This window comes from Streptomyces sp. 4N509B, from assembly GCF_052245655.1.
In the GTDB taxonomy this organism is placed as follows: Bacteria; Actinomycetota; Actinomycetes; order Streptomycetales; family Streptomycetaceae; genus Streptomyces.
The window spans coordinates 1-54,854 of the sequence record NZ_JBQQBZ010000036.1; the positions used below are offsets into that span (position 1 = coordinate 1).

Annotated in this window: 55 protein-coding genes and 1 tRNA gene; 18 read left to right on the forward strand and 38 right to left on the reverse strand. The window is 73.3% G+C overall.

The features are described 5' to 3' along the window. Positions 1-26: 26 nt before the first annotated feature. From ACTWP5_RS25900 to ACTWP5_RS25925, 6 genes are all read right to left on the reverse strand, one after another. Positions 27-989, reverse strand: a complete 963-nt coding sequence (locus ACTWP5_RS25900) for an MBL fold metallo-hydrolase (RefSeq protein ID WP_443223535.1) — start codon at positions 987-989, stop codon at positions 27-29. Next, entirely contained in the window at positions 986-1,966 is a 981-nt protein-coding gene (locus ACTWP5_RS25905; protein WP_443223536.1) for an aromatase/cyclase, read from the reverse strand. The genes ACTWP5_RS25900 and ACTWP5_RS25905 overlap by 4 nt, the downstream gene beginning before the upstream one ends. Positions 1,967-2,007: 41 nt before the next feature. Next, positions 2,008-2,811: an SDR family NAD(P)-dependent oxidoreductase gene (locus tag ACTWP5_RS25910; RefSeq protein WP_443223537.1), complete on the reverse strand. Its 804-nt coding sequence runs from the start codon at positions 2,809-2,811 to the stop codon at positions 2,008-2,010. Between the two features lie 63 nt (positions 2,812-2,874). Then, on the reverse strand, positions 2,875-3,132 hold the full coding sequence (locus ACTWP5_RS25915) for an acyl carrier protein (RefSeq protein WP_443223538.1): 258 nt from the start codon (positions 3,130-3,132) through the stop codon (positions 2,875-2,877). Positions 3,133-3,196: 64 nt separating this feature from the next. Next, entirely contained in the window at positions 3,197-4,729 is a 1,533-nt protein-coding gene (locus ACTWP5_RS25920; protein WP_443223539.1) for a ketosynthase chain-length factor, read from the reverse strand. Further along, a complete protein-coding gene (locus ACTWP5_RS25925) occupies positions 4,726-5,991 on the reverse strand; it encodes a beta-ketoacyl-[acyl-carrier-protein] synthase family protein (protein WP_443223540.1) in 1,266 nt (421 codons plus the stop codon). Before ACTWP5_RS25925 ends, ACTWP5_RS25920 begins: the two co-directional genes overlap by 4 nt. A 617-nt stretch (positions 5,992-6,608) precedes the next feature. On the opposite strand from ACTWP5_RS25925, the gene ACTWP5_RS25930 reads away from it, so the two are divergent. Then, positions 6,609-7,694: an acyltransferase domain-containing protein gene (locus ACTWP5_RS25930; protein WP_443223541.1), complete on the forward strand. Its 1,086-nt coding sequence runs from the start codon at positions 6,609-6,611 to the stop codon at positions 7,692-7,694. A gap of 144 nt (positions 7,695-7,838) precedes the next feature. Here the strand turns inward: ACTWP5_RS25930 and ACTWP5_RS25935 are convergent, their stop codons facing one another. Beyond that, the gene (locus tag ACTWP5_RS25935) at positions 7,839-8,093 is read right to left on the reverse strand and encodes an acyl carrier protein (RefSeq protein ID WP_443223542.1); all 255 of its coding nucleotides are present in this window, start codon (positions 8,091-8,093) and stop codon (positions 7,839-7,841) included. Between the two features lie 107 nt (positions 8,094-8,200). Between ACTWP5_RS25935 and ACTWP5_RS25940 the strand changes: the two genes are divergently transcribed. Then, a complete protein-coding gene (locus ACTWP5_RS25940; RefSeq protein ID WP_443223543.1) occupies positions 8,201-8,650 on the forward strand; it encodes a nuclear transport factor 2 family protein in 450 nt (149 codons plus the stop codon). Positions 8,651-8,820: 170 nt separating this feature from the next. Here the strand turns inward: ACTWP5_RS25940 and ACTWP5_RS25945 are convergent, their stop codons facing one another. From ACTWP5_RS25945 to ACTWP5_RS25955, 3 genes are all read right to left on the reverse strand, one after another. Further along, a complete protein-coding gene (locus tag ACTWP5_RS25945; protein ID WP_443223544.1) occupies positions 8,821-9,258 on the reverse strand; it encodes a MarR family winged helix-turn-helix transcriptional regulator in 438 nt (145 codons plus the stop codon). A gap of 223 nt (positions 9,259-9,481) precedes the next feature. Then, positions 9,482-9,997 (reverse strand): hemerythrin domain-containing protein, encoded by a 516-nt coding sequence (locus ACTWP5_RS25950; RefSeq protein ID WP_443223545.1) that lies wholly within the window; start codon positions 9,995-9,997, stop codon positions 9,482-9,484. A gap of 191 nt (positions 9,998-10,188) precedes the next feature. After that, positions 10,189-10,617, reverse strand: a complete 429-nt coding sequence (locus ACTWP5_RS25955) for an OsmC family protein (RefSeq protein WP_443223546.1) — start codon at positions 10,615-10,617, stop codon at positions 10,189-10,191. Between the two features lie 71 nt (positions 10,618-10,688). Here ACTWP5_RS25955 and ACTWP5_RS25960 point away from each other — a divergent pair, with 71 nt between their 5' ends. Next, the gene (locus ACTWP5_RS25960) at positions 10,689-11,735 is read left to right on the forward strand and encodes a phosphotransferase family protein (protein WP_443223547.1); all 1,047 of its coding nucleotides are present in this window, start codon (positions 10,689-10,691) and stop codon (positions 11,733-11,735) included. A gap of 77 nt (positions 11,736-11,812) precedes the next feature. On the opposite strand, the gene ACTWP5_RS25965 is transcribed toward ACTWP5_RS25960, so the two are convergent. From ACTWP5_RS25965 to ACTWP5_RS25975, 3 genes are all read right to left on the reverse strand, one after another. After that, positions 11,813-11,901, reverse strand: a tRNA-Leu gene (locus ACTWP5_RS25965). Positions 11,902-11,939: 38 nt separating this feature from the next. Next, positions 11,940-12,941 carry an HNH endonuclease signature motif containing protein gene (locus ACTWP5_RS25970; protein WP_443223548.1) on the reverse strand — a complete coding sequence of 334 codons (1,002 nt, stop codon included), beginning with the start codon at positions 12,939-12,941 and terminating at the stop codon, positions 11,940-11,942. Positions 12,942-13,055: 114 nt separating this feature from the next. Continuing rightward, positions 13,056-14,426 carry a DUF445 domain-containing protein gene (locus tag ACTWP5_RS25975; protein ID WP_443223549.1) on the reverse strand — a complete coding sequence of 457 codons (1,371 nt, stop codon included), beginning with the start codon at positions 14,424-14,426 and terminating at the stop codon, positions 13,056-13,058. Between the two features lie 385 nt (positions 14,427-14,811). Between ACTWP5_RS25975 and ACTWP5_RS25980 the strand changes: the two genes are divergently transcribed. Then, a complete protein-coding gene (locus ACTWP5_RS25980) occupies positions 14,812-17,283 on the forward strand; it encodes a transglycosylase domain-containing protein (protein WP_443223550.1) in 2,472 nt (823 codons plus the stop codon). 34 nt (positions 17,284-17,317) lie between these two features. Here ACTWP5_RS25980 and ACTWP5_RS25985 read toward each other — a convergent pair whose 3' ends face one another. Both ACTWP5_RS25985 and ACTWP5_RS25990 read right to left on the reverse strand, forming a co-directional pair. Continuing rightward, positions 17,318-17,620, reverse strand: coding sequence for a GroES family chaperonin (locus ACTWP5_RS25985; protein WP_443223603.1), 303 nt, complete (start codon positions 17,618-17,620; stop codon positions 17,318-17,320). Positions 17,621-17,789: 169 nt separating this feature from the next. Next, positions 17,790-18,125 carry a DUF3618 domain-containing protein gene (locus tag ACTWP5_RS25990; RefSeq protein ID WP_443223551.1) on the reverse strand — a complete coding sequence of 112 codons (336 nt, stop codon included), beginning with the start codon at positions 18,123-18,125 and terminating at the stop codon, positions 17,790-17,792. A 198-nt stretch (positions 18,126-18,323) separates the two neighbouring features. On the opposite strand from ACTWP5_RS25990, the gene bcp reads away from it, so the two are divergent. The 5 genes from bcp to ACTWP5_RS26015 all read left to right on the forward strand — a co-directional run bounded on the left by bcp (position 18,324) and on the right by ACTWP5_RS26015 (position 21,605). Beyond that, complete coding sequence (gene bcp, locus ACTWP5_RS25995; RefSeq protein WP_443223552.1) at positions 18,324-18,794, forward strand: thioredoxin-dependent thiol peroxidase; 471 nt, start codon at positions 18,324-18,326, stop codon at positions 18,792-18,794. A gap of 29 nt (positions 18,795-18,823) precedes the next feature. Beyond that, positions 18,824-19,603 (forward strand): HAD-IIA family hydrolase, encoded by a 780-nt coding sequence (locus tag ACTWP5_RS26000; protein ID WP_443223553.1) that lies wholly within the window; start codon positions 18,824-18,826, stop codon positions 19,601-19,603. 146 nt (positions 19,604-19,749) lie between these two features. After that, positions 19,750-20,496 (forward strand): hypothetical protein, encoded by a 747-nt coding sequence (locus tag ACTWP5_RS26005; protein WP_443223554.1) that lies wholly within the window; start codon positions 19,750-19,752, stop codon positions 20,494-20,496. Positions 20,497-20,512: 16 nt separating this feature from the next. After that, the gene (locus tag ACTWP5_RS26010) at positions 20,513-21,193 is read left to right on the forward strand and encodes a class F sortase (RefSeq protein ID WP_443223555.1); all 681 of its coding nucleotides are present in this window, start codon (positions 20,513-20,515) and stop codon (positions 21,191-21,193) included. Positions 21,194-21,218: 25 nt separating this feature from the next. Beyond that, the gene (locus ACTWP5_RS26015; protein ID WP_443223556.1) at positions 21,219-21,605 is read left to right on the forward strand and encodes a VOC family protein; all 387 of its coding nucleotides are present in this window, start codon (positions 21,219-21,221) and stop codon (positions 21,603-21,605) included. Between the two features lie 35 nt (positions 21,606-21,640). On the opposite strand, the gene ACTWP5_RS26020 is transcribed toward ACTWP5_RS26015, so the two are convergent. Further along, positions 21,641-22,987 carry a tetratricopeptide repeat protein gene (locus ACTWP5_RS26020; RefSeq protein WP_443223557.1) on the reverse strand — a complete coding sequence of 449 codons (1,347 nt, stop codon included), beginning with the start codon at positions 22,985-22,987 and terminating at the stop codon, positions 21,641-21,643. A 363-nt stretch (positions 22,988-23,350) separates the two neighbouring features. On the opposite strand from ACTWP5_RS26020, the gene ACTWP5_RS26025 reads away from it, so the two are divergent. Next, positions 23,351-23,752 (forward strand): DUF7848 domain-containing protein, encoded by a 402-nt coding sequence (locus tag ACTWP5_RS26025; protein WP_443223558.1) that lies wholly within the window; start codon positions 23,351-23,353, stop codon positions 23,750-23,752. A gap of 42 nt (positions 23,753-23,794) precedes the next feature. Further along, positions 23,795-24,013: a hypothetical protein gene (locus ACTWP5_RS26030; RefSeq protein ID WP_443223559.1), complete on the forward strand. Its 219-nt coding sequence runs from the start codon at positions 23,795-23,797 to the stop codon at positions 24,011-24,013. Positions 24,014-24,046: 33 nt separating this feature from the next. On the opposite strand, the gene ACTWP5_RS26035 is transcribed toward ACTWP5_RS26030, so the two are convergent. The 5 genes from ACTWP5_RS26035 to ACTWP5_RS26055 form a co-directional block, all read right to left on the reverse strand. Then, positions 24,047-27,082 (reverse strand): NACHT domain-containing protein, encoded by a 3,036-nt coding sequence (locus ACTWP5_RS26035; RefSeq protein ID WP_443223560.1) that lies wholly within the window; start codon positions 27,080-27,082, stop codon positions 24,047-24,049. A gap of 14 nt (positions 27,083-27,096) precedes the next feature. Then, entirely contained in the window at positions 27,097-27,453 is a 357-nt protein-coding gene (locus ACTWP5_RS26040) for a hypothetical protein (RefSeq protein WP_443223561.1), read from the reverse strand. Between the two features lie 57 nt (positions 27,454-27,510). Continuing rightward, positions 27,511-28,725 carry a Cmx/CmrA family chloramphenicol efflux MFS transporter gene (locus tag ACTWP5_RS26045; protein ID WP_443223562.1) on the reverse strand — a complete coding sequence of 405 codons (1,215 nt, stop codon included), beginning with the start codon at positions 28,723-28,725 and terminating at the stop codon, positions 27,511-27,513. Between the two features lie 283 nt (positions 28,726-29,008). Then, positions 29,009-31,252, reverse strand: a complete 2,244-nt coding sequence (gene fxsT / locus ACTWP5_RS26050; protein WP_443223563.1) for an FxSxx-COOH system tetratricopeptide repeat protein — start codon at positions 31,250-31,252, stop codon at positions 29,009-29,011. Positions 31,253-31,404: 152 nt separating this feature from the next. After that, positions 31,405-31,866, reverse strand: a complete 462-nt coding sequence (locus tag ACTWP5_RS26055) for a hypothetical protein (protein WP_443223564.1) — start codon at positions 31,864-31,866, stop codon at positions 31,405-31,407. Between the two features lie 182 nt (positions 31,867-32,048). Between ACTWP5_RS26055 and ACTWP5_RS26060 the strand changes: the two genes are divergently transcribed. Genes ACTWP5_RS26060 through ACTWP5_RS26075 form a run of 4 tightly spaced genes read left to right on the forward strand, consistent with a single transcriptional unit; the run spans position 32,049 to position 35,933 of the window. After that, positions 32,049-32,609: a TetR/AcrR family transcriptional regulator gene (locus ACTWP5_RS26060; RefSeq protein WP_443223565.1), complete on the forward strand. Its 561-nt coding sequence runs from the start codon at positions 32,049-32,051 to the stop codon at positions 32,607-32,609. A 43-nt stretch (positions 32,610-32,652) separates the two neighbouring features. Beyond that, positions 32,653-32,787, forward strand: coding sequence for a hypothetical protein (locus ACTWP5_RS26065; RefSeq protein ID WP_443223566.1), 135 nt, complete (start codon positions 32,653-32,655; stop codon positions 32,785-32,787). A 20-nt stretch (positions 32,788-32,807) separates the two neighbouring features. Continuing rightward, complete coding sequence (locus tag ACTWP5_RS26070; protein WP_443223567.1) at positions 32,808-34,763, forward strand: alpha/beta fold hydrolase; 1,956 nt, start codon at positions 32,808-32,810, stop codon at positions 34,761-34,763. 27 nt (positions 34,764-34,790) lie between these two features. After that, the gene (locus tag ACTWP5_RS26075; RefSeq protein WP_443223568.1) at positions 34,791-35,933 is read left to right on the forward strand and encodes a GDSL-type esterase/lipase family protein; all 1,143 of its coding nucleotides are present in this window, start codon (positions 34,791-34,793) and stop codon (positions 35,931-35,933) included. 76 nt (positions 35,934-36,009) lie between these two features. Here the strand turns inward: ACTWP5_RS26075 and rdgB are convergent, their stop codons facing one another. Next, positions 36,010-36,624: an RdgB/HAM1 family non-canonical purine NTP pyrophosphatase gene (rdgB, locus tag ACTWP5_RS26080; protein ID WP_443223569.1), complete on the reverse strand. Its 615-nt coding sequence runs from the start codon at positions 36,622-36,624 to the stop codon at positions 36,010-36,012. Positions 36,625-36,941: 317 nt separating this feature from the next. On the opposite strand from rdgB, the gene ACTWP5_RS26085 reads away from it, so the two are divergent. After that, positions 36,942-37,928 carry a phage baseplate protein gene (locus ACTWP5_RS26085; protein ID WP_443223570.1) on the forward strand — a complete coding sequence of 329 codons (987 nt, stop codon included), beginning with the start codon at positions 36,942-36,944 and terminating at the stop codon, positions 37,926-37,928. Between the two features lie 19 nt (positions 37,929-37,947). Here ACTWP5_RS26085 and ACTWP5_RS26090 read toward each other — a convergent pair whose 3' ends face one another. The 14 genes from ACTWP5_RS26090 to clpS form a co-directional block, all read right to left on the reverse strand. Further along, positions 37,948-38,802 (reverse strand): carbohydrate ABC transporter permease, encoded by an 855-nt coding sequence (locus ACTWP5_RS26090; protein ID WP_443223571.1) that lies wholly within the window; start codon positions 38,800-38,802, stop codon positions 37,948-37,950. Continuing rightward, a complete protein-coding gene (locus ACTWP5_RS26095) occupies positions 38,799-39,749 on the reverse strand; it encodes a carbohydrate ABC transporter permease (RefSeq protein WP_443223572.1) in 951 nt (316 codons plus the stop codon). Before ACTWP5_RS26095 ends, ACTWP5_RS26090 begins: the two co-directional genes overlap by 4 nt. Then, positions 39,746-41,143 (reverse strand): ABC transporter substrate-binding protein, encoded by a 1,398-nt coding sequence (locus ACTWP5_RS26100; RefSeq protein ID WP_443223573.1) that lies wholly within the window; start codon positions 41,141-41,143, stop codon positions 39,746-39,748. Before ACTWP5_RS26100 ends, ACTWP5_RS26095 begins: the two co-directional genes overlap by 4 nt. 209 nt (positions 41,144-41,352) lie before the next feature. Next, positions 41,353-41,775, reverse strand: coding sequence for a hypothetical protein (locus ACTWP5_RS26105; protein WP_443223574.1), 423 nt, complete (start codon positions 41,773-41,775; stop codon positions 41,353-41,355). After that, a complete protein-coding gene (rph, locus tag ACTWP5_RS26110) occupies positions 41,772-42,494 on the reverse strand; it encodes a ribonuclease PH (RefSeq protein ID WP_443223575.1) in 723 nt (240 codons plus the stop codon). The genes ACTWP5_RS26105 and rph overlap by 4 nt, the downstream gene beginning before the upstream one ends. A gap of 60 nt (positions 42,495-42,554) precedes the next feature. After that, the gene (locus ACTWP5_RS26115; RefSeq protein WP_443223576.1) at positions 42,555-43,310 is read right to left on the reverse strand and encodes an MBL fold metallo-hydrolase; all 756 of its coding nucleotides are present in this window, start codon (positions 43,308-43,310) and stop codon (positions 42,555-42,557) included. 150 nt (positions 43,311-43,460) lie between these two features. Continuing rightward, positions 43,461-44,657: a rod shape-determining protein RodA gene (gene rodA / locus ACTWP5_RS26120; protein ID WP_443223604.1), complete on the reverse strand. Its 1,197-nt coding sequence runs from the start codon at positions 44,655-44,657 to the stop codon at positions 43,461-43,463. Between the two features lie 77 nt (positions 44,658-44,734). After that, positions 44,735-45,685: a PLP-dependent cysteine synthase family protein gene (locus ACTWP5_RS26125; protein ID WP_443223577.1), complete on the reverse strand. Its 951-nt coding sequence runs from the start codon at positions 45,683-45,685 to the stop codon at positions 44,735-44,737. Next, positions 45,685-45,963, reverse strand: coding sequence for a MoaD/ThiS family protein (locus ACTWP5_RS26130; protein WP_443223578.1), 279 nt, complete (start codon positions 45,961-45,963; stop codon positions 45,685-45,687). Before ACTWP5_RS26130 ends, ACTWP5_RS26125 begins: the two co-directional genes overlap by 1 nt. 82 nt (positions 45,964-46,045) lie before the next feature. Continuing rightward, positions 46,046-46,156, reverse strand: a complete 111-nt coding sequence (locus tag ACTWP5_RS26135) for a putative leader peptide (RefSeq protein WP_443223579.1) — start codon at positions 46,154-46,156, stop codon at positions 46,046-46,048. A gap of 44 nt (positions 46,157-46,200) precedes the next feature. After that, complete coding sequence (locus ACTWP5_RS26140; protein ID WP_443223580.1) at positions 46,201-46,665, reverse strand: Mov34/MPN/PAD-1 family protein; 465 nt, start codon at positions 46,663-46,665, stop codon at positions 46,201-46,203. Positions 46,666-46,746: 81 nt separating this feature from the next. Then, positions 46,747-48,381: an alanine/glycine:cation symporter family protein gene (locus tag ACTWP5_RS26145; protein ID WP_443223581.1), complete on the reverse strand. Its 1,635-nt coding sequence runs from the start codon at positions 48,379-48,381 to the stop codon at positions 46,747-46,749. A gap of 118 nt (positions 48,382-48,499) precedes the next feature. Continuing rightward, entirely contained in the window at positions 48,500-49,096 is a 597-nt protein-coding gene (locus ACTWP5_RS26150; protein ID WP_443223582.1) for a DUF2017 domain-containing protein, read from the reverse strand. Beyond that, on the reverse strand, positions 49,096-49,407 hold the full coding sequence (clpS, locus tag ACTWP5_RS26155; RefSeq protein WP_443223583.1) for an ATP-dependent Clp protease adapter ClpS: 312 nt from the start codon (positions 49,405-49,407) through the stop codon (positions 49,096-49,098). Before clpS ends, ACTWP5_RS26150 begins: the two co-directional genes overlap by 1 nt. Before the next feature lie 86 nt (positions 49,408-49,493). On the opposite strand from clpS, the gene ACTWP5_RS26160 reads away from it, so the two are divergent. After that, positions 49,494-50,822, forward strand: coding sequence for a nicotinate phosphoribosyltransferase (locus ACTWP5_RS26160; protein ID WP_443223584.1), 1,329 nt, complete (start codon positions 49,494-49,496; stop codon positions 50,820-50,822). 273 nt (positions 50,823-51,095) lie between these two features. Further along, positions 51,096-51,686 (forward strand): nicotinamidase, encoded by a 591-nt coding sequence (locus tag ACTWP5_RS26165; RefSeq protein ID WP_443223585.1) that lies wholly within the window; start codon positions 51,096-51,098, stop codon positions 51,684-51,686. Between the two features lie 58 nt (positions 51,687-51,744). Here ACTWP5_RS26165 and ACTWP5_RS26170 read toward each other — a convergent pair whose 3' ends face one another. Then, positions 51,745-52,062 carry a hypothetical protein gene (locus ACTWP5_RS26170; protein WP_443223586.1) on the reverse strand — a complete coding sequence of 106 codons (318 nt, stop codon included), beginning with the start codon at positions 52,060-52,062 and terminating at the stop codon, positions 51,745-51,747. 153 nt (positions 52,063-52,215) lie between these two features. Continuing rightward, a complete protein-coding gene (locus ACTWP5_RS26175; RefSeq protein ID WP_443223605.1) occupies positions 52,216-54,396 on the reverse strand; it encodes an immune inhibitor A domain-containing protein in 2,181 nt (726 codons plus the stop codon). Positions 54,397-54,854 lie beyond the last annotated feature (458 nt).

A 54,854-nucleotide genomic window follows, 5' to 3' on the forward strand; every position in this document is an offset into this window, starting at 1 on the left:
CGACGAGCGTGGTGCGTGGTGCGTGGTCAGGCGTGGCTCGTGGGAAGCCGGCCCCCGTTGTACTCCACCAGCTCGGTGAAGATCGCGAGCACGTCCAGGGCCTGCCCCCGCGGCTCACCCCGCAGCTCGGCGTAGGCCCGGTGCAGGTTCGCCACCAGCCGCTCCGGGTCACGCCAGTGCCCGTACGGCCCGGGTCCCAGCTCGCGGGCGAGCTGGAGCGGGGCGAGCCCCGCGGCCAGGCCGTCGCGCGCGCTGTCGGCAAGCCACCGGAAGTACGCCTCGGTCTCATCCAGCACGCTCGGTCCGCTCACCGGTCCGTGGCCGCCGACGACGACCCGCGGGTCCAGCTCCCGCATCCGCGCGATCGCCTCCAGCGAGCCGGCGACGGAGCCCATCAGCACGAACGGGGTGCACCCCGGCAGCAGCACGTCGCCGGCGAACAGCACCCGCTCCTCCGGCAGCCACACCAGGGTGTCGTTGGTGGTGTGCGCGGGGCCCGGGTGGATCAGCTCGATCCGCCGCTCGCCCTGGTGGAGGGTCAGGCCCTCGCCCGCCCGCCCGGTGCCGTAGGTGAGGTTCGGCAGCACCAGCTCGATCTCGCCCCACGCCACGCCCGGCCACAGCTGGGTGAGGCCGAGGCCCGCCTGCGCCATCTCCACGCGGGTCCGCTCGTGGGCCACGATCACCGTGCCGGGGCCGGCCAGGGTCGCGTTGCCGAAGGTGTGGTCGCCGTGGAAGTGGGTGTTGACGATGACCGAGGGGTCGCCGGCCGCGCCGTCGCCGGCCAGGCCCGCGAGGGCCGCGCGCAGGGCGCGGGCGCGGGCCTCGGTGGCGACCGTGTCCACCAGCACGGGGGCCTGGGCTCGGGCGGGGTCCAGCAGGATGCCGGCGTTGTTCACGCACCAGCCGCCTTCGGGCTGCACGTAGGCGTGGACGCCGTCGGCGACCTCCTCCAGCTTCGCCTCCGGTCCGGGGGCCGGCCCCGTCACGCGCCGGCCTCGGTGTGGGCGCGGGCGGCCTCCAGGGTGCGGCGGCTGTTGCCGCCGAGGGCGGCCCTGATCGCGTTCTTCGCGGCGGTCATGCTGGTGCCCTCGCCGAAGACCTCCGTCATCGCGGCCGGGTCGATCGCCACGCTGTGGCGGGCCGTGACGAGGGTGCCGTCGGTCATGCCGGTCAGGGCCCAGTCGCCCGAGTGGGCCAGCAGCCCGCGCGGCGGCGTGGTCTGCTTGTAGACGATGCGCTCGTCCGCGAAGCACAGGCGCACCGACTGGGTGGTGTGGAGGGTGCCGTCGGCGGCGGCGGTGTCCATGTCCATGGTCTGCACCTCGGCGCCGCCGGTGCCGGCGTCGGCGGGCGAGGTCTCCAGGTCCAGACGGGCGACGTGCGGCAGCCGCTCGGGCCACAGGTCGGCGCGGTAGAGGAAGTCGTAGACCTCCGCCGGCGGCGCCGCGATCAGCACCCGGTCGCTGAAGGAGAACATCAGCTCGTCGACGCCCTGGGGGCGCTCGGCCCAGGTGCGGATCGCCTTGATCTCGGCCGTGCTGTTGGCGTGCAGCGCCTCCGCGATCCGGTCGGAGACGTCCGGGGAGTCGCCGACGGTCGCCCAGCTGTGGTTCAGCAGCAGGTGGGCGGGGCCGCCGTAGGGCGTGTTCTCGAACTGCCAGAAGCCGCTCATCTCCGCCACCGGCGGGGCGGGCGTCTCCTGCCGGAACTCGATGCGCAGCCGCTCGGCGTCGATCTCGCGGCGCGAGACCCAGCTGCGGACCTCGTGGCCGGCGACCGCCCACAGGCGGATGCGCTGACTGTCGGCGGTGCGCTCCAGCTCCTGGGACCAGATGCACGGCGAGAACAGCAGCGGCCAGCGGCGCACGTCCTCGACGAGGGCGTACGCCCGCTCGGCCGGCGCGGCCAGCTCGGTGGTGTGCTCGGCCGAACGGGTGGGGCTCTGGGTGGTCGTGGTGTCCACGGGTCGGCTCTCCTTCTACGGGCGCGGCGTGGTGGGGGGGCTCAGTAGTTGCCCAGGCCGCCGCAGACGTTGATCGCCTGGGCGGTGACCGGCGCGGCGGCGTCCGACACCAGGTACGCCACCATGGCGGCGACCTCGTCGGGATCGGTGTAGCGGCCGAGGGGGATCTTGGCGTTGAACCGCTCCAGGACGTCCTCCTCGCTGATGTCCCACAGGCGGGCGTAGCCCTGGCGGACGCCGGCCGCCATCGGCGTCTCGACGTAGCCGGGGCAGACCGCGTTGACCGTGATGCCGGTCTTGGCCAGCTCCAGGCCGAGGGACTTGGTGAAGCCGACGACGCCGTGCTTGGAGGCGGTGTACGGGGCGCCCAGGACGACGCCCTGCTTGCCGCCCGTGGAGGCGATGTTGATGATCCGGCCCCGGGAGCGTTCCCGCATGCCGCCGGTGGTCAGCGCGTGCTTGGTGACGAGGAAGACGCTGGTGAGGTTCGTGGCGATCACGTCGTGCCACAGCTCGTCCGCGATGTCGGCGGTGATGCCGCCGCCGCTGCGGCCGGCGTTGTTCACCAGCACCTCGACCGAGCCGAAGCGGTCGACGGCGGCGCTCATCATGCCCCGCACGCTGTCGGGGTCGGTGACGTCGCAGGCGGTGCCGTCGGCCGTGTGCCCGGCCTCGGTGAGCTCCTTGACCGTCTCGGCGACGGCCGCCTCGTCCCTCGCGCACAGGAACACGGGGTAGCCGAGGCCGGCCAGCGACTCGGCGACCGACCGGCCGATACCGCGGGTGGCTCCGGTGATGACGGCGGCGCCGCGCGCCGTGCCCTGACTCGTGGCCTCGTCTGCCATGTGTCCTCTCCCTAGCTCGGCTCTACTCGCTCTTGGTGTGCGTGGGGTCGGCCGCGCGTCGTGTCAGGCGGCGCGGGCGGTGGCGGTGTTGACCAGGTCGAGGAACTCGCGCGGAGTCCCGATCTCGCCGACCTCGTCGTCGGTGAGGGTCACGCCGTAGCGCTGCTGCATCAGGGCGGCCGTCTCCAGCAGGGCGAGCGAGTCGTAGCCGAGGTCGGCGAAGGGGGTGTCGATCGCCTCGGTGCGCAGCGGCACCTCCTCGTCGGAGCCGGCGCACTCGGTCAGGGCCTGGGCGAGGTCGTCGAGCGTGATGGGGGCCATGGCGGCGGAACTCCTCCGGGTCGGGGTGGTAGCGGTTGGTCGCGCTGGGTCGCGCTTCACGGGGTCACGGGGTGGTGTCGGTGCTGTCCGTGCTGGGAGCGGTGGCGCTGTCGGTGGCGCTGGCGGTGCCGCCGTCCGAGCCGTTGTCGCCGGTGGTCTCGCTCGCGGTCTCCCGCGGGGCGCGCGGGAGGTCGTCCAGGCGCGGGGCGCGGACGACGACGGCGGAGTTGAAGCCGCCCCGCCCGCGCGCCAGCACCAGGGCGGCGCGCAGCCGCGCCGGGCGCGGCTCCTCCCGCACCAGGTCCAGGCGCTGGTCGGGTGCCGGCTGCGACACGCCCACCACGGGCGGGATCACGCCGTCGCGGATCGCCAGCAGCGCCGCCGCCACGTCCAGCGGCGCGCCGCCCCCGTAGAGGCGGCCCGTCAGCGTCTTCGGCGCCGTCACCGGCACCCCGTAGGGGCCGAACAGCGTCCGCAGCACGGCCGCCTCGGCGGCGTCGTCCTCCGGAACGGCCGCGGCGTCGGCGAAGACCACGTCGATGTCCTGGGGCCCGAGGCCGGCGTCGGCCAGCGCCATCCGCGCCGCCCGTTCCAGGCCGGCGCCCGGCGGACGGCTGTCCTCCTCGGACTCGGCCGGGGCGTAACCGCGGATCGCGGCCTGCGCGGAGAGCGGCGCCTGGCCGGGGCGGACCGCCGTCGGGGCCGGGTCGAACGTCGCGGCGTAGCCGGCGATCTCGCCGTACACCCGCGCGCCGCGCGCCGTGGCCGACTCGGCGTCCTCCATCACGAGGATGGCGCCGCCCTCGCCCGGCACGTGCCCGGCGGCACGGCTGTCGAACGGCAGGTACGCGGTGGCGGCGTCGTCGGAGCGGGAGATCCGGCCGCCCGTGATGTGCGAGACCAGCGCCCACGGGTCGAGGGCCGACTCCATGCCGCCGGTGATCGACAGCCGCAGCCCCTTGCGCAGGGTGCGGCGGGCGTGGCCGATGGCGTCGAGCCCGCCGGCCTGCTCGCCGACGAACACGCCGCTGGTGCCGCGCATGCCGTGCCGGATGGAGAGCTGGCCGGTGTTGACCGCGTAGAACCAGGCGAAGGACTCGTACACGCTCACGTGGTGCGAGCCCTGCGTCCACAGCTTGCGGACCTCGCGGTGGGTGAACTCGAAGCCGCCGATGGCGTTGGAGGTCACCACCCCGACGTCGTAGCTGGAGTAGCCGGGCATCGTGGCCGGCTCCGGCCCCGTGCCGGCGTCCTCCAGGGCCCACGCGCCGGCCGTCAGCGCCAGCCGGGTGACCCGGTCGGTCTGCGGCAGCAGCCGGCCCGGGATGTGCTCGGTGGCCTCGAAGCCCTCGATGCGCCCCACCAGCTGGGTGGCGTAGCGGGAGGCGTCGTAGTCCACGACGGGGCGGATGCCGCTCTCGCCCCTGAGGCTGGCCTGCCACCAGGCGTCGGTGCCCAGGCCGTTCGGGGCGGCGACGCCGATGCCGGTGATGACGGCCCGGACCGCGCGCCGCGCGGGGACGGGTTCGCTCCCGGCCGGGCGGGCGCTGGTGGCCGCTTTGGCGCCGCCGGTGGTCGTAGTGGTGGGGGTGGTCATCGGTCTACCGCCTCACGGGTCATCACCATCGCCGACTGGAAGCCGCCGAAGCCGCTGCCCACGCTGAGGACTCCGTTCACCGGGACCTGCCGCGCCTCGTTCGGCACGTAGTCGAGGTCGCACTCCGGGTCGGGCTCGTGCAGGTTGGCGGTGGGCGGTACCGCGTTGTTCTCGATGGCCAGGGCGCAGGCCGCCAGCTCGATGGAGCCGATGGCGCCCAGCGAGTGCCCGATCATCGACTTGATGGAGCTGACCGGCACGTTGTAGGCGTGGTCGCCGAGGGTCGCCTTGAACGCGGCGGTCTCGTGCCGGTCGTTCTGCTTGGTCGCCGAGCCGTGCGCGTTGACGTAGTCGACGTCCTCCGGCCGCATCCGGGCCTCGGCCATGGCGTGGCGGATGGCGTCGGCCATCTCCGTGCCGTCCGGCTTCAGGCCCGTCATGTGGTACGCGTTGCAGCGGGTGGCGTACCCGCCGATCACCGCGTAGATGTGCGCGCCCCGGGCGCGGGCGTGCTCCAGCTCCTCCAGCACGAACATCGCGCCGCCCTCGGCGAGCACGAAGCCGTTGCGGGTGCGGTCGAACGGCCGCGAGGCGTGCTCGGGGTCGTCGTTGCGCGGCGTCGTCGCCTTGATGGCGTCGAAGCAGGCGACGGCGATGGGCGAGATCGGGGCGTCGGCGGCGCCCGCGAGCATCACGTCCGCGCTTCCCTCGACGATGAGGTCGTAGGCGTGGCCCACCGAGTCGATGCCGGAGGTGCAGCCGGTGGAGACCACGGTCGCGGGCCCCTCGGCGCCCGCCGCCCACGCCACCTCGGCCGCCAGCGAGCTCGGGATGAAGGCGTCGAAGAGGTGCGGTGAGGCGTAGTCCGCGTCCACCTCCCACAGCCGGCCGCTGTCGCTGATCACGAGATACTCCCGCTCCAGGCTGGTGGTGCCGCCCACGGCGGTTCCCACGCACACTCCGGTGCGGTGGGGGTCGAGCTCGACGAACTCCAGGCCGCTGTCGGCCAGGCACTCCCTGGCGCTGACCACGGCGAACTGCGCGGCCCTGTCAAGCCGCCGGATCTCCCGCGGGCTCAGCCCGGACCGCTGTGGATCGAAGTCGACTTCTGCGGCGACCTGAGAGCGGAAGCGGGAGGGGTCGAAGAAGGAGATGGTGCGGGTGGCCGTGCGACCGGACACCATCAGGTCCCAGAACGCCTTCTTGCCGATCCCGCCCGGCGCGACCACGCCGATTCCGGTGATTGCGACGCTTCGGTTCACGGATTCTGCCCCTCGTTCGGCTGCTTCCCGACTGTCAGCCGCACGGCTCGACGTCCACTCGAATCCGGCTGGCGTGTCCCGGGGCCCTGACCGGCCGGCTTTCCCGGACGCCGTCTCCAGCGCCGATCCACCTCAGGTCGAGCACCTGCCGCCAGGGTCGCCACGCCGACACGACGGCCGACACGACGGCCGCCGCGACAGCCGTCCCACCCACCCGTCGCGTCGGTGCCACCAGACCACCGCCAGCCACCCGACGGGACGGGGAACGGGACGAACGACAGGACGGGGACGGGCCGCGACCAGCGCCTCGCGACGGCCGTCGGGGTGATCGACCGGGGCCGGACGGGACCGGCCCGTGCCGACCGACCTCACGGCCCCCCACACGGGGTGCGCGGGCCGGGTCCACGACGGGGCCGTCGCGTGACGGCCCCCACACCAGCCCTCGACCCGGGACCCGGTGCCCCGGGGCCGGTGGCCCTCGACCCGTGACCCCGTGACCGTGACCCGCGGCTCGTGACCGTGGCGGGCCGACAGAACGGACCCGCGGCACGGGGCCGACAGAACACCGACAGAACACCGACCGTACGCCGACCCACTCGCCTCAGGAGGCAACCACCGTGGAGCGCCGCAGGACCGTGCTGCTGCTGCCCGGCCAGGGCGCGCAGCGCGAACGCATGGCCGCAGGACTGTTCGGGGCCGACGCCGCCTTCGCGCGGGAGTTCACCACCCGCATGACGGACGTCTTCACCGCCCTCGGCCAGCAGGGAACCCGGCTGCGCCAGGAGTGGCTGCGCCCCTCGCCGAACCCGGCGATGGACGAGGCCGCCGTGGCCCAGCCGCTGCTGCTCGCCTTCGGATACGCCCTGGGCAGCGCCGTGCGCGGCGCCGCCGGACCCGTCGACATCCTGCTCGGGCACAGCGTCGGCGAGCTCGCCGCCGCCTGCCTCGCGGGCGTCTTCGACCCCCAGGACCTCGGGACCGTCGTCACGGCCCGCGCCAGCGCCGTCGGCGACACCGGGCTGAAGGCCGGGCGCGGCGGCATGCTGGCCGTGGCCGCCACCCCCGAGGACGTCGAGAAGGTCCGCGGCGACCTCGGACCCGAGGTGGCCGTCGCCGCCGTCAACGCGCCGCGCCAGACCGTGCTCGCCGGACCGCGCGAGCCGCTGGCCGTCGCCGAGACGCGCCTGCGCCGCGCCGGCTTCGCGGTGCGCGCGCTCCGCTCCGGCCACGCCTTCCACAGCCCGGTGATGGAGCCGACCGCCCAACGCCACGGCGAGGCCCTGGCCCGGCTGCGGCTGGCCGAGCCCGAGGCGGGCGTCACCATCCTCTCCACCCGCACCGCCGCCCCGCTGCTGCCCGAGGAGGCCACCGACCCGCACTTCTGGGCCGGCCAGCTCTCCCGCCCCGTGCGGTACTGGCCCGCCCTGCTGCGGCTGCTGGAGGAACAGGGCGACCGGCCCGGCCTGCTGCTGCTCGACGCGAGCCCCGACCGCAGCCTCAGCACCGTGGCGCGCCGCCACCCGGCGGTACGAAAAGGCGCCAGCCGGGTCATCCCCCTGCTGGCCGCGGGCCGGGCGGGAGGGGGCCCGGCGGACGTCGCGGCCTTCGCCGAGGCGATGGACCGGCTGGCGCTGGAACGGGACCGGACGGAGCCGGAACCGGGACAGGAACACGACCAGGACCGGGACGAGGTCCAAAGCTAGGACCAGCTCGGGTGGTCGAGGCCCGGGGACGGACGGGACGTGCGAACGAAGGAAGAGGAGGAGAGGGAGGTGAGGGAGCGGACGGCGCGGACCGGCACCGGGACGAGCCGGCGGCTGACCGCCGACGGACCGCGCCGGGTGACGTCAGGCCGCGCTGAGCTGCTCGCGGACGTAACCGATGAGAGCGGCGGGCGTCTTCAGGTCGTCCAGCCGCTCGTCGGGCACGGTGACCCCGTAGTCGTCCTGGATGCGCGTGACGATCTCGTAGACGACGAGCGAGTCGAAGCCCAGCTCGGAGAACTCCGTGTCCACGGTGGACTCCTGCACGTTCTCGCTCTCGGCGCCCTCGTAGCAGGCGTCCACGATGCTCTTGAACTCGGTCAGAGTGAAGTCGGCCATGCCCCCAAGGCTCGGCGCGGGGGCTCGAAGCGAACTGGAGACCAGCTGGACGGCGCACTCAGCCGCCGCTCGATCCACCCTCCAGACCCGCCCGCGACCATCGCCGCATGACTGAGGCGACGACATCCCCCAAGCTGCCCTCCCCCGAGCTCTACGTGGAGGTGCAGCAGTTCTACGCGCGGCAGCTGCACCGCCTCGACGGCGGCGACTTCGCCGGCTTCGCCGCCACGTTCACCGACGACGGGGTCTTCCTGCCGGCGGGCGGCGGCGAGCTGACCGGCCCGGCCATCGCGCCGGCCGCCGAGGGCGCGGCCGGGCGGTTCAAGGGCGCCCAGCCCCGGCACTGGTTCGACATGATGACCATCGAGCAGGCCGACGACGGCACGATCACGACGACGTACTACGCGACGGTCACGGTCACCTCGGCCGACGGCTCCGTCCTGACGGAGCCCACCTGCTTCGTCCGCGACGTCCTCGTTCGCGACGCCGACGGCGAGCTGCGCAACCGCTCGCGCGCCATCGAGCGCGACGACCTCGCCGTGAAGGCCGCGCAGTAACACCCCGAACAACCGGACAACCCAGAAGGTCCGGACCGGAACACCCGGAAGGTCCGGAAGAACCGGCCGCCGCGACGACGCCGTGTCCGAGGCGACGCGCGGGCGGACGAACGCGGGCACGTGCCGCCGGGAACCGCGGGGCGCCAGGGCCACCGGGCGCCCCGCCGCCGTCAGCCCTCAGGCTCCGCGACGCCGGCCGCCGACAGCTCCGCCTCGTACGCCTGGAGCGTGCGCACGAACATCGACCGGTCCCGCGCCGTCAGCTCCTCGAAGACCGTCCGCCACGCGCGGGCGCCCGCCGCCAGCCAGGCGTCGATGGCGGCGCGGGTCTCCGGGTCCTCGGTCAGCACCACGATCGTGCGCCGACGGTCGGCGGAGTCCTCGCGCCGCTCCACCACTCCCTGCCGCTGGAGGTCGCTCACCATCAGGCTGACCGTCGTCGGCGCGACCTCCAGCCGCGCCGCGAGGTCCTTCACCGTGGTCGGGCCGTCGAACAGCAGGTACGCCAGCAGCGAGAGGTGGCGCGGCGCCAGCTGGAAGGAGGACAGGAGCTCCGGCGGCGGGGTGCGCTTGGCACGCGAGACGATCCGCGGCAGGAGAAGCAGCATCGCCCGCACCGCCTCCTCCGTGCTGAGCTCCGCGCTCGGTCCGGCACCCCGCTCGGTGCCGGACCGCCCGGTACGGGACCGGTCGGCGCCAGACCGCTCGGCGCCGCGCTTCGTCCCCGACGCCCCGCTCGGCTCTCTCCCCGGTCGCGCCCCCGTTCCCGCCCGCTCCGTTGACATCCGTGTGACCTCCGCCTCGGCGCCGCCCACGGTACCCGAAGGCCCCCTACGAGGAACGGGAGGGCGCCGTCACACCCAGCGCGGGCAGCAGGTGCTCCTCCTCGTAGACGAAGTGCTCCTCCATCCCGTCGACCGCGAGCTCCAGCTCCTCCCGCACCCGGGCGGCGTCGTGCTCGTTGCCGTCCTCCAGGAACGCCTTGAACCGGGCCAGCTTCTCCTCCACCACGCGGTGCTCCTGGCGCAGCCGCTCGATGACGGGGGCCAGGTGCGGGAAACGCCCGTCGAACAGCATGGAGAACGAGCCGTCCTCCATGCCGTGGTGGTGCCCGAGGCCCCAGCAGAAGTCGAGGCAGCGCTTGCGCAGCTGCTCGGTCAGCGTCAGCACCGGCACCTCGCCGTCCTTCGCGTCCAGCTGGGCGCGGATCGTGGCGATGTGGGCGCGGAACTCCTCGTGGGCGGCGAGCACCTTCTCGCCCGCGGCGCGGTCGAAGGCAGCCTGGTCGAACGGCTCCTCGGGCCCACCCTCCGGCTGGCCCCCGGGCTGCTGCTGGTCGTCGGTCATGACCATGTCCTCCAAAATATATTTGCTTTCAAAGCAAACTGACGTTCACTCTATGAGACGCCCCCGAGGCTGTCAACGAACCGTCACCTGCGTCCATCCCCCAACAGATCTCCCCCCAGAAACACCACAGCGGCCCCGCCACCCGCCAACCGGGCGACGGGACCGCCACACACCGACAGCCCGCCCTGCGCTCAGGACAGCAGCTCGGCCTCCAGCGTGATCGGAGCCCCGGCCAGCGCCTTGCTCACCGGGCAGTTCTCCTTGGCCGTGGTCGCCGCGGCCTGGAAGTCCTCCGCCGAGATCCCCGGCACCCGCGCCTTGACGGACAGCACGATCCCGGTGATCCCCTCCCCCGGCTGGAAGGTGACGGCCGCCCGCGTCTCCACCGACTCCGGCGGCGTCCCGGCACCCGCCAGGCCGTGCGAGAGCGCCATCGAGAAACACGAGGAGTGAGCCGCCGCGATCAGCTCCTCCGGGCTGGTCCTCCCGTTCGGCTCCTCCGCCCGGGACGCCCAGGTCACGTCGAACTTCCCAACCCCGGACGAGTTGAGCTCGACGTTACCCGCGCCCTGCATCAGGGAGCCTTCCCAGTTGGTGGTCGCGGTGCGAGTCGTTGCCATGTCGATCTTCCTCCTACGGCGAGTGGTGACGGGCCACCACGCTATCGCTGCCGAGGCAGCACACTGACACCGTGACTACCGAACAGGACCAGCGCGCCGGCAAACGCACCCTGAACCGCGCCGCCCTCGACGCCCTCCTCGCCACCACCCCCATATCCCCGGCCGCCGTCCGCTCCCACGAACCCCTCCCCGGCGGCACGTACAACACCATCTACCGCCTCCACCTCACCACCGACCCCGCCACCGTGCTGCTCAAACTCCCCCCGGACCCCGCCACCCCCGCCCTCACCTACGAAGAGGGCATCCTGCTCGGCGAGACCACCTTCTACGACCTCGCCGCCCGCGAGGCCGGCGTACCCGTCCCCGAGGTCGTCCACGCCGACCCCGACGGCGCCTTCCTCCTCATGACCGAATGCCCCGGCACACCGTGGGACCGCGCCCAGCCCGCGAACCCGGCCGCCCTCCGCCACGAACTCGGCCGCCTCGCCGCCCGCCTCCACACCGTCACAGGACCCCACTTCGGCTACCCCGCGCGCCCCTCCACCCTCGACTGGCCGGGGACGTTCACGGCGATGCTCGACGCCGTCCTCGACGACGCCACCCGCTTCGGCGCCCGACTGCCGTCCCCACCCGACGCCATCCGCGCCCTCGCCGCCGCGGCGAGGCCCGCCCTGGCCGAGGTCACGACCCCCGTCCTCGTCCACTTCGACCTCTGGCCGGGCAACATCCTCATCACCGACGACGACGGCGCCACGGACGGCTCGCAGGGCGCGAACGGCTCGAACGGCTCGAACGGCTCAGGCGCGGCCATCACGGCGATCATCGACGGCGAGCGCATGTTCTGGGGCGACCCCCTCGCGGAGTTCGCCACCCTCACCCTCTGCGACACCCCGGACTCCGACCCCGCCCTCCTCGCGGGCTACGGCGTCTCCTCCTTCGACGAACCCGCCCGCGTGCGCATGGCCCTCTACAGCGCCTACCTGTACGTGATCATGCTCACCGAACTCCACCCCCGGGCCTTCCCCCCGGCCCAGGCCGAATGGACCCACACCCGCGTCACCCCACCCCTCGTGGCGGCCCTCGACCTGATCGCCGACATCACGGGAGCGCCACGGTGAGGCGGACGCACGCTCGCACGAACAGGAAACGGCCCGGCCGCAGCGGCCGCGCCGTTTCCTGTTCCGTGATCGAGATCTGGTGCGGCCGGTGGGACTCGAACCCACATGGGCGAAACGCCCACAACATCCTAAGTGTTGCGCTTATACCGAATTCAGCAACGGCCGCAGGTCATCGATCATCCTACCGCGACACCCCACGCCGATCTACCTCACCCCACGCCCCCGATTTCGGCCACACCAGGTATCCGTCACCGCGTGGCAGTTCGGACAGAGATACCGCAGGTTCTCCCGGCGATTATCGAGCCAGTTCCCGTTGACGTGATCAATCTGAAGTGTCATCGGCCGCCCATTCCACTCCCCCGTGTTCCCACAGCCTCCGCAGACGTAGGAAACTCCGGTCTCGTCGAGCGCCCGACGCAGCCGCTCGCGCCTGATCCGCCCGGAGCCCTCCGGCAGGACACGCAACACCTCCGCCGCCACCGACGCCCGCCGTCCGGAGGCGAGCGGGTCCGCCGCCGTGCGCCGCGTGAAGTGCGAGGTGTCCAACCCGAGCCGCGTCACCTCACGGCGCACCCGCCGATGGTTCTGGTACGTCACGGGAAGCCCCAGAGAACGCATCACGTCCGCGAAACTGACGCTCGCCACGACCGCCTCCCGTAAGCGCGTCTCGGACAGCGCTCGCCGCGCGTACGAGAAATGCGAGGTGTCGATTCCCCGCGCTGCGAGCATGCGGCGCAACGCGGCGCGGGACCTGCTGTCCTCCTCGTCCAGCCCCAGAATCCGCGCCGCCGACCTGAGACTGCGGGCGGACCGCGCCGCCGAGCGCAGTTCCTCCGTCGTGAACGGAAGCTCGACGGCCTCACGGGTGAGCCCCGGAAGGTGGCTGACGTCGATTCCCGCCGCCGCGACACGCCGGCGAAGGTGCGAGAGTGTGCCCGTCGCCGGCCTCGCTCCGAGCCTGACGGCGACCTCCCGCAGCGTCGTCGACGACGCGACCGCCTCGGCGATCGCCGCCTCCGAGTACCGACGCCACGGACTCCCCGACCGGAAGTGGCCGGTGTCGATGCCGTACCGGGCCACACGCCGCTGGATCGTGCGGCGCGCTCCCCCGCTGGGCCGCACGCCCAGCGCCCGCATGACGTCCGCCCAGGAGGAGGAGCGCTCCACGGCGTCGGCCAGGAGCTCGCGCGGGTAACGGTCCGCCATGTCTCCCCACCCACTCGTCGATCGCGTGTCCGCGTGTCGCACGGGTCAACGAGCGACCGTCGGCGGCGTCACGGCCTCACGCCCCGGGCCCGTCTCGTGCGACGACCCTGCCCGTCACCCTCCCAGCAGCCGCGTCGCCGTGTGGATCGCCAGGCCCGCCAGGGCGCCGATGATCGTGCCGTTGAGGCGGATGAACTGGAGGTCGCGGCCGATGTGGAGTTCGATCTTGCGGGAGGTGGTGGGGGCGTCCCAGGCGGCGACGGTGTCGGTGATGAGGGAGGTGATCTGGGTGCGGTACCCCGTCACGACGTGGAGGGTGGCGTCGGTGACCCAGCCCTCCAGCTTCGCGCCGAGCCGCTCGTCGGAGCTCAGCCTGCCGCCCAGCGTCAGCAGCGAGGCGCGCACCCGCAGCCGCAGGGCGCTGCGGTCGTCCTCGGCCGCGGCGAGGATCATCGAGCGGAGGGCCGACCAGGCCGAGGCGATCAGCTCCTGCACCTCGGGCCGGTCCAGCAGTTCCGCCTTGGCGTTCTCGACCCGTGCGCGGGTCTCGGGGTCGTGCTGGAGGCGGTGGGCGAAGTCCGCGAGCATGCGGTCGAGCGCGCCGCGCGCCGGGTGGTGCGGGGCGTCGCGCATCTCGGTGACGAAGCGCAGCAGCTCCCGGTAGACGCGGTCGCCGACCTTGCGGTCGACGAAGCGGGGGGTCCAGCCGGGGGCGCCGCCCTCGATGGCGGCGAGGACGGTCTCGCGGTGGTCGACGAGCCAGTCGTGGGCGTGGGCGCAGAGCACGTCGACGAGGCGGCGGTGGCCGTCGTCGGCCACGGTCCTGGCGAGGAGGCGTCCGAGTCCCGGGGCGAGTTCCTGGGCGTGGGCGCGGCGGGTGATGGCCTCGCCGAGCACGGCCTGGACGTCGGCGTCGCGCAGCACGGCGAGGCCGCCGCGGAGCGCGGTGGCGAGTTCGGCGGTGACGCGGTCGGCGTTGTGGGGTTGGGAGAGCCAGCCGCCGAGGCGGTGGGCGAGGGCGACGGAGCGGAGCTTGTCGCGGACGACGGGGGCGGCGAGGAAGTTCTCGCCGACGAAGTCGCCGAGGGACTGGCCGAGCTGGTCCTTCTTGGTGGGGATGATCGCGGTGTGGGGGATGGGCAGGCCGAGGGGGTGGCGGAAGAGGGCGGTGACGGCGAACCAGTCGGCGAGGGCGCCGACCATGCCGGCCTCGAAGGCGGCGGCGAGGTATCCCGCCCAGGGGCCGGCGCCGGAGTGTTCCGCCCAGGTGGCGAGGGCGTAGCCGAGGGCGACGAGCAGCAGCAGTCCGGTGGCGACGCCCTTCATGCGGCGCAGGGAGCGCAGCTTCTCGGCGTCGGTGGCGGTCAGCGTGCTCGCCGGGCCGCCGGTCGGGGTGCGGCCGGTCGGGCCGGGCGAGGCCGGCCCCGTCGGGGGGTCGGCCTCGGTGCCGGTGTCGTTGTCCGGCGCGGTCCTCGTCTGCTCCATGCCTTCGCTGTCCTCCCGTTCCTCACGTGGTGCCGCGCCGCTGCCCCGCCGCGCTCCGCCGGTCCGCCGGTCCGCCGGTCCGCCGCGTCACCGTGCGGTTGTGCGTCCCGCCGTCCCGCCGTCCCGCCGTACGCCGTCCCGCCGTCCTGGTCGCTCTCGGTCCTGAGTGCATTGTCCCCGCTGGGCCGGGGCCGGCGGGCGACCGCCGTTCGGGGGACAGCCGGGCCCTGGCCGGTGCTCCGAGCGGACGCGGCTTGTCCGTGTCCGGCAAGGTCGTGCCGTGACACGACCGCGTAGCGCCGTAGGGCCGTCGAGCCGGCTGTCGACCTGGCCCTCGCAGCGGCGGGGCCGGGCCGCCCGTGGTGGGCCGTTGGGAGGAGGGCCGTTGGAAGGAGGAAGGTGGGAAGGAGGAGCCTGGGAACGGGAGCCGTCGCTGGGCGGCGGGTCGTCGGGGCGTGGCCCGTCGCGGCGCGGGCGGTGGCGTTTCCTGCCCACGCGCCGCACGGTCCTCCTCGGCGCGCTCGCCGGCTTCACGACGGCCTGTGGCCTGGTCCTGGCCGGATACCTGCTGGTCGACATCCCCGAGCCGAAGTCCGCCGCCGCCGCCCAGGGCAACGTCTTCCTCTACTCCGACGGCTCCCAGCTGGCCCGCGTCGGCCCGGTGAACCGCGAGAACATCCCGCTGGACCAGGTGCCGCGCACCGTGCGGGAGGCGGTGCTGGCCGCCGAGGACCGCGACTTCTACGACTCGGCCGAGGTGGACCTGGCGGCGATGGTGCGCGCCGCGTGGAACATGCTGCGCGGCGAGGGGACCCAGTCGGGCTCCACCATCACGCAGCAGTACGTGAAGAACTACTACCTCGACCAGGAGCAGACGCTCAGTCGGAAGGTGCGGGAGCTGTTCATCGCGGTGCGGCTCGGTCAGGAGGTCAGCAAGGACGAGATCCTGGAGGGCTACCTCAACACGAGTTACTTCGGCCGCAACGCCTACGGCATCCAGGCCGCCGCGCACGCGTACTACGGCAAGGAGGCGTCGCAGCTGACCACGGCCGAGGGCGCCTACCTGGCGGCGCTGCTGAACGCGCCGAGCGTCTACGACGTGGGCGCGAGTCCCGACAACCGCCCGGCAGCGGTGGCCCGCTGGGAGTACGTGCTCGACGGCATGGTCGAGCAGGGCTGGCTGAGCGCGGCCGAACGCGCCACGCTCCGCTTCCCCGACCCGCTGCCGGTCGCCCCACCCGCCGACCTGTCGGGTCAGCGCGGGTACCTCGTGGAGGCGGTCGAGGAGTACCTGCTGAGCACGGGCGTCGTGGACGAGCAGCAGCTGGCGCGCGGCGGGCTGCGCGTGACGACCACGATCGATCCCGGGCGGCAGGCGGCGTTGACGCGGGCGGTGGAGGAGCAGCTGCTGGAGTTGCTGGAGCCGGGCGAGCGGCCGGAGGACGGCTACGTGCGGGTCGGCGCGTCGTCCGTGGACGTCGCGACGGGCAGGGTCGTCGCGATGTACGGGGGGCGCGACTACACGACGGAGTACGTGAACAACGCGACGCGCCGCGACTACCAGGCGGCGTCCACGTTCAAGCCGTTCGTCTACGCCGCCGCGCTGGAGCACGGCGCGCGGACGCTTCAGGGGGAGCGCGTCGGACCGGACACGGTCTACGACGGGGACAGCGGGCGGGAGGTCCTCTCCGCCGAGGGGCGGGGCACGGGGTGGGCGCCGGAGAACGAGGGTGAGGAGGACTACGGCGAGGTCACCGTCGCGGAGGCGATGAACTCCTCCGTCAACGCGGTCTTCGCGCAGCTGGGCGTGGACGTGGGGGTGGACCGGGTGCGGGAGACGGCGGTGGCGGTGGGCATCCCGGAGGACACGCCGGGGCTGGCGGGGGCGGAGGCGTCGATCTCGTTGGGCACGGCGACGCCGAGCACGCTGGACCTGGCGCGGGCGTACGCGACGCTCGCGGCGCACGGCGTGCGGCGCGAGGTGGTGCTGGTGGAGGAGGTGACCGTGGGGGGCAGGGAGCTGCCGCTGCCCGAGGTGCCCTCGTCCTCGACCTCGTCCTCGGGGGGTTCCGCCGAGGGCGAGCGGGTGCTGTCGCGGGAGGCTGCGGACGGCACGACGGCGCTGCTGCGCAGGGTCGTCGAGGAGGGCACGGGGATGGCGGCCTCGGCGCTGGGGCGGCCGGCGGCGGGCAAGACGGGCACGGCGGAGGACGACCGGGCGGCGTGGTTCGCCGGGTACACGCCCGAGCTGTCCACGGTGGTGGCGGTCTTCGGCCAGGATCCGGTGACGGGTGAGCAGCGCAGCCTGTACGGGGCGGCGGGGCTGGAGCGGCTGAACGGCGGGGGGTTTCCGGCGCGGATCTGGGCGCAGTACATGACGCGGGCGTTGGCGTGGCAGCCGGTGACGGAGTTCGAGCTGCGCGGCCCGCTGCCGGAGGGCGACGGTGACAGGCACGGGGACGGGGACGGGGACCGGGCGCGGGAGCGCCGGGAGGAGGAGCGGGAGGAGCAGCGGGCGCGGGGGGAGGGTCAGCGGGAGCTGCCGGGCGGGGAGGCGCGGGAGAACGACCCCGGGGACGGGTTCACGGGTGGCGCGGGGCCGGGTTCGGGTGAGGGGGGTGGGGCGGTGCCGCCCGACGCGGGGTCGGCGTCGCCTCCCCCGTCGTCGTCCACGTCCGTGCCGCCGCCGTCGGTGCCGTCCCTGCCGTGGCCGGACGCGCCGGGTGGGGGTGGGTCCTCGGGCGGGCAGGAGGCGGTGCCGCCGTCGGGGGGCGGGGACGGGGGGTCCACCCCGGCGACGCCGGCGCCGGGGTCCGGCGGCTCGTTGCTGCCGCCGCCCCTGCGGCCCGACGCGTGACGCGCCCAGGGGCGGGTGGGGCGGGCTGGGGCGGCTAGAGGTAGAGGCCGGTGGAGCCGTCGGTGTCCTGGAGGCGCTCGGCGGCCACCGCGTGCAGGTCCCGCTCGCGCATCAGCACGTACGACACCCCGCGCACCTCGACCTCGGCACGGTCCTCGGGGTCGTAGAGCACGCGGTCGCCGGGCTCGACGGTGCGCACGTTCTGCCCCACGGCCACGACCTCGGCCCAGTCGAGGCGACGCCCGACCTGGGCCGTCGCGGGGATGACGATGCCACCGGAGGAGCGGCGCTCGCCCTCGGCGGTGTCGGCCCTGACCAGCACCCGGTCGTGCAGCATCCGGATGGGCAGCTTGTCGTGGGTGGGTTGCGAACTCACGTGACGACCGTATCTCAGGATCGGGCCAGCGGGGCTAGCGGATGGCTACAGCCCCGCGTGGCATGCCCCACGCGTGCCGCGCGCCGGCCGCGACCATCGGTCGCGACCATCGGCCGCGCTCCACGGCCGGCTACGACCGCCGCCGGCCGCAGCCACGGGACGAGGGGCGGGAGGAGGAACGGGAGGAGAGCACCAGCAGCCCGACGGCCGCCGCCGCCACGAGCGCGACCGGCACGACCCGCTCCAGCCGCACCGCGCCCTCGGGCGTCACGAACTGGTCGCGCACGCCGCCGGTCACCCGCTCCACCGTGCGGTCCCTGACCTCCATGGCCCGCGCGCGGGCGTCGCCCATGATCGTTCTCGGGTGGACCCGGACGGCGATCTCGTCCAGGGTCACGGCGAGGTCCTTACGCCGCCGGGCGATGCGTGCCTCGATCTCCTCTGGCGTCCTGGCTGCTTCCGCCACGCGTGGCCCCTCCGTCCGTTCGGTACCTCTGACCCGGCCGCCCGTCCCGCCCGCCGTGCGTGGCGTGCTCGGCGTGCCCGGCCCGTGCTTGCTCACCGCTCCACAGTCTGTCAGCTTCACGGGCGCGGCGCGTGTCGTATCCCCCGTTTAGGCTGGGTGCCGCATGACACCACCCGGAGGAGAGTCGAGGAGAGTCAGATGAGCACGACGCGCCTGGAGCCCGGTGACGAAGCACCCGCCTTCACCCTGCCCGACGCCGACGGCCGGCCGGTCTCCCTCGCCGACCACCGGGGCCGGAAGGTGATCGTGTACTTCTACCCGGCGGCGCTGACCCCGGGCTGCACGAAGCAGGCCTGTGACTTCACGGACAACCTGGCGGTGCTGGCCGGCGCCGGGTACGAGGTGATCGGTGTCTCGCCGGACAAGCCGGAGAAGCTGGCGAAGTTCCGCGAGAAGGAGAACCTGAAGGTCACGCTGGTCGGTGACACGGACAAGGCGGTGCTGACCGCGTACGGCGCCTTCGGCGAGAAGACGATGTACGGGAAGAAGGTCACGGGCGTCATCCGCTCGACGGTCATCGTCGACGAGGACGGCAGGGTCACGCAGGCCCTGTACAACGTGAAGGCGACCGGGCACGTGGCCAAGCTCATCCGCGACCTGGGCCTGTGAGCGCGAGCGCGGAAGGGGGCGGGCCGCTGATGTCCGACCGTAAGCCGATCGAGTCCTGGCTGACCGACATGGACGGCGTCCTCATCCACGAGGGCGTGCCCGTCCCGGGGGCGGACCGTTTCCTGAGGCGCCTGCGGGACTCGGGCAAGCCGTTCCTCGTCCTGACGAACAACTCGATCTACACCCGGCGGGACCTGCGGGCCCGCCTGGCGCGCATGGGCCTGGACGTGCCGGCGGAGGCGATCTGGACGTCGGCGCTGGCCACGGCGCAGTTCCTGCACGACCAGCGCCCCGGCGGCACGGCGTTCGTGATCGGCGAGTCGGGCCTGACGACGGCGCTGCACGAGGTCGGGTACGTCCTGTCCGACGTCGACCCGGACTACGTGGTGCTGGGCGAGACGCGGCAGTACAGCTTCGAGGCGTTGACGAAGGCGATCCGCCTGATCAACGGCGGCGCCCGTTTCATCGCCACGAACCCGGACCCGACGGGTCCGTCGACGGAGGGCGCCCTGCCGGCCACGGGTTCGGTCGCGGCGCTGCTGACGAAGGCCACGGGCCGGGACCCGTACTTCGTGGGCAAGCCGAACCCGCTGATGATGCGGACCGGGCTGAACCTGATCGGCGCGCACTCGGAGACGAGCGCGATGATCGGGGACCGGATGGACACGGACGTGCTGGCCGGGCTGGAGGCCGGCATGGAGACGTTCCTGGTGCTCACGGGGGTGACCCAGCGGGACGAGGTCGACCGGTACCCGTTCCGGCCGATCACGGTGGTCGACTCGATCGCGGACCTGGTCGACCTCGTGTGACGCTCGCCCGGGTCCGCGCCCGAGTCGGGGCCCGGGTCCGGGCCTGACCCGTCCGGGTGCGCTGCGCGTGCGGCGCACCCGGCGCGCGGCGACCTTGGGAGATACCGAACCGGAGATGTGCCCGGTGGTCTCCCGGAGGTCCGCTCATGAAGCCCCTGTTCGTCGCCGCCTGCGCCGCGTTCGTCGCCCTCACCGCCACGGCGGCGGCCGACGGCCCCGACACCGAGGTCGGCACGGCCCGTTCCGGCTCTGTGTCCGGCTCGGCGCCCGGCTCGGTCGAGGTGACGCCGACGAGCATCCATGCCGGCGACGAGGTGGAGGTGTGGGTCGAGGGCTGCGAGGACCGTCACGGCTTCGCCCGCTCCGAGGTCTTCGTCGTCGAGGTAACGCTCGCGCCGTCGCCGGACGGCACGGGTGGCCTGTTCGGCGAGGCCCGGGTGAGTTCGACGGCCGAGCCGGGCGAGTACCCCGTCGAGGTGTCGTGCGACGGCGAGGACGTGCGGTTCTCCGGCCGTCTCACGGTGGCGGCGGACGGCGGCGGGCACGGCACGGTGCCTGACCCCACCCACCACCCCACCTACCCGCCGACCCACCCCGCACCGCCCGCGCCCCCCGCCCAGCCCGAGCAGCCGGGACAGCCCGGTCAGCCGGGTCAGCCCGGTGGGCACGAGCCGCCGGCCGGCCCCGAGCAGCCCGGCGAGCACGGGAAGGGCGCGACGCCCGACGCCCCCGTCGAGGCGGGCGGCGGCGGCACGGCCACCGGGGAGAGCGCCAGCGACGCGGTGATGGGCGTCGGCCCGGCGGGGCTCGCGCTGGCCTCGGGCCTGCTGGTCTCCTCGGCGACGGCGCTGGCCGTACGGCGGCGTCGGGTGCGCCGGGCGCGGCGGCCGTGAGGGGGCGTCACGCGGCGTGGGTGGGCGGCTGGTCTCCTGGGTGACGTGGACGGTGCTGCTGCTGGGCCTGTGGGCGTGGGGCGTCCACCTCACCAGCGGCCAGCCGCCGGGCGGCGCTGACGACGTGCGCGGCGCCGGCGTCGGCGCCGGTGTGGGCGGCGGTGAGGTGACGGGCGAGGGCGCCACGGCGGCGCTCGCGAAGCCGCTGGCGGGCGACGCCGCGCCCGAGCGCCTCACGATCCCCGCCATCGGCGTGCGGGCCGAGGTGATGGCGCGCGGCATCGACGCGAACGGCGGCGTCGAGCCCCCGCCGTTCGACGCCCCGCAGGCCGTGGGCTGGTACGCCGACGGCCCGACGCCGGGCGCGTCGGGCGCCGCCGTCCTCGTCGGCCACGTCGACACCGCCACCGAGCCGGCCGTCTTCTACGACCTCGGCTCCCTCGAACCCGGCGACACCGTCCACGTCACCCGTTCCGACGGCAGCGAGGCCACGTTCGCCGTGGACGAGGTCGAGCTGATCGACCACGCCGACTTCGACGCCACGTACGTCTACGGCCCGCGCGAGCAGGGCGCGGCCGAGCTGCGCCTGATCACCTGCGGCGGCGACTACGACCAGGCCCGTGACGCGTACTCGGCGAACGTCGTCGTCTCCGCCCACCTCACGGGTGCCGTCGGGAGTGGCGGTGTTGGCGGGTGATCGCGTCAAGCGGAGAATGTTCCGTATGCCAGTTGAGCTGAACCACACGATCGTCGAAGCCCGGGACAAACGGGAGTCCGCCGAGTTCCTCGCGGGGATCCTCGGCCTGAAGACCGCCGCCCAGTGGGGCCCGTTCATCCCGGTCACGATGAGCAACGGCGTGGCCCTCGATTTCATGGACACACCCGACGACGAGATCTCGATCCAGCACTACGCGTTCCTCGTCTCGGAGGACGAGTTCACCGCGTCGTTCGCCCGCATCCAGGACGCCGGGATCACGTACTACGCCGACCCGTTCCTCCAGCAGCCGGGCAGGATCAACCACAACGACGGCGGCAGAGGGGTGTACTTCCAGGACCCGGCCGGCCACGTCATGGAGCTCATCACCCGGCCGTACGCCGGCCACGGCTGACCGAGCGCCCCGGCCACGCCCCTCGGCCCTGTCGGCTACGCCGTCAGGGCCACCGGCAGCACGTCCCGCGCCCGCTCGGCGAGCTCCCGCGCGGCCCGGTTCCGCCGATGCGGCCGAAGCAGCCCCACCATCGCCCGCATCCGCTCGTCCACCCGCCCCGACTGCACCTGCGGATACTCGTCGAGCGCGGCGTGCCAGGTCCCACAGGCGGCTTCGAGGTGCCCGACACGGAGCTGGTACTCGGCGAGGATGGTGCGCTTGCGCACCCGCGTGCGGCGGTAGACGTCGTAGCACAGCCGGTCGGACTCGGTCAGGGCCCTCACGGCACCGGGGAAATCGCCCAACTCCTGGTGGACGCGGCTGATGTGGTAGTGCAGCGCGGCCGGATCGTAGGAGCCGAACGCCGTCTCGCGGGACTCGGCGTTCTCCATGGCCCGCTCCGCTTCCCGCAGATGCCCCATCGCTCGCCCCCGGTCCCCGGTCTTCGCGGCGGCGTGCGCCTGCTGCCCGGCGAGGAAGGCCCGCATGCGCGGGCCGGCCTTCGGTGACGCGGCAGCGGCGGCGTCAGCCAGGCGCATGGCGTCCGCGCCGTGCCCGAGGTCCACCGCCTGAACGCTCATGCCGCGCAGCGTCGTGCAGTACGTGAGGTGGTCGTCGGCCGCGCCCGCGAGCTCCAGTGCCTTCAGGTAGTACTGCTGGGCCAGGCCGTTGAGCCCTTCGTCGACCGCCATGTATCCCGCGAGATAGCACAAGTCGGAGGCCGCTGACAGCATCGCCCTCCGTACCGCGTCCGGGCCGTCGGCCCTGAGGTACGGCGCCACGGTGTTCACGAGGAACGAGGCCGCCATGGGACGTGCGTGACGGCCGCCGAACTGGTCGTCGAGTTCGGAGATGCGCTCGGTCATGGCGATGACCGTCTCCACATCCCCCATGCCGATCCGCCGGCCACGCCCCGTCCGAACGGCCTCCATACGCCCCACCACGTCGGGCCAGTCGGGCACCGTGAGGGCGACCGAGAACAGGCTCACTCCGAGAACACCACGGCGCGACGGGTCCATGTCGTCCCTCCCGAGGTCGAGCAACCCTTCCACCGTACTCGGACGGGCGTTCGACGCGGTCGAGACGGGAGGAAAACCGGCCTCGGCCTGGGAGATCGGCCGGCCGAGCCTGCGGGCGATCGCCTCGGCGACCAAGGGCCTGACCGGCGCTCTCGGCAGATTGCCGTGAATCCATTCGTAGGCCGAACACTCGCGGTATCGCAGCGGAATACCCTCCTCCGCGCCGAGGCGGTTCACCGCTTGGACGAACTGCCGGAGCGTCCAGCCGGTTTCCTGGTACAGCCGCCGCAGTGCCTCGTTCGGCTCGCGCTCTCGCTTGGCCAACAGACCCTCAACTCCTCGGGTGTCAAAGTCTCCAAAACACCGGGGTTTTCGCCACCGTACCCGAACGCGTTGACCGCGCCGTTACCTGAGAAAAGGGAAGTGGGGTCCCGCCACCCAGCCACGGAAGTCGGGACCCCAGTCAACGCGACAACGGAGCGTCAACATGGGGCATCGTAGCCCGCACCTCCCGACCCGTCGAACGACACCGAGTGCCGAACAGACCGAGCCACGCGAGGACCCCCCACCCCGGTCCGAACAACAGGAGAACGAAGACCCCAGCCTTTCCGAACTGCTGCGCGAAAGGGTCAGGGCAGCGAATGCGCAGAGTGAGGCCAACGCGCGGGCAAAAGGCGGTGGTTGGCTGTGACCCACACGATTCTGAGGGGCGCGCGTTGGGAATTGAGCGCCGAACGAACGCCCCAGGCGCCGGAAAGGTACTACGGGGTGGCGTGCGTCGCGTGCGGCGCCCATTCTCCGTGGTCGCAGAACGACCACCGCCCGGTCGCCCTCTGGGCCATCGGCCACCGCGAGGACAACGGCCCCGAGCACGGCCGGTTTCTGGCCACGACCCAGCGCCACTGGAGCGTCGAGCCCGTTCCCGTGGCCGTGACGGTCCCCGTGGCGCCGGGCCGGCCACGCCCGTCCCGCGCGCCTGCCGCTCACGCGCGCACGCGCCGCCGCGTCCCGTGGACGCACCGTGTCCTGACCTGGGCTGGACGCGTATTCGACCGACGCAAGGGGTGTAAGCGAACGGCCGCCATGTGACACCGTGGACGCGCACACCCCCACGGAGACGAAGGGTTCGCGGTGACGAATCCAGCCGACAACGCCCCTGCGACCGACTGCCCAGGCCCCCACCCGCAGTGCCACGCCTGCGGCGGCCAACGCGTGGAGTACCGCGAGACGCTGTACCTGCCCGCCTCGGGCCGGGCCCACGGCGTCGCCGCCGCACACGCGTGCTGGCACTGCAAGGGACAGGGCTCCCTCTGCCGCGCCCTCATACGGTGCGTGCCGCCCCACGAGTGAGCTGCCGACCGGGCGGCGCGTGCAGGCGGCCGGTCACGGCTCGTGGTCGGCCTGCTCACGCATGGCGCGGGCCGCCGCCAACGCGGCCGTCACCTGCTCGCGCACGCCCTCCTCGACGTCGTCCCGGGCCATCCCCCGCAACACGTCGAGCATCGGCTCGTCGCGATACCACCAGAACGCCACCGTCCACGCGGCCCCGGCCCGCACGGTGCCGCTCGGGTCCTCCCGCATCCGCTGCTTCAGCAGCTCGGCGCCCTCAGCGTCATCCGAGGCGACGACCCAGGACCGCAGGGCGTTGAGCCGCAGCTCGGCATCGGGGTCGTTGACGGCACGCTCCCGAAGCAGTCGGCGCGTCTCCTCCGGCCAGCGCCGAAGCAGCCACTCCAAAGCCTTCGCACGCGGCTCCGGATCCGGATCAACCACCGCACGCCGTTCAAGCAACTCCCGCACTCCATCCGGCCACCGTGCAGCCAACCCTTCCAACGCCGCAGCACGCGGACCCGGATCCGGATCACCCACCGCACGCTCCTCCAACAACACCCGTACCTCGCCACCCCGACGCCTAGCCAACAAGCCCAACGCCGCAGCACGCGGACCGGGATCCGGATCACCCACCGCACGCTCCTCAAGCAGTTCCCCCACCTCATACAGCCACGCAGCCAACCCTTCCAACGCCGCAGCACGCGGACCCGGCTCCGGATCACCCACCGCACGCTCCTCCAACAACACCCGCACCTCGCCACCCCAACGCAAAGCCAACAAGCCCAACGCCGCAGCACGCGGACCCGGCTCCGGATCACCCACCGCACGCTCCTCCAACAACACCCGCTCCTCACCACCCGAAGTATCAGTCCACATGTCCAACATCGCAGCTTCCTCAGGCGACAGTGACAGCCCTTCACGCAAATGCTCCGTCAACCAGCGCAGCGCCGCCTCACGCACGCCTGGCCCCAGATCGCCCTCCCCACCCTCCTCAAACACCTGAGCAATCCCCTTGCCCCAACGTTCAGCCAGCAACCGCAATGCGAGTCCCCGCGCTGACGTTGTGGGGGCGTGAACGACCAACGCAGTCAGTGTTCCCCGTTTGTGGTACAAGATGGTCGCGAGCTCGGCCATGGCCAAGTGAGGTAGGCGAGAAACGAAGTGTCCGTGGAGGTGAAACCAGCGGAGGAGGCGACGCCGCCCCACCCAGTGGTTACTGAACGTCGCAAGTGCTGGCGCTACCTCCGAGGAAACCCAAGCCGACGGTTCGCGTCTGTGAGTGAGATGGTGGGTCAATGCGTCGATGATGTTCTCGCTCTCGCGGGTGAGTGCTCCGATCTTCCGAACCTCCGCCAGCGCCCTGATCGCCAGCACGAGCATCACCTGGTCGCTACGGCTCCGATGAAGATCGACAAGGTGGTCGATGGCCAAAGCGGCATCGCGCGGACTGAGCTGGCCAATGATCAGCAGCAGCACCTCGTGCCAGGCCGGGTCCGTCGCGCGGTGGCCGAACACGTCGTGAACGAGTTCCTCGGGGGTCCATTCGCGCTCGTCCTTGAAGCGGTGGACGATGTCCGAGGCGGCCAGGTACTCCAGGAACGTCCGGTGGACGAATCCGTAGACGCCACCCCCGTAGTGGCTGAGGATGAAGTTCCGCTCCCGCAATTGCTGAACCATCGCCCTGGCGGCGGCCTGAACGCGGAGCGGCGGCAGGTCGTACTGCCGGAAGTAGTCGCGGAGGACGTCCTCCAGTTCCTTCGCGTGAATATGATTCCCGGCGATGCCGTCCTCGCCGTTCTGCATGCGCCGGGCCAGCAGGCGCAGCAGTTCCAGCCGGTCTGCCGCGTCGAGGTGGTCCAGCACCTCCCGCACATCGGGACCGCCTGCCGCCCGCAGGTGCTTGGCGTCCCGGTCCCAGTGGGCGACGAGCACGGTCACCGCGTGCTCGTAGACGCCCTGCCGGTCCCGGGGCAGCGTTTGGCGGCGGCCGATGATCGCGAGGATGGTCAGCAGCAGCGGGTTTCCCGCGAGTTCGCGGACCGAGCGTGAGGTGGTGACCGCGTCCGTGATGCGACGGACCAGGATCTCGGCGAGTTCGGCGTTGCCCGGGCACGCGTTGGCGTACCAGCGTTGCGCGAACTCGCCGATCTGCTTCTCGGTCAGGTCCTGGAGCATGTAGTGGCCGAACTCGGCGCCGGCCAGCACCCCACGCTGGTAGCCGATCTGTCGGGAGGTGACCACGACTCGGACGCCGGGGTACTTGCAGGCGAAGGCGGCGACGCGGTGGGCGACCCGGTTGCGGACCTGCGGGTCGAACAGCTCGTCCAGGCCGTCGAAGATGACCAGAGCCCGGCCCTCTGCGAGGAGAGGCGCCAGGACGCGGCCCGGTACCGACAGTCCCTCCGTCTCGTGCAGGTGCTCAAGGAAGCGCTCGAACGTCGCCTCCCGCCACTCCGCCTGGGCGTAGCGGCGCAGCTCGACGACGAGCGGGAGGCGGCCCCGGAGTGCTTCCGGTACCCCGTCGTGGATGGCCCCGGTCAGGGTCAGCGCCAGGTAGCGGGCGAGCGTCGACTTGCCGGCGCCCGGGTCGCCGAGGAGCACCAAGCGGGGGCGTTGCTCGTCGCCGAGGACGTCGAGGACGGGCTCCACCGGCCGTTGGGTCGCGTCGCGGGCGCGTTCGAGCTGTTCGGCGTCGACGCCCGGCGGGAGGGTGCCGTCCAGGGGGAGTTCGCCGCGTTCGGCCAGGCGTCGTTCGAGTTCCTTCGGCAGGGCGACAGGTGGCGGGTCCGCCCGGACGCCGGGGGCGACGAAGACCTCCTTCAGCTCGACGACGTCGTGTTCGCCCTGGTCGGACAGGGGTGTCAGCACCTCGATGTCGAGGCGGCCGTACGCCTCCCGCACGCGGCGGGCGTAGGCCCGCAGCGCTTCCGCCGCCTGCTCGGGGGTGACGGCGGTTGGTTCGTTCGCGGCCTGGATGACGAGGACGAGCTGTTCGACGTTCATCACGCCGCTGTTGGCGAACCCGCCCTCGCTCGCGTCGGCGTCGCCGGTCCGCTGTGCCGTGATCCGTTTTCGGTCGAACGCCATGTCTCCGCCCCCGCCTACGTCAGGTCGATGCCGCTGTTGGCGTCGCTGCCCTGGCCGTCCGCCCGCGCGTCGCCGCTGTGCGTGACGTGGGCCCGGGTGGGCGGGCTGGCGCCCGGGGCTCTGATCCCGGTGTTGGCCCGCCCACCGTCCGTGGCCGTGGCGTTGCCGGTGCGGCGCACGCCCAACGACGGGGAACCTCCGCCACCGCCGAGCAGGGCGAACGCCAGCCCGCCGACCCCCACGACGGCTCCGACGACGCTCGCGATCCAGCCGGCCGTCTCCAGGTCGGCGACGACCCACGTGACGGCCATCGCGCCTAACAGAACGATCGACCCGGCGATGACGGCGATCCTGGCCCAGCCACTCCTCATGTCGCTCATTGTTCCCGGCCGGACACGCCCACGGGGCCCGTTCACCTCATCCGGTCGTCATCCGGTCGCCGTCGTCGTCACGGTGCCGCGACGGGCCGGCACGACCAGCGCGAGCAGCACAAGCAGGGCGAGGGCGACGAGCGCGGCGCTCGCCGTCATCGGGCCGACGTCGCCCAGCGTCGTGTCGAGGGTGGCGCCGGCGGTGAGGGGGCCGACGACGGCTCCGACGTTGAGGGCGGCGGTCGCGTAGGAGCCGGCCATGGTGGGGGCGTCGGCCGCCTCGTAGAGGACGCGCGTGATCAGCGTGGCGCCCACCGCGAAGGACAGCGCGCCCTGGGCGAAGGTGAGGGCGAGGAGGACGGCCGGGTGTTCGGCGAACACGGCCATCGCGATCCAGCCGACCAGCAGCGGCGGGCCGCCGGCCGCCACGACCAGGCCGGGACGCCGGTCGGCCAGCCGTCCGGCGGCGGTGATGCCGACGAACGAGCCGAGGCCGAAGAGGACCAGCGCGACGGAGACCCACAGCTCGTCGAGCCCGGCGGTGTCGGTCACGACGGGGGCGAGGAAAGTGAAGCTGCCGAAGGTCGCGGCGTTCACCAGGGCGCCGAGCAGCATGGCGAGGAGGAGGCGGGGGCGCCTGAGCTGGGCGAGTTCGGGCAGGAGGGCGGTGCCGCGTCCCGCCTCGGTCGCGACGACGGAAGAGCGGGCCGGGGCGGCGGAGGCGCGGGCCGGGATGCCTCGGAGGACGCCGACCGCCGCCGGCAGGCAGAGGACGGCGACGGCCCAGAACGTGGCGCGCCAGCCCAGCAGCGTGCCGAGGACGGAGCCGCCGGGCACGCCGACGACCGTGGCGACGGTCGTGCCGGACAGCAGCACGGCGAGGGCGCGTCCCTTCCGGTCGGACGGGACGAGGGTGGCCGCGGTCGTCAGGGCGACGGCGAGGAAGCCGGCGTTGGCGACGGCCGCGAGGACGCGGGTCGCGAACAGGACGGGGAAGCTCGTCGTGACGGCGCCCGCGACGTGGGCCGCCAGGAAGACGAGGAGGAAGGCGAGGAGGCTGGAACGCGGCGGCCAGGTGCGGGCGAGGGCGGCCATCAGCGGGGCGCCGACGACCATGCCGAGCGCGAAGGCCGAGGTGAGGGTGCCGGCCGTGCCGACGGTGACGCCGAGGTCGGCGGCGATGTCCGGCAGCAGGCCGGCGAGCATGAACTCCGAGGTGCCCATGGCGAAGACCGCCACGGCGAGCAGGTAGAGGGGGAGCGGGAGAGGCATCGAGTGGCTCCGGGGTGAGGAGAAAGACGGGGGAAGTCATCTCGTCACCGCGGTCAGCACCCCGGGAGAACCGGAGAAGAGGCCCGGGAGCGCACCCGGCAGGCCGCGCGGCGCGGCGGGGTGCGGCACGAACGGAGTCAGTGGTGTCGGGGGCTGACGGCGGGACCGGCAACCCCCACCCTGGACGCCTCGGGGCTCGACATGGCCGGCACGGTACACGCCCGGGCAGGCGTGACGCACCTGGTTTCGGGCGCGGTGGCGCCGCGACGTCCCTCGCTGGGCGCTAGGCCGTGTCCTTCGGCTGTGCGGCGGCCTGCCAGTAGTCGAGGCTGGTGCGCGTCCGTTGTGTGGAGGGGTGATCGGGGCCGAGGACGCGTTCGTGGTCGGCGAGGACCGTCACGAGCTCGGCGGCGGCGCCGGGCGCGTCGCCCGCGTGGCCGCGCCAGCGGGCGGCCTCGTGGCGGGTGACCAGGGTGTCGGGGTGGTCGGGGCCCTGGACGCGCACGCGGTCGGGGAGGAGCGCGGCGAAGGCGGCGGCGGCGCCCGCCGCGTCGCCGGCCCGGCCGCGCCAGTGGGCGAGGTTGTGGCGGGTGGTCAACGTGTGGGGGTGGTCGGCGCCCAGGACCCGCTCGCGGTCGGCGAGGAGGTGGGTCAGCGCGGCGAGGGCGCCGTCCACGTCGCCCGACTGGGCACGCCACCGTATGAGGCTGCTGCGGGCCTTGAGGGTCTCGGGGTGGTCGGGTCCGTGGAGGTACTCCCGGGTGGCGAGCAGTTCGGCGAAGGCGTCGACGGCTCTGGTGACGTCGCCGGCCACGCCACGGTAGTGGGCGAGGTTGTGGCGCACGGTGAGGGTGTCGGGGTGGTCGGCGCCCAGGATTCGTTCCTTGTCGGCGAGGACCTCGGCGAGGGCGGCGACGGCGCCGACGGCGTCGCCGGCCCGGCCGCGTCGGTAGGCAAGTTCGTGACGGGTGGTCAAGGTGTCGGGGTGGTCGGGGCCCAGCACGCGCACCCGGTCAACGAGAAGTTCGGCGAAGGCGTCGGCGGCGCCCGGTTCGCCGGCCTCGCCTCGGTAGTAGGCGAGGTTGTGGCGGGCGGAGAGGGTGGTGGTGTGGTCGGGGCCGAGGCGGCCGTGGGCGGTGTCCGCGAGCCGGCGGAAGTGGGCGACGGCGGCCGTGACCTGGCCACTCTCGCCGAGCCGGGTGCCGATGCGAAAGAGGACGGAATGGGTGCCCGGCCGCCAGAGGGCGTCCTCGGCGTGGTGGGCGAGGGCCATCGCGTTGGCGCGCAGCGCGCGGGCGAGGTCGGTGTCGCGGTCGATCGCGGGCCAGGCGGCCATGAGTGCGTCGGCGGCGGTGCGGGCGAGGGCGTCGTGCGCGGCGCGCGGCATGGCGTCGCGAACGGTGCGCTGGATGAGCTGGTGGACGCGGACGGCCTGGTGGGAGACGTCGGGCTGGTGGTCGACGAGGCTCAGACGGTGGAGGGCGCGGAGGGCACCGACGGCCTGGGGCTCGGTCACGGGGCGGTCCGGGGCGCCCAGGACGCCGGCCGGGACGCCGGCCGCCAGGTGGGCCAGGGCGGGTGGGCTGGTCAGCACGGCGGCGGGGATGCCGTTGGCGTCGAGCATGGCGGCGAGTTGGAGCATGGGGCGGGCCAGGCCGGCCGGGCGGAGCTGGTCGGCGCGGTCGACCGACAGGGACCAGGCGGCGGCGACGGTGGCGCTCTGGTCGTCGGGCAGGGCGGCGGGGTCGGGCAGCAGGTCGGCCAGGCGGCTGGTCTGGTCGGCGAGGAGGCGGCGGTAGGTGGCGCAGTCGAGTGCCGCGTCGACGAGGTACGCGGCGGCCTGGGAGAGGGCCAGCGGCAGGTGGCCCAGGGCGGTGGCGAGGGCGGCGAGCTCCTCGGGCGGCTCGTGGCGGCCGTGGGCGGTGAGGGCTCCCGCGAGGTAGGCCGTCGCCTCGGACGGGGTGAACAGGCCGACGTCCACCAGCCGCCGCCCCTCCCCCACCAGTGCGGCGTCGCGGCGCCGCGTGGTGGCCAGGGTGCGGCCGTCGGGGTGGGCGGGGGGCCACAGGCCGCGCAGGTCGGCGGGGTCGGCGACGTCGTCGAGCACCACGAGCCAGCGGGGCGGCGTGTGGTCGGGCGTCGGTTTGGGTTCGAGCCATGCCAGGAACGCCCGTGCCGCGCGCTCGGGGTCGCGCGGGTCCGCGCGCAGCACCTCGACGCCGGCCTGCGCGTACCCGGCGACGACGGCGGCGCGGCTGGCGGCGGTGATCCACACCAGCAGGTCGACGGCGCCGGTCCGCAGGGCGGTGCGGGCGTAGTCGGCGGCGAGCTGTGTCTTGCCGACGCCTCCTCCGCCGGCCAGGACCTGGCCGAGCACGGCCGTGCCGCCGCCGGCGACGGCCTCGCGGACCTCGTTGACCAGGGCCCGGTGCTGGAACGCGCGGGCGCGGGGCGGGATGACGCCGACCTGGTGCGGCCAGGAGACGGCGGTCGGGCCGTGGCGTGGGGTCGCGGGCGGGAGGATCACCTGCTCGGCGTGGCCGACGGCGACGCTGTGGTGTTCGGCGTGCGCGTGGGCGGGCGAACGCTGGTGGGCGTCGGGACGGTGAGGAGTGTCCGGACGGTGGGAGGTGTCGGGACGCGGGTGTGGGTGGGGACGGTGGGAGGCTCCGGGTCCGCTCAGTCCTGCCGCGGGCCCGGCGAGGGAGGGTTTCCGACGCTCACGTCCCCCATGCGCCACGCCGCCGCCGACCCGTGGTCGGCCCGTATGTCCACGTGTCCGCCGACGGCCGTCTCGGCGGCCACGGCCGGGGCGGCGGCGCCCGCGCCGTCGGCGTGGGCTCGGAGCGCGGCCACGGCGTCCCGGAGCGCCTCGGCGAAGTCGGCGTCGTGCTCCGCCGCGTCCTCGATGGCCAGCTCCAGGCGCTGGCGCGTGCGGGCCGACGGCTCGCTCTGCCCGGCCTCGGCCTCCTCCTCCGCGCGCTCCAGCGCGGGATCCTCGCCGAGCCTTCCGCGCACGAGCTCGTGCAGCCGCTCCATGGCGGTGTCGATGCCCCGGTCCACCGCCTCGTCCGCCGGGGCCGCGACGCGGCCGAACTTCTGCACGAGCCACGCGAAGAGATACCCGACCGCCAGCTCCACGCCCAACGCCACCACCCCCGAGGAGTCACGCGGACACCGTGTCAGTCCTTCCGACCGTATACCCGGGGTGCGACACCCGTGTCGTGTCGACGTCCCACGACCGCCCCGACGCGACCACCCCGCCCGACACCGTCCGAACACCGACTGGAAAAAATATGCTGACCGGTCTACTGTCTGTCGGCATGGGCGAGAAGGGCGAACGAACCCGCGCGCGGATGATCGACGCGACGCGGGACCTGGTGGAGGGCGGCGGGTACTTCGGCACGGGCCTGGCCCAGGTACTGAAGGCGAGCGGGGCACCCCGCGGATCGCTGTACTTCCACTTCCCGGGCGGCAAGGACGAGTTGGTCGCGGAGAGCCTCACCCGCGCCGGCGCGGAGATCGGGCGCCTGATGGAGGACCTGCTCGCCGACGCGCCCAGCCTCGCCGAGGGCGTGGCGCGACTGCTCGACGCGCTGGGCGAACGGCTGACGGGGTCGGGCTGGCGCAAGGGCTGCCCGGTGGCGACGGTCGCACTGGAGACGGCGGCGGACAACGACGCGCTCCAGCAGGTGTGTTCACGGGTGTACGCCGCGTGGGAGGGCACCTTGCGGGACCGACTGGCGGCCGAGGGCCGCCCCGATCCGGCGGGCACGGCGTTGACGGTGCTGGCGATGGTCGAGGGCGCCCTGCTGCTGGCACGGGCCCACCGGGACCGCGCGCCGCTGGACGCGGTGGCGCGGTCGGTGGCCGCGTTGGTGTGAGCAACGGCGGGCGTGCGCGAGCGCGTCCGCACGTCCTGAAAATATGCAGACCGGTTTAGTTATTCGAGCCCAAGCTGAAGGCGGCTCGAAGCCGGCCAGCAAACAAGCGCCCGGCACCAGGAACCAGAACCGGGCCGAGGACAAGCAGGACGAGGAAGAGCAGCAGAGAAAGCAGTGAGGAAGAGAGAGGGGACGAACGTGGTGGGAAACGGGGTCGGACCGGTCGAAAGCCGGCCCGACAGCGTGGTGTTCGGGGCGGGCGGCTTCCTCGGCGGGGCGCTGACCGGCGAGTTGCTGCGGCAGGGGCGTCGCGTGGCCGCCGCCGTCCGCGCCGGCGGCAGCGGCGGCACGGACGGCGGCGGAAAGGGCGGCGGAAAGGGCGGCGGAAAGGGCGGCGACGCCGGGGACCGGATACGCCGCCGGCTCGCCGCGCAGGGCGTCGACACCACCGGGCTGACCGTCGTCCCCGTGGACGTCACCCGGCCCGGCCTCGGCCTGTACGACGACATGCGCATGGACCACCTCGCCGACGTCCGCGACGTCTACAACACCGCCGCCCGCTACGCGTTCGGCCTCGGCGCCGCCGAGGCGCGAGCCGTCAACGTGCACGGCGCCGTCCGCGTCGTGCGCTGGGCCGCGTGCCTGAGACACCTGCGCCGGCTGGTCCACGTCAGCGGCTACCGGGTGGCGGCCGACCAGGGCCGCGACCCCGACTACCGCCGCCTCGGCGCCTACGAGGCGTCGAAGCTCGAAGCCGACGCGGCGGTGCGCGCCCAGGCCGACGCGCTCGACGTCCCACTCACCGTCGCGAACCCCAGCACCGTCATCGGCCCCGGCCAGTACCTGGGGCTGGCCGGCATCGTGGAGGCCCTGTGGCGCGGGCGGCTCCCCCTGGTGCCGGGCAACGCCGAGACGTTCGTTCCCGTCGTCGCCGCCGACCACCTGGCACGCTTCCTGGCGGCCCTGCCGGAGCACCCGCACACGGCGGGCCGCTCGTACTGGATCCTCGACGACGAGACCCCACCGCTGCCCGAGCTCATGCGGACGCTGGCGCGGCACCTCGGGGTCCGGGCGCCGCGCGGCACCGTGCCCGTCGGGCTGGTCAGGGCGCTGCCCCGCGCCCTCACGGGTGCCGACCCCGAGACGCTGCCGTTCCTGTCGACCGACCGCTATCCGACGGGCACGGCCCGCGCGTTCGCCCAGCGCGCCGGGCTGTCCCCGCCGCCGCTCGGCGCCGCGCTCGGCCGCTGGGTGGACGGGCTGGTCGCCGCGCGGTTCGGAGAGCGGGACGAGGCCGCCGCGCCGCCGTGGCACGGCGGCTTCCGGCCGGTCGCGGGTGCCCGGACCTGGGTCGGAGGGGAGACGGAGCGGCCCGCCTACGTGCTGCTCCACGGCCTTCCCCTGGACGCCGACTCGTGGGCGCCGACGGTCCGCCGCCTGGCGGCGCCCGTCCTCGTCGCCGACCTGCCGGGCCTCGGACGCTCCGCGCCGCTGCCGCGCGAGGCGGCCACCGACGGCGGGTCGAGCACCGACGGCGAGGTGGGGTCGCGCGGACGCTGGCTCGCGGAGCTGATGCGGCCGGTCGCGAGCCGGCCCGTGCTGGTGGCGCACTCGGCGGCCTGCCTGCCGGCGCTGCGCTTCGCCGCCTCGCACCCCGAACGCCTCGCCGCGCTGGTGTTGGTCGCGCCGCCGTTCCTGGCGCCGGGCACGCCGTGGTGGCGGCTGCCGCCCGGGACGGCGGCCGTGCTGCGCCGGATGGCGCCGGGTCGCCTGGCCGCGCGGCTCGGGGTCCCGTACGGGCCCGAGCTGGCGAGCGCCGCCGCGCACCTGGGGCGGCCGGGCGTCGCGCGTCGCACCGTGGCGGCGCTGCGCGCCGTCGCCGCCGACGCGCGCGAGGCGCTGGCGCTGCTGCCGCGCGTGCGCGTGCCCGTGACGTGCGTGGCGGGCGCGGCGGACGTCCGCTCGGCGGCCGGCCGCGACCGCGCCCCGGCCCCGGCCCCGCCCCCGGTCCCGGTCCCGGAGGTGACGCTGATCGAGGGGGCGGGCCACTACCCGCAGCTCACGCACCCCGACGCCCTCGCCCGCGCGCTGACGGCGGTCGGCCCCGCCGAGGGCGCGGGAATGCCCGGACGCGAGCTGTCAGTTGAACGGTGACGTCGCGAGCGGTGAAGGAGCGGGGAGATGGCGGGGAAGCAGTGGGTGGCCGGGTTCCGGTCCGGGGTGATCAGCCCCTTCGAGGAGATCAGGCTGGCGGAGCCGCGCGGGTTCGCCGGCCAGACGGTGCGGCAGGCGCTGCGCCTGGCCGGTGGCGGTGAGCGGCTGCGGGTCCGGCTCACCAACCGGTACGGCCGCGCACCCCTCGCGGTGGGCGCCGCGGGGGTCGCGGTCCGGAAGGCGGGGGACGCGATCGTGCCGGAGACGCGTCACGGGTTGCGGTTCGACGGCGAGGGCCGGGTGACGATACCAGCGGGTGGCGAGGTGGTCAGCGATCCGGTGGCGCTGCCGGTCGAGGCCGGCACGGAGCTGGCGTTGAGCCTGTTCCTGCCCGGCGAGACCGAGCTCGCGACGTACTCCCACCATCCGATCGAGCTGAGTCACGTGGCGGACGGGGACCGGGTGGGCGACGCGGAGCTGCCCGAGGCGGAGGAGGTTCCCTCCCGGTTCTACGTGACCGGCGTGGACGTGCTGGCGCCGGAGGGGACGGCGATCGCGGTGGCGTTCGGCGACTCCTGGTTCGAGGGGGTGGGGACGACGCTCGGCGCCAACCGGCGCTCCGTGGACGCGCTCAACGAGCGGCTGCCGCGCGGCTGGGTGGTCAACGAGGGCATCGCGGGCAACCGGCTCCTCACCGAGGAGGTGGGCGAGGCCGGCCTGGCGCGGCTCACGCGGGACGCGCTGACGGTGCCCGGGGCGACGCACGTGCTGGTGCACCTCGGCATCAACGACCTGGGGCTGCCCGGCACGGTGGGGCTGCCCCCGGCGTCGGCCCAGGACCTGGTCGCCGGCTTCACCGAGCTGGCCGGGCGGGTGCGCGGAGCCGGGCTGCGGGTGCTGGTCGGGACGGTCGGGCCGTTCGGGGGCGCGATCTATCCGGGCGTCAGCACGCCGGAGGGTCTGGCGGCGCGCCGCGAGGTCAACGCGTGGCTGCGGGGCCCCGGCACGGAGGTCTTCGACGCCGTGTTCGACTCGGCGCGGGCGGTGGAGAGCGCGGAGGACCCGGACCTGATCCGTCCCGAGTTCGACAGCGGTGACGGCATGCACCTCAACGACGCCGGCGCCCGCGCCATGGCCGGGGCCGTGGACCTCGCCACGCTCAGGCTCTGACCGGGCGGCGCCGGTCGGGAGCGGGCCCGCTCCCCCTCGCCCTCCCCCACCCCCGGCCCTCGCTCTCGCTCGGCGTTCAGCCCGCCGGCGCCACCACCTCGACGACGCGGGGGGCGAGGGCGCGGAACGCGCGGCCCCGGTGGCTGATGGCGTTCTTCTCCTCGGCGCTGAGTTCGGCGCAGGTGCGGGTCTCGCCGTCCGGCTGGAGGATCGGGTCGTAGCCGAAGCCGCCGCCGCCCGCCGGGGTGTGGCGGAGCGTGCCGCGCAGCCGGCCCTCGGTGACGTGCTCGGTGCCGTCGGGCAGGGCGAGGGCCGCGGCGCAGGCGAAGTGGGCGGCGCGGTGCTGCTCGGGGACGTCGGCGAGCTGGGCCAGCAGCAGCTCCAGGTTGGCGCGGTCGTCGCCGTGCCGACCCGCCCAGCGGGCGGAGAAGATGCCGGGGGCGCCGCCGAGCACGTCCACGCAGAGGCCGGAGTCGTCGGCGACGGCGGGCAGGCCGCTGGCCTGGGCGAGGGCGTGCGCCTTGAGCAGGGCGTTCTCCGCGAAGGTGACGCCGGTCTCGGCGACGTCGGGGGCGCCCGGCACCGCGTCGGCGCCGACGAGTTCGACGCCGTCGAGCCCGGCCTCGACGAGGATGGCGCGGAGTTCGGCGATCTTGTGGGCGTTGCGGGTGGCGAGGACGAGACGCTGCATGCCACCGATTCTCACGCACCGGCCGCCCCACCCGGGCACCCCGGGTCTCCGTCCCCCCTCCCCCGCGCCCACCCGCGACACGCGGCGACGGAATCCCGGGACGCCGTGATCGTCACCGCCCGGGGGCGGGAGTGGCCCGGAAGGAGCACGCGTCGACGCGCACCGCGGGGTGGGGTCCCTGGCTGACCCGCCGCTCGGCGCGGGCGCCGCGCCCCGACACGGCGTGAACACGTCACCTCGCCGGCGCGTCTGCCGCGCACCCGCGGGTAGGCAGGCGTGGGGAGCGGTTCCGGCTCCCGTCGGAGGAGGGAACACGCATGGACGGACAGGCCCGGCACCGTGGGCGGTTGGACCGGCGGAGCGTGCTGGCGCTGGGCGGCGGGGCCGCCGCCGCGGCGGCCGTCGGCGGGTGGTGGGGAGCGGGCCGCGCGGCGGCGGCCGTGCCCGCCTCGGCGCGGTTCGACCTGACCGAACCCTCCTACGACCTCTTCCGCCACAAGGACCTCCACGAGGGCACCGTCCAGCAGAGCTTCAGCTTCGACAACGTCAACCGGCGGCTCTTCGTCGCCCAGCTGCGCAGCGGCTACGACGGCACGCTGGGGCACCTGTGCGTCAACCAGCTCGCCTTCGACGGCACGCGGATCGGCCACATGCACCTGACGGGCTTCGGCCACGGCGTCGGCTTCGCCGCGCAGGGGGTGGGCTCGGCGACGTACCTGTGGACGGAGGTGGACGCGAACGCCAACGGCTACGGCCGGCGGCTGGCCCGCTTCCGGTACGCCGCGGGCACGACGCTCAGCGCCTCCTCCACCTCCCTGACGAAGTACCACCCGGTCGCGGAGGCCAGCGAGCACACCTGCTCCGTCGACCCCGTCCACAACCGCCTGGTCGTCCGGTACCACGTGAGCGGTGTCGGCAAGCACATCGCCGTCTACGACCTGGCGCGGGCCGCCGCCGGGGACTTCTCCCAGCGGCTCGCGGACTTCCGGATGCCGTCCGTCCCCGGCACGGCGCAGGGGTACACCGCCTACGGCCAGTACCTGTACTACCTGACGGGCAACGCGTACTCGGACGACAACCCCCCGCCGGGCAACGCCGAGCTGACCACCGTCGACCTGAACACCGGCCGCGTCGTGCAGGGGCCGTTCCGCACCGAGGCCGGCAGGACCCTGACCTTCCGCGAGCCGGAGGGCCTGGCGATCTACCGGACGGCGGCCGGCGAGCCGCGGCTCTTCCTCGGGTTCGCCTCGGGCGAGTCCGGGGACCGCCGGTCCAACCTCTTCTACAAGAACGCCCTCGTGTAGGCGGGAGCCGGCTGCCCGGTCACCCCTTGACGGCGCCCGCCGAGAGCCCTTCGAGCAGTTGCTTACGCAACAGCAGGAAGACGAGGACGGTCGGGACCGAGGCCAGCACCGCGCCGGGGAGCACGAGGTCGAAGGCGCGGTTCTCGGAGCGGAAGAGGATGTTCAGGCCCACGGGCAGGGTGTACTGGTCGGTGTCGGAGATGAGGACGAGCGGCCACAGGAAGCTGTTGTAGCTCTGGAGGAACTGCCAGACGGCCAGGGCGCCGAGCGAGGGCCGCAGCAGGGGCAGCACGACCCGCAGGAAGATGCCGAACTCGGACGCGCCGTCGAGGCGGGCGGCCTCGATGATCTCGTCGGGTATCGACTGGATGACGTACTGCTGCATCATGAAGATGCCGAAGGCGGGCGCGACCCAGGGCACGGTCAGGGCCACCCAGGGGTTGGAGAACCCCGACTTGACGACGAGGATGAACAGCGGGATCAGGATCACCGCGAACGGCACGGACAGCGAGCTGAACATGATCGTGAACAGCACCCGCTTGCCCGCGAAGCGGTACTTCGCGAAGGCGAACCCGGCCAGCGCGCACACGAAGACGGCGACGACGGTGGCGATCAGCGCCGTGACGACGCTGATCGCGAACCAGTTCCAGAACGGCTGGGCGTCCAGCAGGGTGCGGTAGTTGTCGAGGGTGGCGGTCGCGGGCAGGAGGCGGGCCGGGTCGTCGAAGATGTCGCCGCGCGGCTTGAAGGAGCCGCTGACCGCCCACGCCATCGGCGCGACGAAGACCAGCAGCAGCGCGCCGAGGGTGAGGTACAGCAGGACCCGGCCCGGGGTCGGGCGCCGGCCGGGGACGGCCCTCGTCGTGGTGCTCAAGAGATCCTCCCGATGGACAGCAGCCGGTTCAGGATCTGGCTGACGGCGAAGACGATGACGAAGAGCACGACGCCGGCCGCGGCGGCGTAGCCGTACTGGTCGCGTTCGAAGGCGGCCCGGTGGACGAACATCGCGACGGTCAAGGTCTCCTCGCCCGGCCCGCCGCCGGTGACGAGGTAGGGCTCGTCGAAGAGCTGCGCCGCGCCGATGAAGGAGGTGACGACGACGAACGCGGTCACCGGGCGGATCGAGGGGAGCGTCACGGTGGTGAACTTCCGCACCGCGCCCGCGCCGTCGAGCTCGGCGGACTCGTAGAGCTCGCGCGGCACGGCCTGGAGGGCGGCGAGGAAGAAGATCGTGAGGTACCCGACCCACCGCCACAGCAGGACGAAGCTGACGGAGACCTTCGCCAGGGTCGGATCGCCGAGCCAGTCGACGTTTCCCGTGCCGAACAGGGCCCGCAGCACGCTGTTGACGACGCCGTACTCGCGGTCGAGCAGCAGGCTGTAGACGAGGGCGATCACGATCGGTGACAGCACCATGGGGACGAAGAACGTCACCCGGAACAGGTCGCGGGCCCGCAGGCCGCGCGTGGCCAGCGCCTGCGCGAGGAGGAGCGCGGTCGGGACCACGACGAGGAGGCTGACGAGGACGAAGACGAGGGAGTTGGACAGGGCGGTGTGGAAGCTGGTGTCGCGGGCGAGGTCGGCGAAGTTGTCCAGGCCGACGAAGTCCGGCGAGCCGAGGCCCACCCAGTCCGTCATGCTCAGGTACACCCCGACGCCGACGGGCACGACCATGAACAGGGCGTACAGGACGTAGAACGGCGCGATGAACGCGTAGGGCGCCAGCTGACGGCGGCGGCGCGGCGGGGAGGTTCGGGCGCCGGCCGCGGCGCCGGAGCCGCGCTCGGGGTCTCGCGGAAGGGTCTCGCGTGTGGTCGTCACCGGGTCTGCCCTTCGAAGTCGTCCGTGGCGCGCCGGAGTGCCTCGCGGGGGCTGAGGTCGCCGCGGTAGGCGCGCAGCAGGTAGCCGCTGAGGACGGTGTCGAGGACGGGGCGGTCCGCGCTGAGGTGGAAGACGGGAGCCTCGTCGATGATGTCGCGGTAGGTCTCGAACATGCGCTGCCCGCCGCAGTACTCGTCCTCGATGCGCACCAGCGCGGGGTCGTCGAAGACCGACCTGCGGGTGGGGAGGTACCCCAGCTCGGTGTAGCGGCGGACCAGTTCCTCGGGGGTGAGGTAGGCGGCGGCGACGAGGTCGATCCCGGCGAGCGTGTTCTCCTTCCCCCGCAGCGAGGCGAAGCCGGTGCCGCCGATGAAGGAGGTGCGGGAGCCGCCGCCGGGGAAGCGCGGCAGCGGCCTGATGCGCCACTGCCCGGCCTGCTCGGGGACGTTGGCGACCAAACCGTACACTTTGTACCAGGTCGCCATCCACTGGCCGATGACCCGGCCGCTGGCCAGTGCCGTGCCCATGGCGGGGCCGTAGAAGTCGGAGACGGTGGTGATGGCGCCGCCGCGCACGCCCCGCACCAGGAAGTCGAGGGTCTCCTCGGCCTCCGGGGTGTCGAGGGCGATGGCGGCGTCCTCGTCGAACAGCAGGCCGCCGCGCTGGTAGAGCAGCATCTCGAAGCTCTGGACGACCTGCCCGAGGTCGCTGCCGGTGGCGACGGCGCCGATGGTGACGTCGTGGTGGTGCCGCTCACGGGCGCGCAGGGCCGCGTCGAGCAGCTCCTCCCAGGTCGCGGCGTCGGTGGGCAGACCGGCGCGCTCGAACTCCGGTTCGCGGTAGTAGTAGACGACGAGCGGGGCGTCGGAGTCGAGGGCGTAGAGGTGCCCGTCCTTGCTGAACGGCGCGGTGCGCACCGCGAGCAGGTCGTCGCGGATCTCGGCGACGGCGTCGTCGAAGGGCTGGAGGAGTTCGGCGGCGAGCTCGCCCCGCAGCAGGCGGGGGAAGGCGCCGATCTCCAGGCCCGCGACGTCGGGGGTGCCGCGCCCGGCGACGGCCTGGGCGAGCATCTTCGTGACGACGTCGCGGGCGCTGACGATCGTGGGGTCCAGCCGCCAGCTGAACGGGGTGGTGCCGGCCTGCTGGTCGGCGGCGGTCTGGAAGAAATCGACGTAGGCCGGGTCGTGGGTCCAGAAGGAGATGTCGGTCGGGCCCGAGGTGAGGGGGTCGGCGTTCCGGTCGGAGGTGCCGCAGGCGGCGAGGGCGGCGGCCGCGCCGAGGCCGCCGCCCAGTCTCAGCAGCCTCCGTCGGCTGAGCCGGGGGTGGGGGGAAGGGGGCGGGGCCGGACGTGGTCGGGCGGACGTTCGTGGGGTCGATGATCTGGCTGCCGTCACCACCAGCTCCCTCGTCAGCGCGCCGGACTGACTCCGCTGTCAGCCGGCGGCGCCACCCTAGGAAGGGTGTTCGAGAGCGTCAAGGCCCTGGTTCGGGATCACGGGTCCCGTTCGACCCGTCGACCAACGGCGGCACGACCGGCGGTGACCCCGGCGCGCTCGCCCACGGAAGCCTCGCGTCACGGGCCCTCAGGCCACGAGTCCCCGGTTCACGAGTCCTCGGGCGCCGATGCGCAGACCGTGGTCAGCTCGCTGGTGGCGTCGGCGAGCGGCGTCAGGTCGGGCACCTCGCCCTCCTCCACGGCCCGCGTGAGGTTCTCCGCCGCCTCGACGACCGAGTCGGCCGCCTCCTGCACGTCCGTGTCGCCCACCCGGTCCTGGAGCTCGCCGACGTCCTCCGAGAGCTCGTCGAGCGCGTCCACGTCGTCCCCGAGCGCCTCGGTGGACAGGGCGTTCTCCAGGGAGTCCGCGCTCGTGGTCACCTCCAGCGCGAGCTGCGCGCAGTCCACGGCGCGCTGGAGGTCACAGGCGAGCGTGCCGGTCACGGCCATCACGGCGAGCAGTCCCGCGCTCCCGACGGAGCCGGCGGCGCGACGTGTCCGCCCGGGGCTCGCCGAGCTTCTCGGACTCATCCCAGCGCCTCCTTCTGCGCCTCCCCGAGCTCCGTGCAACCGGCGACGGCGAGGTCGAGCAGCACGTTCAGCTCCCCCCGGTCGAACGGCGTCCCCTCCGCCGTGCCCTGCACCTCGACGAAGCGCCCGTCGCCGGTGCAGACCACGTTCATGTCGGTCTCGGCGCGGACGTCCTCCTCGTAGGCCAGGTCCAGCATCGGCAGCCCGCCGACGATGCCGACGCTGACCGCCGCGACGGTGCCCGTCAGCGGCTGGGCCCTGCTCTTGACCAACTTCTCCTTCTGCGCCCAGGCGACGGCGTCCGCGAGCGCCACGTAGGCGCCGGTGATGGCGGCGGTGCGGGTGCCGCCGTCGGCCTGGAGGACGTCACAGTCGAGGACGACGGTGTTCTCGCCCAGGGCCTTGAAGTCGATGACGGCCCGCAGCGAGCGGCCGATGAGACGGGAGATCTCGTGGGTCCTGCCGCCGATCCTGCCCCGCACGGACTCGCGGTCGCCACGGGTGTTGGTGGCGCGCGGCAGCATCGCGTACTCGCTGGTCACCCAGCCCAGTCCACCGCCGCGCCGCCAGCGCGGGACGCCCTCGGTGACGCTGGCGGTGCACAGCACGCGGGTGTCCCCGAAGGAGATGAGGACCGAGCCCTCGGCGTGCTTGCTCCATCCGCGTTCGATGGTGACGGGACGGAGTTGGTCGGCCTCGCGGCCGTCGATACGAGCCATGCTGGCGAGCCTAGCCCGCCAGCGCGCCCGCAGACACACGGCCGCCGGACGCCGGCCGGCTCAGACCTGGTAGACGGCCGCGGGGCGGGCGAGTTCGACCGGACCGTCGAAGACGGCCTTGGCGTCGCGGAGGTTGACCGCCGCGTCGGTCCACGGCGGGATGTGGGTGAGCACCAGCCGGGCCGCGTCCGCGTCGCGGGCGCACTCGCCGGCCTGCCGGCCGTTGAGGTGCAGACCCGGCACGTCCTCCTTGCCGTCGGTGAACGACGCCTCGCACAGGAAGAGGTCCACGCCGCGGGCGAGCTCGGTCAGCTCGCCGCAGGAGCCGGTGTCGCCGGAGTAGCACAGCGCGCGGTCGCCGTGCTGGACACGGAAGCCGTAGGTCTCCACCGGGTGGTTGACACGGGCGGCGGTCACCGTGAGGGGACCCAGGCTGAAGGAGCCGCCGGAGGTGAGGGAGCGGAAGTCGAAGACCTCGCTCATCGACTCCTCCGAGGGCGTGTCGCCGTAGGCGGCGGTGAGCCGCCGCCTGGTCCCCTCGGGCCCGTACACGGGGATGGGCTCGCAGCGCCCGCCCTCGTGCCGGTAGTAGCGCGCCACGAAGTACCCGCACATGTCGATGCAGTGGTCGGGGTGGAGGTGACTGAGGGCGATCGCGTCGATGTCGTACAGCCCGCAGTACTTCTGCAGCTCGCCGAGGGCGCCGTTGCCCATGTCCAGGAGCAGTCGGTAGCCCTCGGCCTCCACGAGGTAGCTGGAGCAGGCCGAGTCCGCGGACGGGAACGACCCCGAGCAGCCGACGACGGTGAGCTTCATGGAAGGGGGAACCTCCGTGGTGGGGTTCGAACGACTGTAAGTCGCGACCTGCGGGACCGCTCCTGCGACGAGGCGCGGTGTGGGCGGAATCACCAGGTGGAGTCACGGCGGGGTATCGGCGTGATATCGGCGGTGCACACCGCGGCGTGATCACAGCACGCCGCGGGAACGAACACGGATGGCCAGGAGCAGCCCCACCCCGATCCAGACCGCGAACATCGACGATCCACCGTAGGAGAGGAAGGGCAGCGGCAGGCCCGTGACCGGCATGATGCCGAGCGCCATGCCGATGTTCTGGAAGGACTGGAACGCCAGCCACACGACGATGCCGGCGGCCACGATCACCCCGTACAGCTCGGGCGAGGCGGCGGCGATCCGGCAGGCGCGCCACATCACGACGCCGAGCAGCAGCACGATGACGGAGGCTCCGACGAAGCCGAGCTCCTCGCCGGCGACGGTGAAGATGAAGTCGGTGTGCTGCTCGGGCACGAACTGTCCCGTGGTCTGGCTGCCGTTGAACAGCCCCTGCCCGAACAGGCCGCCGGAGCCGATGGCGATGCGGGCCTGGTTGGTGTTGTATCCGGCGCCGGCCGGGTCGAGCTTGGGGTTGGCGAAGGCGGCGAAGCGGTCGATCTGGTACTGGTCGAGGACGCCGAGCTGCCAGACGGCCAGCGCCCCGAGGACGCCGAGGCCGAGCAGACCCAGCAGCCAGGCGCGGCCCACCCCGGCGGCCAGCAGCACGCCGAGGGTGATGGCGACGATCACCATGGTCTGGCCCGCGTCGGGCGCCATCAGGATCAGCGCGGCCGGCACGGCGGCCAGCGCCAGCGCCTGGAGGACGGAGCGGTGGTCGGGGCGGTGGTGGCGTCTGCTCTGGAGGGGGGCGGTGGACAGCAGCGTGGCCATGGCCAGGATGACGGAGATCTTGACCAGCTCGGAGGGCTGGAAGGTGAGGCCGGGGGCGAGCGCGAGCCAGCTGCGGGAGCCGTTGACGGTGGTGCCGAGGGGGCTCAGAACGAGGACGGAGAGGAAGAGGGAGGCGACGTAGAGGGCGGGCACGGCGTTCCGCAGCCGGCGGTGGCCGAGCCACACCATGAGCGTGGCGAGGCCGACGCCGATGCAGGCGTTGAGGGTGTGCCGCAGCAGGAACGCGTTGGGGTTGCCGCCGGTCAGCTCGGGTCGGCCGCGGGTCGCGGAGTAGACCAGGAGGGTGCCGATGACGGTGAGCGCCACGGCGGCGCCCAGCAGGGGCCAGTCCAGCCCTCGAAGGAGGGAGGACCGGTCCGTGAGCGCCGCCCGCAGGGGTCGCCGGCCGGGGGTCCCGCTGGGAGAGGCGTAGCCGCACAGTGTCACGAACGTGACTTTAGGTGATGATATCGTCCGTTTTCACGCGGCAGGCCGGAGGGACCCGTTCCGAGCGCGTTTCAGGCCCAGAGCTGGCCGTGGAGCAGTGCGACGGCCTCCTCCGTGGAGGCGGCGGTGTAGATGCCGGTCGAGAGGTACTTCCAGCCGCCGTCGGCGACGACGAAGACGATGTCGGCGCTCTCCCCCGCCCGGGCCACCCGGCGGCCGACGCCGATGGCGGCGTGGAGCGCGGCGCCCGTGGAGACGCCCGCGAAGATGCCCTCCTCGGCGAGGAGTTCGCGGGTGCGGGCCACCGCGTCGGCCGAGCCGACCGAGAAGCGGGAGGTGAGGACGGACTCGTCGTACAGCTCGGGCACGAAGCCCTCGTCGAGGTTGCGCAGCCCGTAGACCAGGTCGTCGTACCGCGGCTCGGCGGCGACGATCTGCACCTCGGGGCGGTGCTCGCGCAGGTACCGACCGACGCCCATCAGGGTGCCCGTGGTGCCGAGGCCCGCGACGAAGTGGGTGACGGACGGCAGGTCGGCGAGGATCTCCGGGCCCGTGGTGGCGTAGTGCGCGCCGGCGTTGTGCGGGTTCCCGTACTGGTAGAGCATGATCCAGTCCGGGTGCTCGGCGGCGAGCTCCTTGGCGACGCGGACGGCCGTGTTGGAGCCCCCCGCCGCCGGGGAGGAGATGATCTCCGCCCCCCACATCGCCAGGAGCTGACGGCGCTCGGACGAGGTGTTCTCCGGCATCACGCAGACGATGCGGTACCCCTTCAGCCGCGCGGCCATGGCCAGGGAGATGCCGGTGTTCCCCGAGGTGGGCTCCAGGATGGTGCAGCCGGGGGTGAGACGGCCCTCCTTCTCGGCCTGCTCGATCATGAAGAGCGCCGGGCGGTCCTTGACGGAGCCCGTGGGGTTGCGGTCCTCGAGCTTGGCCCAGATGCGCACGTCGTCGGCGGGCGACAGCCGTGGCAGCCGCACGAGCGGGGTGTTCCCGACGGCGGCGAGGGGGGAGTCGAAGCGCATCAGCGCATGCCTCCGGCGACGGCGGGGAGGATCGTGACGCTGTCGCCGTCGCTCAGCCGGGTGGCGATGCCGTCGAGGAAGCGGACGTCCTCGTCGTTGAGGTAGACGTTCACGAAGCGGCGCAGCTGGCCGTCGTCGACGAGCCGCTGGTGGATGCCGGGGTGACGGGACTCCAGGTCCTCGAAGAGATCGGCGAGGGTCTGACCGGTGCCCGTGACGGCCTTCTGGCCGTCGGTGTGGGTGCGGAGGATGGTCGGGATGCGGACCTCGATGGCCATGGATGCTCCAGGTGCTCCAGATGACGACGGTGGCGAGAGGGAGGGGGTGCTGCCCCGCGCGGGCGCGCGGCGGCGCGGCGGGTCACCGCGCCGGGGCGGTACAGGCGGCGCTGCTACGGCGGCACAGATCGACATGGAGACGTGCCACGAGCAGCGGATCTGGGCATGCGTCGCTCACGTCCTGGGAAACCATGGCGGCATCGTATCGATTCCCACCCCCCGGACCCGAGGGTGATCTCAGGATGCGGGACGTTCCGTCTCAAAGCCCTCGGCGGCGTCGTAGGACGGCACGATCCGCACCTCCTCCTCGGTGATCTCGCCCTCCACGATCCGGAAGGAGCGGAAGGAGACCGGGCCCTCGCCGTTGCCGTGCTCGGCGGTGGAGACCAGGACGTAGTGCGCCCCGGGCTCGTTGGCGTAGGAGACGTCGGTGCGTGAGGGGTACGCCTCGGTGGCGGTGTGGGAGTGGTAGATGACCACCGGCTCCTCGTCGCGGTCGTCCATCTCGCGGTAGAGGCGCAGCAGGTCGCCGGAGTCGAACTCGTAGAACGTGGGCGAGCGGGCCGCGTTCAGCATGGGGACGAAGCGTTCGGGACGGTCGGACCCGGCCGGCCCCGCGACGACCCCGCACGCCTCGTCGGGGTGGTCGGCGCGCGCGTGGGCCACGATGCGGTCGCGCAGCTCCTGCGTGATGGTCAGCATGTCCGCAACGATAAGCCGGGCGGTGCGGCCCGGTGCCGGGAGGGGGCCACGCCCACCCGGCACCGGGCCGCACCGGCGCCGCTACGCCGGCACGCCGCTGGCGCCGCCGGGGTCCTTGGGGGAGCCCCCGCCCGGCGCGGCGCCGGCCGCCGCCTGCTCGGACGCGGTGATCTCCTCGTCCGACTCGCCCGCGTCGCGGCGCCGGACGTACTCCAGGACGCGGCGCAGCTCCTCCTTGACCTTCGGGGCGAGGAGGTAGAGGCCGATGATGTTGAAGACGGCCGCCAGGAAGAGGAACGAGTCCGCGAGGTCCACCAGGGTCCCCAGCGAGAGCAGGGCGCCGGCGATCGTGACGAGGCAGAAGACGCTCTTGTAGATGGTCTCGCTCACCCGCGAGGCGCCGAAGAGGTGGCTCCAGGACTTCAGGCCGTAGTAGCCCCAGGTGATGAGCGTGGAGAAGGCGAAGAGGAAGACCGCGACGGTCAGCACCGCCGGGAACCACGGCAGGGCCGTCTCGAAGGCGTCGGAGGTGATCGCGATGCCGGGGTCGCCGCCCTCGGCCGCGACGGCGTCGGCCGTCGTCGGGTCGCCGCCGCCCGCGGCGGTGTCGCGGGCCGCCTCGTAGAGCGGACCGCCGGCGATGACGATGGTCAGGGCCGTCATGGTGCAGATGATGACGGTGTCGACGAACGGCTCGATGAGCGCCACCACGCCCTCGGTGGCCGGGCGCCTGGTCTTCACCGCGGAGTGGGCGATCGGGGCGGAGCCGATGCCGGCCTCGTTGGAGAAGGCAGCCCGCCGAAAGCCCTGGATGAGGGCGCCGATCACGCCGCCGACCACGCCCTCGGGGCTGAACGCGGCGCTGACGATCGTGCCGACGGCGTCGGGCACCTCGGTGACGTTGAAGCCGATCACCAGCAGGCAGGCGCTGACGTAGAGCAGGGCCATCGACGGCACCAGCCGGCTGGTGACCTGGCCGATGGAGCGGATGCCGCCGAGCAGCACCAGGGAGACGAGCACGGCGACGACCACGCCGTAGAGCAGGGAGCCGCCGGAGGTGGTGAAGAAGTCCGTGTGGTCCTCGGTGACGGTGGCCAGCTGCTCCAGGCTCTGGTTGACCTGGAGGAGGTTGCCGCCGAAGAAGCCGAAGAAGAGGATCATGACGGCCGACAGGGCGGCGAGCACCCGGCCGAGGCCGGGCAGGCCGCGCTCGGCCAGCCCCTTGCGGAGGTAGTGCATCGGGCCGCCGGAGACCCGGCCCTCGGCGTCGATCTCGCGGTACTTCACGCCGAGGGTGCACTCGACGAACTTGGTGGCCATGCCGAGCAGGCCGCACACGATCATCCAGAACGTCGCGCCGGGACCACCGATCGAGACGGCGATCGCCACGCCCGCGATGTTGCCGAGGCCCACCGTGCCGGAGACGGCCGAGGTCAGGGCCTGGAAGTGGGAGATCTCCCCCGGCGCGTCCTTCTGCTCGTACCGGCCGCCGAGCAGTCTCACCGCCGTGGGGAGGTGTCGGAACTGGACGCCGCCGAAGTACACCGTGAAGATCAGCCCGGCCAGCACGAGCCAGCCGACGATCAACGGGAAGGCGCTGTCGTTGATCGTGACGTCGAAGAAGACGACGTCGAAGAGGACGTCGCGGACGGGCTCGAAGAAGTCGTTGACTGCCTCGTCGACCTCGTCTGTCCAGGACGTGGACTCGTCTGCCATGCGGAGGACCTCGGTGGTGGGGAACGGGCCAGGACGATTGTCCTACCACGAGGCCGCGCTACGTGCGTAGACCCACGCGTCCGCGTGAACCATCCCCCACGGAACGCTCACCGTTCGGTCACGGAAGCATCGTCTCGACCAGGGACTCCTGGAGGCCGCCGAGCCAGAAGTACGCCATGACCATCGGTTTGTCCGGGTCGGAGTCCGGGAGGGCGAAGAGACGGTCGCCGTCGTCCTCCGCGGTGATCTCCAGACGGGAGGCGATCGCCAGGCGGAGGTCGTTGAGCGCGCCGAGCCACTGCCGGGCCTCCTCGGGCTTCAGGGTCAGCACGCCGGCGGGGGCGAGCGCGTCGAGGGAGCGGACCATCACCAGCAGGTCCTCGCGCTTGCGGCCGCGCAGCTCTCCCTCGGTGAACCGGCGGAACTCCGCGGACATCCGCCGGCTCTCCTCGTCCTGCGGGCGTTCCGGGTCACCGTAGGCGTCGGGGAAGAGCCGGGCGAGCGCCGGGTCCTTCGGCGGCTCGCTCGGGGACTCGGCGAAGAGGGCGTCGAGCGGGTCGACGGGCCCGTCGTCGTCGCTCTCGCCGCCCGGCGCGGGGCCGATCAGCTCCAGCAGCTGGACGGCGAGGCTGCGGAGGATGGAGATCTCGACCTCGTCGAGGGCGATCGCGGCGCCGCCTCCCGGCCCGCCCTGGGGCTCGAAGTACCCGGCCATCAACGGTCCTGCTGGAGTGTCGCCCACAGACCGTAGCCGTGCATCGCCTGCACGTCGCGCTCCATCTCCTCGCGGCTGCCCTGCGAGACCACCGCCCGACCCTTGTGGTGGACGTCCAACATGAGCCTCCTGGCCTTGTCCTTCGGATAGCCGAAATACGCCTGGAAGACGTACGTCACGTAACTCATGAGGTTCACCGGGTCGTTGTGAACGATCGTGATCCACGGGACATCCGGCATCGGGACCTCGGCAGGCGCCTGGTCGGGCTGCGTGCGCTCGATCTCCACGGGCATGGCGGTCACGTAGTCCATGCTGCCACCACCCCGGCCCGGACACACAAACCAGCCCGCCAGCCGAGTTCTCGTCACTTTGACGAGATTAGGGGTAGGGTGGTGGCATGACGCAGCCACCAGCGGGTCTGCCCGTGACCGTGCCCTCGACGGCGCTCTTCACCGACCACTACGAGCTCACCATGCTCCAGGCGGCGCTGCGCGCCGGCACGGCACACCGCCGTTCCGTCTTCGAGGTCTTCACCCGCCGCCTGCCCGAGGGCCGCAGGTACGGCGTGGTCGCCGGGACGGGACGGGTGCTCGACGCCGTCGAGAACTTCCGCTTCGAGCCCGCCCTCCTGGACTTCCTGCGCGAGCGGCGCGTCGTGGACGAGGCCACCCTCGACTGGCTGGCCGACTACCGCTTCCACGGCGACGTCGACGGGTACCGCGAGGGCGAGGTGTACTTCCCCGGCTCGCCGATCCTGCGCGTCGAGGGCAGCTTCGCGGAGTGCGTGCTGCTGGAGACCGTGATCCTGTCGATCCTCAACCACGACTCGGCCGTGGCCGCCGCGGCCTCCCGGATGGCGGTGGCCGCGGCGGGCCGCCCGCTGATCGAGATGGGCGCGCGCCGCACCCACGAGCTGGCGGCCGTCGCCGCCTCGCGCGCCGCGTACCTCGGCGGCTTCTCCTCCACCTCCGACCTGGCCGCGGGCTTCCGCTACGGCATCCCGACGGTGGGCACCAGCGCCCACGCCTTCACGCTGCTGCACGACAGCGAGCGGGAGGCGTTCACCGCCCAGGTGGAGTCGCTCGGCACGGGCACCACCCTTCTGGTGGACACCTACGACATCGCCGAGGCCGTCCGCACCGCCGTGGAGGTGGCCGGCCCCGGGCTCGGCGCGGTGCGGATCGACTCCGGGGACCTGCTGGTCATCGCCCACCGGGTGCGGCAGCAGCTCGACGAGCTCGGCGCGCGCGAGGCCAGGATCGTGGTCACCAGCGACCTCGACGAGCACGCCATCGCCTCCCTGGCCGCGGCTCCGGTCGACGCCTACGGCGTCGGCACGCAGCTGGTCACCGGCAGCGGGCACCCGACCTGCTCGATGGTGTACAAGCTGGTGGCCCGCGCGGACGGCGACGCGCCCGGCGCCCCGCTGAAGCCGGTGGCGAAGAAGGCGCTGGGCGGCAAGCTCTCGGTCGGCGGCGTCAAGTGGGCGGCGCGCCCCACGGACGAGAGGGGCGTCGCCGAGGCCGAGGTGGTGGGGACGGGCGCCGTGCCGCCGGAGCTCGCCGACCGGCAGCTGGTCGTGCCGCTGATGCGCGAGGGGCGGGCGGTGGCGCGCGAGCCGCTGCGGGAGGCGCGCGAACGTCACGTCCGCGCCCGCGAGGGGCTGCCGCTGTCGGCCACGCAGCTCTCCCGGGGCGAACCGGTGCTGCCCACCCGCTATCTCTGAGGAAGAAGAGGCAGGCTGGGATATGCGGGAGGCAGGAGGGAGAGGGAGAGACGTGGGAGAGGAGCAGGAGGTGTCAGCGGGTGCGAACGGCGGTACGAACGTAGGGCGTGGTCATGACCCGTCCGCCCCGCGCGGGCCCCACCGCCGGGCCTCACCGCCCTCGTCGTCCCCGCCACCGTCGTCCCCGCCGTCTCCGTCTCCGCCGTCTCCGCTGTCCCCGCCGTCGCCGCTCCAGACCGTCATGTCAGTCACAGAACCGAAGAGGTGTTCCCCATGCACCGGGCCCTGATCGTCGTCGACGTGCAGAACGACTTCTGCGAGGGCGGCAGCCTCGCGGTCACCGGCGGTGCCGAGGTCGCCGCCGGGATCACCGACCTGATCGGCTCGACCGCGCCCTCGTACCGGCACGTCGTCGCCACCCGTGACCACCACATCTCGCCGGGCGACCACTTCTCGGACCATCCGGACTACGTGACCACCTGGCCGCGCCACGGCGTCGCGGGCACCGAGGGCGTCGGCTTCCACCCGAACTTCGCCCCCGCCGTCACCTCGGGAGCCGTCGACGCCTGCTTCGACAAGGGGGCGTACGCGGCGGCGTACAGCGGCTTCGAGGGCATCGACGAGTCGGGCACCGGCCTCGCCGAGTGGCTGCGGGCCCGGGAGGTGACCGAGGTGGACGTCGTCGGCATCGCCACCGACCACTGCGTGCGCGCCACGGCGCTGGACGCGGTGCGGGAGGGCTTCACCACCCGGGTGCTGCTCGACCTCACCGCCGGGGTCGCCCGGCCGACGGTGGACGAGGCCCTGCGGGAGATGACGGAGGCGGGCGTGGTGCTCAGCGGCACGCCGGTGGTGGGAGACTGACGGCCGTCCCGGGCCGGCCCCAGCCGAGGGCTGTCCCGGGGTCCGCCTCAGCCGAGCCTCAGACCGCGCTCACGCGGCGGCCCAGCAGCCAGCCCATGGGGTGCCAGGGCTCCGCCGCCTCCTGCGGCGTCGAGCGCCAGACGATGCCGTCGGGGTGGTGCAGCACGGCCGATATCTCGTCCGGGTCGGGCGGCGCCGCGTTGCCCCGCAGGTACACCGCGCGGAGGCCCAGGTTGCGCAGCCGGGTGAGGGCGCGCTGGCGGTTCGCCGCGTGCACCAGCACCCTCACGACCCGCTCCGGCGCGCCGGGACGCGGCAGCGACAACGCCACGACGACGCTGCCGTCGGGCAGCCGAACGAAGCCTCCGCTCGCCATGTGCACGCCCTTCCGTAGACCAGTGGGGCCGGTGGCCCGCCGGGCCACGCTGTGGTCGAGCCCATCCTTACCTCCTCGGCCGCCGCCCGTCGAGAGGCGGCGGCCGAGGAGGTCGACGGGGCGCTCAGTCGGTGGCCCCGCGTGGTGGCACGGTCACCGTCCGCTCGGGCTGACGAGCACCGTCATGGGCCGGGCGGGGTCGCGGGGTTCGGAGACGACCGTGATCCGCGTGCCGGTGTCGGGCACCCGGACGCTGTGGGCCGGGTTCGCCTCGTCCCAGTACGTCCCGGTGTGGTCGTCGAAGAAGCGCACGCCCCGCTGGCTGGGGAAGGTGGTCGCGTCGCCGTTGTTGTGGAGCGTCACCTCGGGGGTCGAGCGGGTGCTGAAGGTGGCGTCCCGCGTCTGGACGCGGTTGCGCACGAGCGGGCCCTGGTCCCAGCGCTCGGGCGCGGCGTGGGCGTCGACCGGCAGGATGAGGCCCTCACCCGGGTGGGTGCTGGTGTTGTTGTCGGTCTGCGAGGTGTCCCAGAGCCAGACCAGCATGCCGTTGGCGTACGGGAAGTGCTCGACGAGGTCGGGCCGCCCCTGGAGCCAGCCGAAGTTGTACGGGCCGTGCCGCAGGGTGGTGTCGAAGCCGACGTACTGCCGGTTCTCCACGACGTAGAACTGCGGGTGGTCGTCCGTGACCGAGGCGCCGACGACGGTGAAGCCGTCCGCCGACCAGTCGGCGTCGCCGCCCGCCTCCGCGTCGTCGGCGAAGACGACCTCGCCGTCGGCGGTGACGGTGACCTCGTCGGCCGTGAAGCCGGTCAGCGTGTACGAGCCGTCGGTGTCGTAGCGGAAGCGGATCTCGACCGGGGCGCCGGCGTAGGCGTCCAGCGGGAAGGAGAGCGCGGCCTGCCCCTCGGACGCGCCGGTGAGGGCCGGGCGGTCGGCGCCGTCGCGCGGGAGCGGCTCGCCGTCCGCGGTGCCCTCCAGCGGGGTCCAGGTGGTGCCGTCGGTGGAGGCCTCGACGTAGAGGTAGTCGAAGTCGGCCTCGATGTCCCACCAGCCGGTCAGATCGAGGCTCGCGGTGGTGGCGCCGGTCAGGTCGACGGTGCGGCCGAGGGTGGAGTTCAGGTCGTCGCCCATGCCGCTCCACCACTGCGCCTCGCCCTGGGCGGGGGCGTTGATCTCGGTGGTGACGGTCCGCTCGGGCAGCTCGACGACGAGGGCCTGGCTCGCCCGGCGGCCCCGGTCCCCGCCCCGCTCGCCGCTCCGGTCCTCCGGGTACTGGGCGGCGGAGGGGCCGAGGCGGTGGGTGGAGCGGGTCGCCGCCCGCGCCACGTCGTGGTCGAGCCAGCCCAGCTGGAGCTTCTCCCACGGGCCGAGGTCGTTGGGGAGCGCGCCGATGGTGCCGTCGCCCATGCCGAGCCAGGAGCCCGAGGACATGGCCGACCAGAAGCCGGTGCCGTTCTCGCCGCCCGCCGTGTCGTAGAGGTCGGGCAGGCCGAGGTCGTGGGCGTACTCGTGGGCGAAGACGCCGACGCCGCCGTTCTCGGGCTGCATGGTGTAGTCGCCGACCCACAGGCCGGTGTCGCCGATCTGGGTGCCGCCGGCGAGGTTGCCCTCGGGGCCGGTCGCGCCCGCGCTGTCGGCGAAGGCGTACCAGCGGTGGGCCCAGATCGCGTCCTCGCCCTGGGCGCCGCCGCCGGCCGACTCGTCCTCGCCGGCGTGGACGATCTGGAAGTGGTCGATGTAGCCGTCGGGCTCGTTGAAGTCGCCGTCGCCGTCGTGGTCGTAGCGGTCCTGGATGTCGAACTCGGCGAGCTCGGCGCGGACCTCCTCGGGCGTGAGGCCGGCGGCGAGCCGCTGCTCGTACCAGGTGGTGACGCCGTCGGCGACCGCGTCCCAGACGGAGCGGCAGACGTTGGAGCCGCAGGCGTTGTTGCCGTAGCGGGCCTCGTTGTGGTCCACCCTCACCCAGTCGGTGACCTCGCCCTCGATGGAGTAGCGACCCGAGGACTGGCTCTCGAAGAACTGCTTGACGGAGGGGACGTCGGGGTCGGTGGAGTAGTAGACGTCCTCGTAGTACTGCCGGTCGAAGTCCTCCTGCCAGATGGTGGTGTTGTCCACCGACCGGTCCGGCTCCGGGATCGCGTTGTGCAGCGGCCCCGGGTCGCCGCCGAAGTCCGGGTGGACCTCGTCGCCGAACTCCACCAGCACCGTGAAGATCCGGTCCGTGCCGGTGACCGCCGTCTCCACGAACTCGCCGCTGCTGAGCTCGACCACCTCCGAGCCGGCCAGGGTGCGCCGCGTGGCCTCGCCCGTGATGAGCTCCTGGTGTGCCTGCATCAGCTGCGCCTCGCGCTTGTCGCCGAGGGGGTTGACCAGGTCCGGCGTCGCGCCGTGGAGCCGGCTGACGTCGGCGGGGTTCTCGGGGGCGACGGGGGGCTGCGCGGTGGCCGCCCCGGTGGGGCCGAGCACCGTGGCTCCCAGAGCGGCGACGACGGCGACGGCCAACGCGGTCCTTCTCGTTCCTGTGGCCCCGCCGCGGCCGGTCCCGCCGCGGGAGGGGTCCTGATGGGTCACCAGTGGGGGCACCTGCGTCATCCTCTCTGAGAATGCGGTGATGTGACGTGACGATTTGACATGACTGAGACAGAAAATGACAGCCCTCGACCGGCTCGCGACGGCGTCGCGACCATGGCGCGAGGACGCCGCGAGGACGCCGCGGGGCGGTCGTGGGGACAGGGACGAGCACGCCGCGAGGACAGCGGCGTTGACCAGGCCGTCCACCACGTCGCCCGCCG

Bases quoted from the DNA above. Each gene is read 5' to 3' on its own strand.
- ACTWP5_RS25940 (WP_443223543.1), top strand. From the start codon at position 8,201: ATGACTGAGGCGACGACATCCCCCAAGCTGCCCTCCCCCGAGCTCTAC.
- rph (WP_443223575.1), bottom strand. From the start codon at position 42,494: ATGGCTCGTATCGACGGCCGCGAGGCCGACCAACTCCGTCCCGTCACC.
- ACTWP5_RS26160 (WP_443223584.1), top strand. From the start codon at position 49,494: ATGACGCAGCCACCAGCGGGTCTGCCCGTGACCGTGCCCTCGACGGCG.
- ACTWP5_RS26015 (WP_443223556.1), top strand. From the start codon at position 21,219: ATGCCAGTTGAGCTGAACCACACGATCGTCGAAGCCCGGGACAAACGG.
- ACTWP5_RS26130 (WP_443223578.1), bottom strand. From the start codon at position 45,963: ATGGCCATCGAGGTCCGCATCCCGACCATCCTCCGCACCCACACCGAC.
- ACTWP5_RS26035 (WP_443223560.1), bottom strand. From the start codon at position 27,082: ATGGCGTTCGACCGAAAACGGATCACGGCACAGCGGACCGGCGACGCC.
- ACTWP5_RS26165 (WP_443223585.1), top strand. From the start codon at position 51,096: ATGCACCGGGCCCTGATCGTCGTCGACGTGCAGAACGACTTCTGCGAG.
- clpS (WP_443223583.1), bottom strand. From the start codon at position 49,407: ATGGACTACGTGACCGCCATGCCCGTGGAGATCGAGCGCACGCAGCCC.
- ACTWP5_RS26135 (WP_443223579.1), bottom strand. From the start codon at position 46,156: ATGGTTTCCCAGGACGTGAGCGACGCATGCCCAGATCCGCTGCTCGTG.
- ACTWP5_RS26145 (WP_443223581.1), bottom strand. From the start codon at position 48,381: ATGGCAGACGAGTCCACGTCCTGGACAGACGAGGTCGACGAGGCAGTC.
- ACTWP5_RS25910 (WP_443223537.1), bottom strand. From the start codon at position 2,811: ATGGCAGACGAGGCCACGAGTCAGGGCACGGCGCGCGGCGCCGCCGTC.
- ACTWP5_RS26125 (WP_443223577.1), bottom strand. From the start codon at position 45,685: ATGCGCTTCGACTCCCCCCTCGCCGCCGTCGGGAACACCCCGCTCGTG.
- ACTWP5_RS25945 (WP_443223544.1), bottom strand. From the start codon at position 9,258: ATGCTGCTTCTCCTGCCGCGGATCGTCTCGCGTGCCAAGCGCACCCCG.
- ACTWP5_RS26105 (WP_443223574.1), bottom strand. From the start codon at position 41,775: ATGAGTCCGAGAAGCTCGGCGAGCCCCGGGCGGACACGTCGCGCCGCC.
- bcp (WP_443223552.1), top strand. From the start codon at position 18,324: ATGAGCACGACGCGCCTGGAGCCCGGTGACGAAGCACCCGCCTTCACC.
- ACTWP5_RS25975 (WP_443223549.1), bottom strand. From the start codon at position 14,426: ATGGAGCAGACGAGGACCGCGCCGGACAACGACACCGGCACCGAGGCC.
- ACTWP5_RS26040 (WP_443223561.1), bottom strand. From the start codon at position 27,453: ATGAGGAGTGGCTGGGCCAGGATCGCCGTCATCGCCGGGTCGATCGTT.
- ACTWP5_RS26005 (WP_443223554.1), top strand. From the start codon at position 19,750: ATGAAGCCCCTGTTCGTCGCCGCCTGCGCCGCGTTCGTCGCCCTCACC.
- ACTWP5_RS26140 (WP_443223580.1), bottom strand. From the start codon at position 46,665: ATGCTGACCATCACGCAGGAGCTGCGCGACCGCATCGTGGCCCACGCG.
- ACTWP5_RS26000 (WP_443223553.1), top strand. From the start codon at position 18,824: ATGTCCGACCGTAAGCCGATCGAGTCCTGGCTGACCGACATGGACGGC.
- ACTWP5_RS25970 (WP_443223548.1), bottom strand. From the start codon at position 12,941: ATGGCGGACCGTTACCCGCGCGAGCTCCTGGCCGACGCCGTGGAGCGC.
- ACTWP5_RS26150 (WP_443223582.1), bottom strand. From the start codon at position 49,096: ATGGCCGGGTACTTCGAGCCCCAGGGCGGGCCGGGAGGCGGCGCCGCG.
- ACTWP5_RS26175 (WP_443223605.1), bottom strand. From the start codon at position 54,396: ATGCAGGCACACCAGGAGCTCATCACGGGCGAGGCCACGCGGCGCACC.
- rdgB (WP_443223569.1), bottom strand. From the start codon at position 36,624: ATGCAGCGTCTCGTCCTCGCCACCCGCAACGCCCACAAGATCGCCGAA.
- ACTWP5_RS26115 (WP_443223576.1), bottom strand. From the start codon at position 43,310: ATGAAGCTCACCGTCGTCGGCTGCTCGGGGTCGTTCCCGTCCGCGGAC.
- ACTWP5_RS26075 (WP_443223568.1), top strand. From the start codon at position 34,791: ATGGCGGGGAAGCAGTGGGTGGCCGGGTTCCGGTCCGGGGTGATCAGC.
- ACTWP5_RS25955 (WP_443223546.1), bottom strand. From the start codon at position 10,617: ATGGCAACGACTCGCACCGCGACCACCAACTGGGAAGGCTCCCTGATG.
- ACTWP5_RS25915 (WP_443223538.1), bottom strand. From the start codon at position 3,132: ATGGCCCCCATCACGCTCGACGACCTCGCCCAGGCCCTGACCGAGTGC.
- ACTWP5_RS26085 (WP_443223570.1), top strand. From the start codon at position 36,942: ATGGACGGACAGGCCCGGCACCGTGGGCGGTTGGACCGGCGGAGCGTG.
- ACTWP5_RS26065 (WP_443223566.1), top strand. From the start codon at position 32,653: ATGCAGACCGGTTTAGTTATTCGAGCCCAAGCTGAAGGCGGCTCGAAG.
- ACTWP5_RS26045 (WP_443223562.1), bottom strand. From the start codon at position 28,725: ATGCCTCTCCCGCTCCCCCTCTACCTGCTCGCCGTGGCGGTCTTCGCC.
- ACTWP5_RS25950 (WP_443223545.1), bottom strand. From the start codon at position 9,997: ATGACCGACGACCAGCAGCAGCCCGGGGGCCAGCCGGAGGGTGGGCCC.
- ACTWP5_RS26170 (WP_443223586.1), bottom strand. From the start codon at position 52,062: ATGGCGAGCGGAGGCTTCGTTCGGCTGCCCGACGGCAGCGTCGTCGTG.
- ACTWP5_RS25985 (WP_443223603.1), bottom strand. From the start codon at position 17,620: ATGCTGCACGACCGGGTGCTGGTCAGGGCCGACACCGCCGAGGGCGAG.
- ACTWP5_RS25935 (WP_443223542.1), bottom strand. From the start codon at position 8,093: ATGGCCGACTTCACTCTGACCGAGTTCAAGAGCATCGTGGACGCCTGC.
- ACTWP5_RS25920 (WP_443223539.1), bottom strand. From the start codon at position 4,729: ATGACCACCCCCACCACTACGACCACCGGCGGCGCCAAAGCGGCCACC.
- ACTWP5_RS26060 (WP_443223565.1), top strand. From the start codon at position 32,049: ATGGGCGAGAAGGGCGAACGAACCCGCGCGCGGATGATCGACGCGACG.